The organism is Pseudomonas sp. PB101 (assembly GCF_009764265.1).
Lineage (GTDB): Bacteria > Pseudomonadota > Gammaproteobacteria > Pseudomonadales > Pseudomonadaceae > Aquipseudomonas.
In genome coordinates this window covers 57,672-114,203 of the sequence record NZ_RWIR01000079.1, presented here as the reverse complement: position 1 = coordinate 114,203, position 56,532 = coordinate 57,672, and the positions used below count along the sequence as shown (strand labels likewise).

The window sequence follows — 56,532 nt, the reverse complement described above, 5'->3', positions numbered from 1 at the left end:
TCAATGCAGTGCGCAAGGCCATCGGTGATAGCGGTGAGGAGCAGCGCCTGGTGCGCACTGTCGCCCGCAAGGGCTACCGCTTCGTCGGCCGGATCAACGGCGACTCGAGCGGGGAAACGCGACAGCCTGACCTCGACGAACGCGCAACCGCTGCCCCGAAGCCAACACCCTCCTCCCCGCTGGCGCTGCCGGACAAACCCTCGATCACCGTCCTGCCGTTCCAGAACCTGAGCGGCGACCCGGAGCAGGAATACTTCGCCGATGGCGTCGTGGAGGACATCATCGCCGCCCTGTCGCGTATCCGCTGGCTGTTCGTCATCGCGCGCAATTCGAGCTTCACCTACAAGGGTCAGGCGGTCGACGCCCAAGGCGTTGGCCTGGAGCTGGGCGTGCGCTACGTACTCGAAGGCAGCGTGCGCAAGTGTGGGAACAAGGTGCGCATTACCGGGCAACTGATCGACGCGACGAGCGGGACGCACCTCTGGGCGGAGCGCTTCGAAGGCTTGCTCGACGATATCTTCGAACTGCAAGACCAAGTCACCGAAAGCGTCGTCGGCGCCATTGCGCCACAACTGGAACGGGCAGAAATCGAACGCGCCAAGCGCAAGCCGACGGAAAGCCTGGACGCCTACGACTATTACCTGCGCGCCATGGCCAAATTGCACCGCGGCACCCGGGAAGCCATCGAGCAGGCGCTGCCGATGTTCTACCAGGCCATCGAACTCGATCCGGAGTTTGCCTCGGCCTACGGCATGGCCGCCTGGTGCCACTTCTGGCGCAAGCTCAATGGCTGGATGACCGATCGGCCTGCGGAAATCACCGAGGGCATACGGCTGGCGCGCCTGGCGGTGACCCTTGGTCGCGATGATGCGGTCGCCCTGACCCGCGGCGGGCATGCGCTGGCTCATCTCGCTGGCGAAGTCGACGCCGGCATCGCGCTGCTGGACCGCGCGCGCCTGCTCAACCCCAACCTGGCCCCTGCCTGGTTTCTCGGCGGTATCCTGCGGGCCTTGCACGGTGAAACGGACGCCGCCATCGAGAATTTGAACCATGCCGTGCGCCTGAGTCCGCTGGATCCGGAAATGTTCAGGATGCAGGTCGGGATGGCGCTCGCGCACTTCTTCGCCGGGCACTTCGATGCCGCTGCGGACTGGGCGGAAAAGGCCTTGGGCAACCTGCCGAGCCTGCTGGTCGCGGCGGCGCTGGTGGCGGCCAGTCATGCGCTCGGCGATCGAATGGATAAAGCGGATGTGGCGATGCAGCGCCTGCAAAAAATCGATCCCTCCTTGCGCCTGGGCACACTCAAGGACTGGCTGCCGATTCAACGGCCCGAGGATTTCGCCCGCTTCGTCGATGGACTGCGACTGGCAGGTTTGCCGGAGTAAAGGCGACCCTGTAGGAGCGAGCTTGCTCGCGATGGTCGCTAACGATTACGCGTGATGACTGGCTTAACTCGGTGCTCTTGCGTTCATCGCGAGCAAGCTCGCTCCTACAGGAACCAGGTCGTGCGTTGGCATTCACCTGGCAAAAATCACACATTGCAACTGTAGGCTAAGCTTTGAGCAACTCGTTGCTCATGATGCTCGGTTCTTTAGGTTTTGGGTGTTTCTGGAGAGCGTCTGCAACAGCGATCTCAGACTGGCCCAAACCTTTCACGCAGGATTGACGTGATGACCGAGCCCCTCCTCAGTTTTGATGCACTCAAACGCGCCGCGGCTGCCGGCGAAATCGATACCGTACTGGTCTGCATGGTCGACATGCAGGGACGCCTGGTCGGCAAGCGCTTCCAGGTCGAGTTTTTCATCGACAGCGGCCATGAAGAAACCCACTGCTGCAACTACCTGCTGGCCGACGACATCGACATGGAGCCGGTGCCGGGTTACGCGGCGGCCAGCTGGAGCAAGGGCTACGGCGATTTCGTGCTCAAGCCCGACATGTCCACCCTGCGGCGCGTGCCCTGGCTTGAATGCACGGCGCTGGTGCTGTGCGACGTGCTCGATCATCACCATCGCCAGGACCTGCCCCACAGCCCTCGGGCGATCCTGAAAAAGCAGGTCGAGCGTCTACGTGAACGCGGCTATACCGGCATGTTCGCCTCGGAGCTCGAGTTCTATCTGTTCGATGAGACTTACGAGGCGATCCACAAGCGCAACTATCACAAACCGAAAACCGCCGGCCATTACATCGAGGACTACAACATCCTCCAGACCACCCGCGAAGAGCCGGTGCTGCGGGCGATCCGCAAGCACTTGCAGGCCTCGGGCATTCCCGTGGAAAACTCCAAGGGTGAGTGGGGCCCCGGCCAGGAAGAGATCAACATCCGCTACGCCGACGCCATGACCATGGCCGACCACCACGTCATCATCAAGCACGCCTGCAAGGAGATCGCGCAGTTGCAGGGCAAGGCGATCACCTTCATGGCCAAGTGGCGCTACGACGCCGCCGGTTCCAGCAGTCACATCCATAATTCGCTGTGGGACAAGAACGCCAGGAAGCCGCTGTTCTTCGACGCGAAAGCCGAGTTCGGCATGTCGAAACTGATGCGTGCCTGGGTGGCCGGGCAGCTCAAGTACGCCAACGACATCACCTGTTTTCTCGCGCCCTATATCAACTCCTACAAGCGCTTCCAGGCCGGCACATTTGCCCCGACCCGGGCGGTCTGGAGCCGCGACAATCGCACCGCCGGCTTTCGCCTGTGTGCCGAAGGCAGCAAGGCGATCCGCATCGAATGCCGCATCGGCGGTGCCGACCTCAATCCCTATCTGGCCTTCGCTGCGCTGATCGCGGCGGGCCTGGCCGGTGTCGACGAAAAACTCGACCTCGTGCCGCCGTTCGAGGGTGACGCCTACCAGGATGAGCATCTGCCGGAAGTGTCCAAGACCCTGCGCGACGCGAGCGCCGCACTCAAGGCCTCCGCCATGTTGCGCGAGGCGTTCGGCGATGAGGTGGTCGACCATTACGTGCACACCGCCGAGTGGGAGCAGAAGGAGTACGACCGGCGAATCACCGACTGGGAATTGCAGCGTGGTTTCGAGCGCTATTGAGACGACCATGACAGAGAAGATTCAGCTCATCTCCCCGGTCGACGGCCGGGTGTACGCCGAACGCGAGGTGGCCGACGCCGCACAGGTCGAGCAGGCACTGGCGGCCGCTGCTACTGCACAGGCGTCATGGCAACGCCGCCCGCTGAGCGAACGCGCGGCGTTTTGCACTGCCGCGGTGGACGCGATGCTGTCGATGCAGGCCGACATCGTGCCGGAGCTGGCCTGGCAGATGGGCCGCCCGGTGCGTTATGGCGCCGGTGAACTGCGCGGTTTTGCCGAACGCGCCCGGCACATGATCGCCATCGCACCGCAGGCCCTGGCCGCTATAGAGCCGGAGCCCAAGGCGGGCTTTCGGCGCTATATCAAACGCGAACCGCTGGGCACGGTGCTGGTGGTCGCTCCGTGGAACTACCCCTATCTGACGGCGGTGAACACCATCATCCCGGCGCTGATGGCCGGCAACAGCGTGATCCTCAAGCACGCGTCGCAAACCCTGCTGGTGGGCGAGCGTTTCGCCGAGGCCATGCGTCGCGCAAAACTGCCCGAAGGGCTGTTCCAGAATCTGCTGCTCAACCATGTGTCGACCGGGGCGCTCATTGCTGGCGGGCGCGTGCAGCAAGTGAATTTCACCGGTTCCGTGGAGGCTGGCAAAGTCCTGGAAAGCGCCGCCAGCGGGCAATTTCTCGGCATGGGCCTGGAACTCGGCGGCAAAGACCCGGCCTATGTCCGAGCAGACGCCAACCTTGAATATGCGGTGGAAAATCTGGTGGACGGCAGTTTCTTCAATTCCGGACAGAGTTGCTGCGCCGTGGAACGCCTCTACGTCGACCAGAAAATCTTCCCGGCGTTTGTCGAGCGCTTCGCCGAACTGACCCGCCAGTACGTGCTGGGCAACCCGCTGGACGAAGCCACCACCCTCGGTCCGCTGGTGACACCGGGCGCCGCCTTCTTCGTGCGTGGCCAGATCGCCGAAGCGCTGGCCCAGGGCGCGACGGCGCTGATCGATGCGCAGGCATTTGCCGCCGACGTACCGGGCAGTGCTTATCTTGCGCCGCAAGTGCTGGTGGACGTGAACCATCAGATGTCGGTCATGCGCGACGAAAGCTTTGGCCCGGTGGTCGGCATCATGCCGGTGGCCAGCGATGAAGAAGCCATCGCCTTGATGAACGACAGCGAGTTCGGGCTCAGCGCGTCCATCTGGACCCAAGACCTCGCCGCGGCCGAACGCCTGGGCAACGAGATCGCCACCGGCACGCTGTTCATGAACCGCTGCGATTACCTCGACCCGGCACTGGCCTGGACCGGCGTGAAAAACAGCGGGCGCGGCGTCACCCTGTCGCCGTTGGGCTACGAGCACCTGACCCGGGCCAAATCCTTTCATCTGCGTCACGAGGTGTAGACCATGAACCTGACAGGAAACTGGAACTACCCCACGAGCGTTCGTTTCGGTGTCGGGCGCATCGCCGAGCTGGCCGACGCCTGTCGCAGCCAAGGTATCGAGCGGCCATTGCTGGTGACCGACAGCGGCCTGGCACGCGCGCCGATCACCACGGCGGCACTCGACGCACTGCGCGCCGCCGGTCTTGGCGTCGAATTGTTCTGTGACCTCAAGCCCAATCCGGTGGAAGCCAACCTGGCCGGCGGGCTCGACGCCTGGCGCGCCGGCAAGCACGATGGCGTGATCGCGTTCGGCGGCGGCAGTGGCCTGGACATGGGCAAGCTGATTGCCTTCATGAGCGGCCAGACCCGCCCGGTCTGGGACTTCGAGGACATCGGCGACTACTGGACCCGCGCCGACGACAGCCGCATCGCCCCGGTCATTGCCGTGCCGACCACCGCCGGGACGGGCTCGGAAGTCGGTCGTGCGGCGGTGATCATCGACGAGCGCACCCACACCAAGCGCATCATCTTCCACCCGAAAATGATGCCGCGCGTGGTGATCAGCGACCCCGCCCTCACCGTCGGCATGCCGGCGAAAATCACCGCCGGCACCGGCATGGACGCGTTATCCCATTGCCTGGAAGCGTACTGCGCCCCCGGCTTTCACCCCCTGGCCGACGGCATTGCCGTGGAAGGCATGCGCCTGGTCGCCAATGCTCTGGTGAAGGCGGTACACACGCCATCGGACCTCGAGGCGCGCGCGCAAATGCTCGCGGCGGCGGCGATGGGCGCCACGGCCTTCCAGAAGGGCCTGGGCGGGATGCATGCGCTCGCCCATCCGATTGGCGCGCTGTACGACACCCATCACGGCATGACCAATGCCACCCTGATGCCCTACGTCCTGCAGTTCAACCGCTCGGCCATCGAGGAGCGCATCACTCGCCTGGCAGCATACCTGCGCCTGCCGTCACCCGGCTTCGACAGTTTCCTGGCCTTCGTCCTCAAGCTGCGCAAGGACATCGCCGTGCCGCACACCCTGTTCGAGTTGGGAGTGGACGATAAACAGGCCGACCTGGTGACAGACATGGCGGTCGTCGACCCCTCCGCCGGCGGCAACCCGCTACCCCTGACCCGGGACGGCGTGGCAAAGATTTTCGATGCGGCGTTTCACGGCCGTCTGTAGGAGCGAGCCTGCTCGCGATGAACGTCAGCGATGACACGGGCAACCTGACACCCCGCGCCATCCTCAAGTCCATCGCAAGCAGGTTCGCCCCCACAGAAACCCAAGGTCGAGCCTACGGCGGCTCAGTTCGACCTGTCCAAAAACCGAAGGGGTACACATGATGAACCCAGCAAGCCAGCCGGGCACCGAAACGCACGACGATGACGTCAAGGTGCTGCATAGCATGGGCTATGCCCAGCAACTCTCGCGACGCATGGGAGTTTTCTCCAACTTTGCCATTTCCTTTTCAATCATCTGCATCCTCTCCGGTGGCATCAACTCGCTGGCCCAGGGCACCTCGGGCGCGGGGGGTGCATCCATCGGGATCGGCTGGCCGATCGGCTGCCTGATCTCCGGGGTATTCGCCATGGCCATGGCGCAGATCTCCTCGGCCTACCCCACCGCCGGCGGCCTGTACCACTGGGGCTCGATCCTGGGCAACCGCTTCACTGGGTGGCTGACCGCTTGGTTCAACCTGCTGGGGCTGGTCACGGTGCTGGGCGCGATCAACGTCGGCACCTATTACTTCTTTTTCGGCGCCTTCGGACCGGCACTGGGCATGGAGGACACGACCACGGTGCGGGTGATTTTCCTGGCGATCCTCACCGGCGTGCAGGCCTTGTGTAACCACCTGGGCATCGGTCTGACCGCCAAACTCACCGACTTCTCCGGCTACCTGATCTTCGCCACGGCGCTGGCCCTGACCATCGTCTGCCTGATGTCGGCACCGAGCTATGAGTTCGCACGGTTGTGGACCTTCAGCAACTATTCCGGCGAGGCGGGCGGCAGCGTCTGGCCGCAGGTCTCCAACGGCTGGATCTTCATGCTCGGCCTGCTGTTGCCGATCTACACCATCACCGGCTATGACGCCTCTGCGCATACCTCCGAGGAAACCCGCAACGCGGCCATGTCGGTGCCGCGCGGCATGGTCATGTCGGTGGTCTGGTCGTTGCTGTTCGGCTGGCTGATGCTCAGCGCGTTCGTGTTGATGCTGCCGAGCATGGACGAGGCGGCCAAGCAAGGCTGGAACGTGTTTTTCTGGGCGATGAACACCCAAGTCAACCCGACCTTGAAACTGGTGCTCTATGTGGCCATTTTCATCTCGCAGGTGCTCTGCGGCCTGGCCACCGTCACCTCGGTTTCGCGAATGATCTTCGCCTTCTCCCGGGACGGCGGCCTGCCCTGCTCCAAAGCCCTGTCCTCGGTCTCGCCGACCTTCCGCAGCCCGGTGGCGGCCATCTGGACCGGTGCCACCCTGGCCGTCCTGTTCGACTGGGGCTCGTCGGTGATCTCGGTCGGGGCAACGCCGGTCTACACGATCGTGGTGTCCTGCACGGTGATCTTCCTGTTCTTCTCCTTCGCCATCCCCATCGTGCTCGGCCTGTTCACCTATGGGACGTCGAAGTGGCCGACCATGGGGCCGTGGAACCTGGGACGCTTCTGGTACTCGGTGTTCGCCGTGCTCTCGATCCTGTCGATGATCATCATCTTCGTCATCGGCATCCAGCCACCGAACGATTGGGCGTTGTACATCACCATCGGCTTCCTGGTCCTGACGGCCATCGTCTGGTTCGGCTTTGAAGCCCGGCGCTTCCAGGGGCCGCCGGTGGGCGACATGATCGTCAGGCGCCAGGCTGAAATCGCCGCGGCGGAAGAGGCGTTGAACCGAAAATAGAGCAAGCAATGGGTAACCTGTAGGAGCGAGCTTGCTCGCGATGGACTTAAGAGCGCCGCGTTTAGCCATTAAACACGCGTTATCGTTAACGTCCATCGCGAGCAGGCTCGCTCCTACAGTGTCCCGGCGCTGATCAGTCGGGTTTTTTTGCACGCTGATGAATTATCCTGTGCCTCCCCGATTTCACCCCGGAGACACCTGTGCCCGCCCTCACCGCCCGCGAGGTTTACCAGCAGTTGCGCGACATCGCCCAGGGCATTCGCACCTTCAAGCGAGTCGACGGCGCCAGCGAGTCCGGTCATGTCCAGGTCGACATCGACGGCTGGCGCCTGACGCTCGAGGTCGACGCCGGCCACTTGCGCCACTGTCTGCGCGGCCAATGCCCCGATGGCCGCGAGTATGCGTTCGACAGCGGGCAACGCTTCGGCACCGATCCGGTGAGTTTGCTCAGCACCTGGGAACTGGCGCAGATTGAACGGCTGCTCGCCTGAATCCTTCGCAACCTATCGTTCCCTGGCCGCACTTGTGATACACAAGCCGGAGTGATTTCTGCGTCCAAGGAGATTTCGTCCATGCCCCGTTCCCCACGCCTGCCGCACTGGCTGGCCTGTACCCTGCTCGGCTTGTTCGCTGGCGGCGCCCAGGCCGGCACCACGCCCCCGGCGCCCGATGCCTTGCAACCGCTGCTGGCGACGATGAATGAGCGTTTGTACATCAGTGAGCTGGTGGCGCTGACCAAGTGGGACAGCGGCAAGCCGATCCAGGACAACGCCCGGGAGGCGCAAGTCATCGCCAACGCGCGCAAGCAGGCGGCCCAGCGCCAGCTCGACCCCGATGATGTTGCCAACCTGATCGCCGCCCAGATCGAAGCCAGCAAACTGGTGCAGTACGGCCGGCTCGCGCAATGGCAAGCGGCGCACAAGGCACCGGATACGCCACGGCCGGACCTCAACAACCAGATCCGGCCGAAGCTCGACACCCTGCAAAACCTGCTGCTCAAGCAGTACGCCGCGTTCCTGCCCTACCGCAAAGACCCGAACTGCCCGCAATGGCTGGCCACCGAACGCTCCGCGCTGATCAAGGATTACCTGCATGGGCAGGCGATGATTCGGGCGACGGGGGAGCTGTGTGTTGTGGGTCGATGACAGCGAAATGATCCTGATGCAGAGCCCGGCCCGGTCAGCCGGGCTTTTTCATGGGCGGGTCCAGCAATGTAAAACACCCTTTACATCGGTGAAATGCCGGGCGATTATGTAAAGGGTCTTTTACATCAGGAGAATGCGATGAAACGCTATTACATGGAAATGGGCGCAGCGACGGCGCTGTACTCGGTATTGCTGGTTTTGTCGGTCATCCTACTCAAGGATCAGCAAGAGATGGCCATGGCGCTGAAGGTCATCATCACGCTGCTGCCGGTGATTCCTGCGGGGCTGATGTGTTGGGCGGTGGTGCGCAATATGCGCACGCTGGACGAAATGCATTTGCGCATCCAGTACGAGGCGCTCGGTTTTGCCTTTGCCGCTTCGGCATTGCTGACCTTCACTTATGGTTTTCTGGAGAATGTCGGTTTTCCACACGTGTCCTGGGTCTGTGTGTGGCCAGTGATGGGCCTGATGTGGATGGTCGGGCTCAGACTTGCCAAGCGACGCTACCAATGAAAAACCGGCTCAAGGAACTGCGCGCCGAACGCAAGTGGTCGCAGGTCGATCTGGCGGCGTTGTTGAATGTTTCGCGGCAGACCATCAATGCCATCGAAAATGGCCGCTATGATCCCAGCCTGCCCTTGGCGTTTCAGATTGCCCGGGCGTTTGCGCTGCCTATCGAGAGCATTTTCGATGACGAGTTCGCCGGCTGATCACCCTCTTTCAATCAGGCAACTGCCCATGAGCCATACGGAAACCCTCGCCAAAATCCTCCTCGGCCCGGTGTTGCTTGCGCAAGGCCTGTACACCCGGCGGATGACGCCAAAATTGCCGGAGGCCGAAGGTGAACGCCAGGGCAATGCCGGCAGCGGCGAGGTCCTGCGTTTGTTGATTGTCGGCGACAGCGCCGCGGCGGGTGTGGGTGCGGCGACTCAAGGTGAAGCCCTGAGCGGTCGGCTGGTCGAGCGCCTGGCCGATGATTATCAGGTGTCGTGGAAACTCTGGGCGCGCTCCGGTCTGGATTCCCAAGGGTTGCTGGAGCTGCTCGAACAGCATCCCCCGGAGCCGTTCGATGTGGCGCTGTTGTCGATCGGCGTCAACGATGTCGCCAGCTCACTCACCCTGGATCAGTGGCTCGCCCGGCAACGGCGCTTGATGGCGCTGTTGTGCGACAGGTTTGCGGTGCGGCAGATTGTCGTGTCGCCCCTTCCGCCGATGCACCTGTTCCCCGCCCTGCCGCAGCCGCTGCGCTGGTTTCTGGGGTTCCGGGCGCGTGTTTTCAACGCACATCTGGCGGATCTGGCAGATCGAATGGATCAATGTACGATGCTGAGCACCCCGCTGGTGCCCGAACCGGGCCTGATGGCCAGCGATGGCTTTCATCCGGGGCCGCTGCTTTACCGGCAATGGGCCGACGATGCCGCCAGGGTCATCGACCAACGCTTTCGCACCACAACAATAAAAACAGGAGTTGAAGATGTCTGAGCTGAACCTGAACCCCAATGTCGCCGCGTCGCTGGAGCAGTGGCACACGATGATCGGCAACCGCGACTTGAGCGGCCTGCCCGCCCTGCTCGATCCGCAGGCGGTCTTCCGTTCGCCGATGGCGCACACGCCGTACCCGGGGGCGCCGGTGGTGTCGATGATCCTCAACACGGTCATGAACGTGTTCGAGGATTTTGCCTACCACCGCGAACTGGCGACGGCGGATGGCCTGAACGTGATTCTCGAATTCAGCGCCAAAGTCGGCGAGAAAGAACTCAAGGGCATCGACATGATCCGCTTCAACGAACAGGGCAGGATTGTCGAGTTTGAAGTGATGGTGCGGCCGCTCAGTGGCTTGCAGGCGTTGGGTGAGGAGATGGGGCGGCGCCTTGGGGCTTACCTGAAAGCCAGCAAGACCTGATTTACCTGATTCACCAAATATCCCTGTGGGAGCGAGCTTGCTCGCGATAGCGGTGGGTCAATGAACAACCTCTTGACTGACACTCCGCCATCGCGGGCAAGCCCGCTCCCACAGGTTCTTGTGTTTAATCTGAAATCGGGGACAAACCGTTAAACCAGCGGCTGATGACTGGTCACGCAGTGAATCCCGCCGCCACCCGCGGAGATCGCGTCGATGTCGAGCTGCACCACTTCGCGGTCCGGGTAGAGTTCGGACAGCAGGTCGAAGGCCTTGGCATCCGCTTCCTTGTCGCCGAACTCAGGGGCGATGATCGCGCCATTGATCACGAAGTAGTTGATGTAGCCGGCGGCGAAGTCCGGGTTGTCCTTGCTGAACCGGCTGTTGCGCGGGTTCAGCGGTGGCGACACGGTATGCACCTGCAATTTGCGGCCATCGGCATCCATGGCGTTTTCGAGGATCTGCAGATGAGCGCGAGTGACCTTGTAGTCGTAGGACTCGGGGTCATTGTCGAGGTTGGCGATGACCACGCCGGGCTTGACGAAGCGCGCATAGAAGTCGACATGGGCGTCGGTGATGTCCTTGCCCTTGATCCCCGGCAGCCAGATGATTTTGCGCAGCCCCAGCCGTTCTTTCAGTTCGGCCTCGACATCGGCCTTGCTCCAGTCCGGGTTGCGGTTGCGGTTGATCCAGCTGCTTTCGGTCATGATCCCGGTGCCATGGCCATCCACTTCGATCGCACCGCCCTCGCCCACCAGTTCGCTGCGCTGGTAATCCGCCTTGGCGTTTTCGGCGACCTGGGCGGCCAGTTGCGCATCCTCCTCATGCTGCTGTTTGTTGCCCCAGCCGTTGAAGTTGAAATCCACTGCGCCGAGACCGCCGTTGCCATCGACGACAAAATTGGCGCCGGTGTCGCGCATCCAGATGTCATCCAGCTCGGTGATCACGAAGGTGGTGTTGTGGCTGCCGCATTTGGCTTCGGCCAGGCGCCGCTCGCTCTGGCGACAGAACACGGTGACCGGCTCGTATTGGGCGATGCTGCGGGCGATCCGCCCAAGGGCCTCTTGCACGTGGGGGGTGAAATCTTCCCAGATCGCGGCCTGTGCGCCGAAGGCGATGAAGGCCCGCTGGTGTTTGTCACCCTCATCGGGCATGTACCAGTTTTCTTTGCCGGCCGCGCGCACCGGCAGGGAGGCAAAGCCCAGTCCCATGGACGCCACTGCGCCCAGTCCGGCGATGACCGATGCCTGCTTGATGAATGTTCGACGTGTCGGCATGTGTTTTCCTGAAATCGGGTGTTGGTCGACCCTGAGGCCGACCGGTGATCAATTGACCGTAGCGGTCTTGAACTTGGTCCAGGTGCGCATGCGTGCCCGCATGTCGGCCTGGGGAATGTCCTTGCCGGGAATCAGCCGCGCGTAGGTGGCTTCATCGAGGTAGATGTCCGGGTTGTTGCGCATCGCCGCATCGACGTCCGGCCGCGCCTTGGCGTTGGAGGTCGGGTAGCCGGTGAAGTTGCTGATCGCCGCCATGTTTTCCGGGCGCATCACGAAGTTGATGAAAGCGTAGGCGTATTCCGGGTGACGGGCGTCGACGGGAATGGCCATGGTGTCCATCCACACCGTGGTGCCTTCGCGAGGAATGCGGTAGTGGAAGGTGGTTTTCTTGCCGGCGCTGTCGGCCGTGCGCTGCGCCTGGGTCATGTCGCCGCTGTAGCCCAGGGACATGCACAGGTTGCCGTTGACCAGGTCGGTCACCGGTTGCGACTGGAACTTGCGAACGTACGGCCGCATCTTCATCAGCAACTCACTGGCTGCCGCCAGGTCTTGCGGTTTGGCGCTGCGTGGATCGCGACCCAGGTAATTGAGCACCACCGCCAACACTTCGTCTGGCGAGTCGATCATCGAGATGCCGCAGTCGGCGAATTTGGCCGCCAGCTCCGGCTTGAACAGCATGTCCAGGCTGTTGACCGGCGCGTCCGGCGCACGCTGGGCGATCTGCTCGGCATTGTAGGTCAGGCCGATGGTGCCCCAGGTATACGGCACCGTGGCTTTGCTCGAATGCTCATAGTGCGAGCGCAGCTTCTGCAAACCGGGCTCGACGTCGTTCAGGGCGGTGATTTTCGACTGGTCAAGCGGTTGCAGGCTGCCGGCGCGCATCAGGCGTTCGGCCACGGTGTCACCGGGGAAGATCAGGTCGTATCCGCTGCCACCAGCGAGCATTTTTGCCTCAAGGGTTTCGCTGCCGTCCATGACGTCATAGATCACCTTGATCCCGGTTTCGGCCGTGAACTTGCTCAGGGTGTCCTCGGCAAAATAATCGGCCCAGTTGTACAGCCGCAGGGTTTTCTCCTCGGCGTGCAGCACAGGCACTGCACAGCTCAACGCCAGGCCCATGGCCAGGCACAGCTTGTTGATCGTGTTCATGTCACACCCCTTGGGTTGCCCAGCGTGAATGGATCTGACGACCGTCCTGGGTCAGCAAGGCGCCGTACATGTCCGGACGGCGATCGCGGTAGATGCCCCAGGTCAGGCGGTCTTCGCGCATGGCCGCCAGGTCCAGGCTGTGCACCAGCACGCCGGTGCTGTCGCGGTCGGCTTCGGCGAGCAACTTGCCTTTGTGATTACAGATGAACGACGAACCGTAGAAGCTCATTTGCAGGGTCGGATCGGTGGTCGCCGCTTCCCGGCCGACACGGTTGGCCGCCACCACCGGCAGCAGGTTGGCGGCGGCGTGGCCACGCATGGTCATCTGCCAGTGATCCCGCGAGTCGAGGGTCGCGCAGCCCGGTTCCGAGCCGATGGCCGTGGGGAACAGCAGCACTTCGGCGCCCATCAAGGCCAGGCAGCGCGCGGTTTCCGGGAACCACTGGTCCCAGCAGATGCCCAGGCCGATGCGCCCGAACGCGGTGTCCCAGACCCGGAAACCGCTGTCGCCGGGGCTGAAGTATTCCTTCTCCTGGTAGCCGATGGCGTTGGGGATGTGGGTCTTGCGATACACGCCCAACAGGCGCCCGTCGGCGTCGGCCACGCTCAACGAATTGAAGTAGGCATTGCCGGCCTTCTCGTACCAGCTCAGCGGCAACACCACGCCGAGTTCCTTGGCCAGCGCGGCGAAGCGCTTGAGCACGTGGCTGTCGCGATACTCCTCGGCCAGCGCCAGGTGTTTGTGGTGTTGCTCGATGCAGAAATACGGCGTGGCGAACAGCTCCTGCAACAGGATCACCTGCGCGCCCTTGGCTGCGGCCTCGCGGACCAGTTGCTCAGCCTGGTCGAGGTTGTGTTTGAGGTCCCAGGTGCAGGGCATCTGGGTGGTGGCGATAGTCAGCAGCGTCATGGCATCAACCCCGCACCGGCCAGGCCGGCTGCTGCTGGGTGATGCAATGCACACCGCCGCCGCCATGGGCCAGATGGTTGATCCGCACCGGCACCACTTCGCGCCCGGGGAATGCCTGCGCCAGCACTTCGGCCGCGACCTTGTCGGCATCGATGCCATAGGCCGGCATGATGATCGCGCCATTGGCAATGTAGAAATTGGTGTAGGAAGCGCAGAACACTTCGGCCTCGGTGTCCACCGCATCGCTGGCCTCATAAAGCTCGATCAGCTCGAACTTGCGGCCCTGTGCATCGGTGGCCAGTTCCAGGGCGCGGCGGTTCTCGCGGGCCACTTCGGCGTACACCGATTGCTTGTCGTGGGTGGCGTCCACCAGCAGCACGCCGGGACGGGCGAAGGCGCACACGCCATCGACGTGGCCGTCGGTCATGTCGCCGGTCACGTAGTCCGGATCGCCCGGCAGCCAGATGGTTTTCTTCACGCCCAGCAGGCGGGTGAAGATCTCTTCGATCTCGGCCTTGGTCACGCCCGGGTTGCGGTTGGGGTTGAGCAATACCGATTCGGTGGTGATCAACGTGCCCTCGCCGTCCACATGAATGGCGCCGCCCTCGTTGCTCAGCGCCGTGCCGAAGCACTCCAGGCCCAGGTGGTTGAGCGCACGGCGGGCCAGGCTTTCGTCCAGATCGTGGGCCGACTTGCCGCCCCACGCATTGAAGCGCCAGCTCACACCGGCCAGGCCCTGCTGCGGATGGCAGACGAAGCTCGGGCCGGAGTCGCGGCACCAGCTGTCGTTGACCGCCAGTTCGATCAACTCGACGTTCGGCCCGCACCAGGCTTTGGCGCTGGCGACGGCTGATGGATCGACCACCAGTTTCACCGGTTCGAAGCGGGCGATGGCGTTGACCACGCGGGCAAAGTCCTCTTGAACCTGCGCCAGCGTCACCCGCCAGCCGGATTCCCAAAGGGTCTTGTTATGCGGCCAGACCATCCAGGTGGCGGCATGGGTGACCCACTCGGCCGGCATCATCCAACCACTGTCTTGAATAACGTTCTGCTGCATGACAAATACCTCTGAGTTAAGTCATTGTGTTCAATGAAAACGCCCTTGGCGGTCTTGGCATGCATGCTACGGCTAGCAAAACGGGCAAACAAACGATGGATTTTGCAGGCAACTGATTAGAGGAGCTTATCAATATGCTCAAACACTGGCCGCCCCTGAGCACCCTGCGCGGCTTCGAAGCCGCCGCCCGGCTGGGCAGTTTTCACAAGGCCGCCGAAGAGTTGCACCTCACCCAGTCGGCGATCAGCCAGCAGATCCGCAGCCTTGAGGCGTACCTGGAACAACCGCTGTTCCATCGCAGCGGGCGCAGCGTCAGCCTGACCGATGCCGGGCACGATCTGCTGAGCACCACCCAGGCGCTGTTGCAGCAACTGGCGGTAGGGATTCGCCGGTTGGGGCAATACCAGAAGCCCAATCAACTGGTGCTCAACACCACCCCGGCCTTTGCCCGGCACTGGCTGTTGCCGCGCCTGGGGGATTTCCGGCGCCAGCATCCGCAGGTCGACCTGTGGATTTTCAGCACCGATGAAGTGCCGGACATGGCCAGCCAGACCATCGACCTGGCGGTGCGCGACGACATCAGTTCCCAGGCCGAATGCAGCTTCAAGGTGCTGCATGCCGACCGCCTCTACCCGGCGTGTCACCCGAGCCTGATGGCCTTGCCGGCAGAACAACGCACCACCCTGCATGGCGAGCGGGAAATGGACTGGAGCCACTGGGCGGTGGAGTCGGGAATTGATGTGGGGCAGATGGATCAGGGGCTGAATTTTTCCGATCCGGGTTTACTGCTGGACGCGGCCTGCATGGGGCTCGGCATTGCGCTGGTCAGCCAGTTGCTGAGTCGACAGGCGCAAGCCAACGGGCTGTTGCAGCCGATGGTGGAGCAAACCATCCGCGGTCCGAACTGGGCGCTGCTGACCCATCGTGACAGCGAGAACATCCCGATGGCGCGGGCCTTCACCGGGTGGCTGGCCGACAATCTGGCGGCTGCTTGATTACTGCGCCGGGAAGGATTGCAGATAGGCCAACAGGTCTTCGATCTTCTCCGGATCGCTGAGGCCCCAGAAAATCATGCGGGTGCCGGGGACGACTTTCTTTGGCGCTTCGAGATAGGCGATCAGGGTGTCGCGGTCCCAGACCAGGTTGGCGGATTTCATCGCGTCGGAATACACGTAGTCCGTGGTGACGGCGGAGTGGCGACCGATCACGCCATTGAGCTGCGGGCCGAAGAAGGCCCGGGCCGATTCGCCAATCTGGTGGCAGCCGCTGCACAGGCGCTTGAACACTTTCTCCCCGGCCTGGGCATCGCCTGCAGCGGTGGCGGGCGTGCTCAGCAGGAGGGCCGAGGCGAAGGTCAGTGCGGCGATGGTTCTCATGTTGCGATTCCAGGGGGGTGATGCGGGGTATTGGAACATGCGGGATGGGGATTGCCCAAATTGGCAGATGACGCTGTGAACGTGCTGGCTTTTTTCATTTCGCTTGCGAACCAAGCAAGAACGGCAATCCGACTTATTTCAACTTTCGTCGTCTTTCTCTGTATTACTTGTAGGAAGTCTCCTGTTCGTTCCGCAATGTCTTGAATTGCCTCCAAGCCCACGTACTTTGTGTTCGCCCACTCTTTTCCGAGTCGGTGCGACTCATACAACCACAGCACGTGCCTGCCTAGCGCGTGAATAGACACGGAGTGCGTGCAATGGCAAAGGGATACTTTATTCGCGAAAGTAACAAGACCACCTGCGGAGGCAAAGTGTGGAAGGCGATACTCTCGTCATGATGTTTGGCTTTGCACACGCGCGCGACGGGGGCCGGGGTTTCCAGGGTAAAAGGCAATAGAACCTAGGTGATCTGTGACAGTGTCTCATTTTTTAATGGTGGAGCAATATGTACTCTCGGTGTTTCAATTTCTCAGTATACCGACTGATAAAAGGCTGTGCGCTCACAACGCTTTTTATCGCACCGGATTTAGCTTATGCAGCCATTACTGAAGAGGAGATGGAGCTTAATTGCCTTAAAGTCGATAAATACGCAACTGAAGGAGGGAGGTATTACGGGCTTAAGCAATATCCTAAGGCTAGGAGTCAATACGAGTTACAGGTCGGCTGGTCGGAGAGCTGTCAGCTTGACGAAGATAAAATTGCTATGGCCTACAACAACGTAGCTCTTACCTACGTACATGAAGGTGATATTCTTAGGGCCAAGGCATGGCTGAATATCTTGCCAAACGACAAAAGGTCAACCTTTAATCTAAATAAAATTAATAACAACATAAAAACCGCAGTAGAAGAATTGTCTTCTGAGCCAGGAGGTCAGTACTGGAGGTATTCAGGGGCTGCGTTATGGAATAGCATAATTATCAAGCCTCATGGTCGAAATTACAAAATTGATTTTTTTGGTTTTTACGCCGGCCTAATGGCAATGTACGGAGGACCCAATTCTGGAGAGTTCTCAACAGTGTTAGAGTTTAAAAATGGCAAGGCTCACTACGCAATGAATGATGATAATGAGGGCGACTGCCAGTATGACTTTGATATTGATGATGAACTACTCACTGTAACGCGAGTGGCAGGCGGGTCTTGCGGATTTGGTCATAACGTGAGCGCTGAAGGCATTTACCACAAAGTTGAGTCGTGAAATCTAATTCTATCATTCTTAAAGTGTTTTAAATATTTTTCATGGGCGAAAGTTATCTACACCATCAATTGCCGCACCGTCGTATTAACTGGCACAACTGCGTTAGTGATAACTATAAAGAGCAAGATTAATCAAATGGTAATATTTGCTCATTGGAAAGCATCTTACTACATGAACAATTTGTTTGCGTTCCTGCCCTATGCTGCCCTAGCTTTGCTTGGCCAAATAAAGATGCATAGGGCTTATTGGAAAAAACTTAAGTGAAGGAGGATCGAGAGTTGATGCCTCGTGGAAAAGCAATGTTGGTAGCAAAAAAATGCAAAAATTGCAGCATGACGAACGAGGGAGGTGTGGCGCGAATTAAAAACGGGCTCTGTTATAAATGTAGAAAGTCGTTGCACGATGCGAGTACGCCTAACAAACTAAGGAAGCCCCCTGCAAGACTGAAAGTCGCACTCATTGCTATATCCACTTGTTGTTTGCTACTAGCCACTTATTCAATTTACAACAACCATATTGTACTGCCTTATGGGGGAGGTCGTGGAAAATCCAGATTATTGAAATTCAATGGTTTGGGGATTGCAGCCCCAGCGCTGGCATTGATTATGTTCGCCGTTGGTTTATTGGCTATTACTGCATCTATTAATTATCGCTTTTCCAACAAGAAAGTTTGCGAGAGCATAATAGGGTACAGCCTGTGTGCAGGGATTTTTTTGTATTGGATATCTATTTTCTTTGCTGATGATATAAATCATAGGTGGACATTTTAAACAGCGGGAGCTATTCGCATTTTTCAATTACAGCGCGACTGCTAGTGCCCGTTCTGCCATCGGGTGTTTCGGGGTGCCAGAAACCCTAATCCCTTCGGCATTGCATTGCTCACTAACAGCGCGAATATTTTAACTCATTTAAAATTCAACATCACGACCGCTATCCCACCCCAGAGTAGAGCAACAACCAGCATTCCCGCATAAATTTTCAGCAGCCGTTTAAGGTAGTGAGGGAATTTTTTTATTTCAGCCTCACTCACTTCCCCATACCGGATATGAATCCGAGGCATCAGCACGATACCAGCAACCTGTGTAAGTACTGCTATCCTGCCAAACCACCCCTGCCGCCGAAGACCCTCCCCCCAAATATAGATAAAACGACTCGATTTCAAGTTATCCATCATCGAGTTCAGGTGACGCCTACTCAGATATAAACTAAATACAAAACTTACGCAGCTCAGCAGAATTGGGCCAGCTAGAAACCAGAAAGCCAGCCATGACTTCCAGAACCCTTCGCATGTCATTGCCAGAATTTCTCGTAAATTATTTCACCTATTCCCTCACCTGTTCTTTCGCCAGTTTTTGTTCCGTAATAAGCACCTACTCCGACTGTCGTAGCAAGACAGATAACGCCACCAATTCCTGTAGCCTCCAATAGCAGGCAAACCGGACGAGCAGTAATTGAAGCGCCTGCCGCTCCGGCCGCGCCCAAAGCGGTAGCTCCAAAAAACTTGCCTCCTTCCGTGAACCTGACCCTCTCGCAAGCTGCTCCCGAATCGCCAACGCAAACCTCTTGAATTGCCAGTAACGAAGAAACCGCGCCAATTCCAATACCGATATAGCCGCCGTTCTGCATGTACTTGGCTGCCCGGCTTACGGCATTCACATGATTGGAATACCCCGGGATATGTCCTGGCCCGCCGGCCTTGTCCCAATGATGCACCAGACTGCGAGTGGAAATGCCGAGCGCCGTTTTCAACTTGGGGTGATCACCCAAGGTAGTCTGGCCTCGTAAACGAGTGGAATTCAGCAGGTGTGCATCCAACTGGGTGAGCAGGTGCTTGCGATCGGCGAAAAACGACGGCGATCGCAGGTGGCCGTGCTGACGGTAATTATCCTGATGCAGGCGCTCAATTTTCTGGAGGATGTCACGCAGGCCGCCGAGATGCTTTTCCATTATCGCCGCGCTGACGCCAAGCACGGTTGAGCTGTCACCGAGATAATTCGCAATCTCCCCCGCATGGCGATGCATGAAGTCGGCTTCTCCCGGCGTCAGCGGGTCGAGGGCCGTCTTGACCTCTTGGGCGACCTGCATCAACCGGGCTTCCTGATAAGTACAGGAGGTGTTGTTCGGATCGCTCAACACGATCATCGAACCTGCCTTGATATCTCCTGTACCAGGGTTGAGCGCATTGAACTTGCTCATCACTGCAGCGGAGCGCGAAGGGAATAGAGTCGCTTCCAGCTGCTCGCGGGTCATGCTGTTGGGGACGACGTAGAAACCAGGTTCCGCTACATCGACTGTAGTGAATACGGGAGGAACGGGTTGGTTGGACGGCGCCAAAGCGGATTGACTCGGTGCTGCCGACTGAGGGGTTGCTGCGGGCGCTGTCGGTTGTGCAGCTCGCGTGGCAGGCTGGGATGCAGGGCTAGCGGCATTCCTGTAGCTCGCCGTTTCTACCGAGTGAATCAAGCGTGCCTTGCAGGGGCAGTTACTGTAGCTGTCCAGCGTACCCGCCATGCGCTTTCCATGGCTGATCATGTGGGAAATGCCGCCGACGATCTGATAGATCCCCTCGCTCTTGCCGCAGGTCACCCGGTCATCTTCCTTGGCATGGGCAACGCCGTACATCATGATCCGGGTGTCGCCATCCAGGACGGTGCCACCGCAGGTGGTCTTGTCATTCAGGCCGATGTAATAACCTTTGCTCATGGGTTGTTCTCCTTTTCATCCGGTCGGGTCCTGTAAATTTTCCGACCGTGGGTGGTGGCCGTCAGCGTCTTCTCCTGCTGAACGACCGGTCCTGAGGCTCTCTTTCGGCGCCTCGCTTCGTTGTTCAATCGGCGATGGCGGGCAGGAAATCCTCATCCATCGGCACACCCTCACGCACATGAAAAATACAGGCGCCCTGGGGTGTGTTGATGATCTGATCGCCGTTGCCCAGCAAGCTGCCTACCAGCGCAACATTACCGCTGGCGTCACCACTGCCGGTAACGATCTGCGCCGTACTGCCATCGGCATAAATGGCGTGATCGCCTTTGTGCGCAAGGCGCACAGTCCGACCATCTTCCAACGTAATTTCCACCGGTACTGCACCTCGCTGAATCACTCCACCGTCACGGGTTTGGCTACCCTCGGTAGCGAAACGGAATATGGCGATGGTGGGATGGGCCTTGATGAGAGATTCCTGCTGACGAACAATCGCTTGGGATTGCTCAGCAAATTGTGCAATTTGCTGCTCAGTGAAATCGGGGCCGTCGAGACTGCGCAGAAACTCAGGGGAAACTTCGTTGGTATACATGGGGCTCAGGGGTCCATTCATTTTCGAGGTTCCTTTTCCTTGGGATATGGCGCCACTTCCCTCAGGCAGGATCGCTAAAGGAATGACGGTAAAGACGGCGCTGGGAAACTAGCAGGTCGCGGCCTTGATGAAAGGGCCGGCGGGTGGAATAGGAAGTTTCGCGGAGTTAATTAGCCTTTTCCTACAGCAGAGCTTTTGTGGCGACGCTGGTTTGATAGGCGCTCCCACAGGGTGTTTTCCAATAGGATTTAGCCCCGGACGGATTTCAGTGTCTGCTCATCAATCCATGCAGCACGCCGAACCGCAGACCCGGTTCCGACGCAATCATGTGCGTGATGCCGAACACCTTGAACGCCGCGAGCATCAACACCAGGCCGCCGGGCAAAATGCTCAGGCGATGGGTGGGCAGGCCCGCCAACTTGAGATGCTTCACATGTTTGACTTCCAGCAGGCGCAACGACAGGCGCAACAGGCCGCCGTAGGTGATGCCGCTCTGGTCATCATCATTCAAGCCGTTGGCCTTGAGCACCTTGGCCAGCATCCGCGCCGTCCCTGATGAGCCGATCGCCTGCTGCCAGCCCATGGCGCGATAGCGGCGGGCAATGCGTTCGAACTGCACCGTGGCCGCGCGCTCGGCCTCCAGCAACGCTTGGGCCACGATCCGCCCGCCATGGAAGTAATGCGCGCCGAAGGTGCCGCTGCCGATGGCAATGCTTTCGGTGACCAGCAACTGGTCGCCACGACCGATGATCATCTCCGTGGAGCCACCGCCGATATCCACCACCAGCCGCGTGTTTTGCGCCGGCAAGGTGTGGGCCACGCCGGCGTAGACCAGTTGCGCCTCTTCGTGACCGGAAATGACGTCGATGCGAAAACCCAGATGCCGCTCGGCACTGGCCAGGAACAGCGGCGCATTGTCTGCTTCACGCACCGCACTGGTGGCCACCGCCCGTACGCGCCTGGCCTCGAAACCGCGCAATTTCTTGCCGAACCGCGCCAGCGCCTGCCAGCCCCGGTCCAGCGCCAACTCATCAAGCGCCCCGCCCTGCAGGCCTTCGGCCAGACGCACCGGTTCACGCAAGGTCTTCACCTCCTGGATGACCATCTGCTGGTTGCGCCTCACCGACTGGCCAATCATCAGGCGGAACGCATTGGAGCCCAGGTCGATGGCGGCAAACAGCGGGGCGTCTTTCATACGGGGTTCCTTGCACATTCATCTGCCGGCAGGCTGGCGGCCTGCCGGGCACTCGAGACGGATTGCGAGGATGTTGCCATGGCTTCGATGACACCCAGATGACACCAGTGGCCATCACCAATTCGTAACAAACTGTGACCAGGATCGGCTATGCCACCCACGACCCGAGTGCTCACCATGCTTTCCCTTCAGGACACCTTGATCCAGCGCATCCACCGCGAGCTGCTCGATATCAGTGACGAAGAGCTGGAACTGGAATTATCGGAAGACGGACACAACCTGGACGCCCTGTTCGATGAACACATCGAGGATGGCAGCGAGAAAGAGGCCCGGCGCCGCTACTTCGCCGAACTGTTCCGCCTGCAAGGCGAACTGGTGAAATTGCAGAGTTGGGTGGTCAAGACCGGGCACAAGGTGGTGATCCTGTTCGAAGGCCGCGATGCCGCCGGCAAGGGCGGTGTGATCAAGCGCATCACCCAGCGCCTCAACCCCCGGGTTTGCCGGGTGGCCGCCCTGCCCGCGCCCAATGACCGCGAACGCACGCAGTGGTATTTCCAACGCTACGTTTCGCACCTGCCCGCCGCCGGGGAAATCGTCCTGTTCGACCGCAGCTGGTACAACCGTGCTGGCGTGGAAAAGGTCATGGGGTTCTGCAATGACGACCAGTACGAAGAGTTCTTCCGCACCGTGCCGGAATTCGAGCGCATGCTCGCCCGTTCCGGCATACAGCTGATCAAGTACTGGTTCTCGATTTCCGACCAGGAACAGAACCTGCGCTTTCTCAGCCGCATTCACGACCCGCTCAAGCAGTGGAAACTCAGCCCCATGGACCTGGAGTCGCGCCGCCGCTGGGAGGCGTACACCAAGGCCAAGGAAATCATGCTCGAGCGCACCCACATCGCCGAAGCGCCATGGTGGGTGGTGCAGGCCGACGACAAGAAGAAGGCCCGCCTCAACTGCATCCATCACCTGCTCAGCCAGATGCCTTATGAAGAAGTCGAACTGCCGATGATCGAACTGCCCCAGCGCGAGCGCCAGAAAGACTACTCACGGGGACCTGTACCGCAGGAAATCATCGTGCCGGAGGTTTACTGACTCAACACAATTAGTCGGCAGTCAGCGAATTAACGGCATCCTGATGAATGGCCATCAAGCCGTCATCGAATCGTCATGAAGCGGGCGCCATACTCCAGTCATCCAATGCGTGCTTGAACTTTCTGCTGCCTCTCCCGGCGGCTTTTTTTTGCCTGAAATCCGGCTTACAGACACTCCTGCGCCGCACGCTCGAACGACGACGGCACAAACGCCGACGCCAGCAGCTTGCGCTCGTACAGGAACACCTTGCCGCCGCTCGAGGCTTTATAGGTTTCAAGCACGTTGTCCGCCGCCACTTTGCTCGATACGACGATCCGGTAGCTGCGCTGGGTCTGCGACACCGTTGGCGCCAGTGCATCGTGCTGCAACTTCGGCACCACGCAATGGGTGTATTCCTCGGGCGACTTGCTGGTCTGCAAGGTCATCGTCGGGTCGTTCGGCGTGGCACAACCGGCCAGCAGCAGCGAAGCGATTGCCAGAGTCGGGGTGAAAAAAGTGCGCATCAATCAGGTCCTGGAATAAATCGTTGGATTGCCCGCCGCTCAGTGGACGTCGGGCCAGTTAATTCGTTGTTGCAGTCAATCTGGCCGTTACCAACACCTTCAGCGACGCATCGAACTGTTTCAGCGCAGTCAGTTGCAGGTCGCGTTGCTGTTCGATTTGCGTGGCAATCTCGGGGGCGGCCTTGTCATGCACCCACACCGACGGCAGTTGTTTTTCCACCGCGCCTTCGGCCTTGCCGATGTATTGCAGGTTGGCGTCGTAGAACCGCGCGGCGAAACGCGCTTCGACCCGGTCGTTACGCTGGGTCAGCAACTGGTTGTGGGTATCGAGCATTACCACTACATCGGGATGCGCCTGCACCAGCGCATCGAGGTTGTCGTAGACCGTCACCGACAGAAAAGTCTTGTGCAGCGAGCTCATCAGCCAGTCGATGGCCAGGTCCGGATCGGAGCTGTCGACGAATGCCTGGCGAATCCGTGCATCCAGTGCATTCTTCGCACCGTTCAGCGCGACCGAGTGGTATTGCTCAAGGTATTGCAGGTTCTCCACGGTGTTTTCGCTGTAGAGCACCCCGACCGTCTGCCCGTATTGCAACCCGCCCTGGCTGCCGGTGATGGGCGGCAGATGGCAGGCGCGTGCGTCCTCGGCAAAGGCCGATGCGGTGGATGCAACACTGCCCAGCAACAAGGCAATCACAGCCAGTCGGGTCAAGATTTTCATCGCGCAGGTTCCTTGAGCAGCGTGTTCAATGCAGGCGATTTTCCGCCTTTGCGCAAAAAACAGAACTTGCGATGCTTGATGGTGACTATTGACTGAACCAATAGTGCATCTGGCGCAAACTTACCGGTCGATGTCGAACAAGCGGCTGTGCCGGGCGCCCAGGGTTCATTAGAGTGGCGTCTGCACTCAAAACCCGATCAAGGAATGGAACAATGGTGACCTGCTACCTGAAATACGTGCTCGATCCCTACCAGCTCGAAGCCTTCGAGCACTACGGCAAGCTGTGGATTCCACTGGTAGAGAAATTCGGCGGCCAGCACCACGGCTACTTTCTGCCGTCCGAAGGCGCCAACAACATCGCCCTGGCGCTGTTCACCTTCCCGAGCCTGGCGGCGTACGAGCATTACCGGCAGCAGTCGATGAACGATCCGCAGTGCATCGCCGCGTTCAAGTACGCCGAGGAGAAGAAATTCATCCTCAGCTATGAGCGTTCGTTCATGCGGCCGGTGTTTGGCTGACAGGATCGCTGGGTCAGTCTTTTTTCAGATCCAGGCAGTAGGTGTAGTAACCGGGGTCGCGCACCCAGCCCAGGGATTCATACAGGTGCTGGGCGGTGAGGTTGTCGGTGGCGGTTTCCAGGGTCATGCCCTTGCCGCCGGCCAGCCTGGCAAAATCCCGGGCGGTGTTCATCAGCAGCGTGCCGACGCCTTTGCCCCGGGCGGCGGGTGTGGTGAACAGGTCACCGAGCAGCCAGGTGCGGTGGGCGTCGATCGAGGAAAAGGTCGGGAACAGCTGGACGAAGCCGAGGTCTTCACCGTCGCTGTCCCGGGCAAGAAAAATCACCGACTCGTCCCGGGCCAGTCGCTCGGCGATGAAGGCGCGTGATTGCGCAAGGTTCGACGGCTGCTCGTAGAACATCCGGTAGGCGTCAAACAAAGGGGCGATCTGGTCGATGTGCGATGCGTCGGCGCGCAGGGCCTGAATAGCCATGAGGGTGCTCCATTGCGGTCTCAAGGAATTACAGACTAGCAATGACGAAGGACCAGCGACGGATAATTTGTCCCGACGAAGATCAACTGTAGGAGCCGGCTTGCTGGCGATCCAGTCGGCGCGGTGTGTCAGGTGGACCGCTTTCGCTGGCAAGCCAGCTCCTACAGGGTTTTGTGTGGATCAAACCCGCACGTTACGCCCCGGCAGCGAAGTCCGCTGGCTGCTCTCCCAGCCCTCGACCAACCCCACCGGCACATCCGCTGATGGCAGCATCTGCACGCCACGCACCAGATCGGACGCCCGCTCGGCAAGCATGATGGTCGGCGCATTGAGGTTGCCGTTCGGCTCGGTCGGGAACACCGACGAATCGATCACCCGCAGACCGGCGATGCCGCGCACGCGCAATTCGGAATCGACCACCGCCATGTCATCCTCGCCCATGCGGCACGAACCGCACGGATGGTAGGTGCTTTCCAGGTTGTCACGGACGAAGGCGTCGAGGTCTTCATCGCTGGTCACCTGCGCGCCCGGGGCGATTTCGCCGTCGCGGAAGCGGTCCATGGCTTTCTGCCCGATGATTTCGCGGGTCAGGCGAATGCAGCGGCGGAAACCTTCGCGGTCCTCTTCACGCTCCAGATAGTTGAAGCGGATCTCCGGATGCTCGTACGGGTCCGCCGAGCGCACGCGCACGTAACCACGGCTTTTCGGTTTGTTCGGCCCGGTCAGCACCATGAAACCGTGGCCCTTGATCGGCTTGTTGCCGTCGTAGCGCATCGCTGCCGGCAGGAAGTGGAACTGGATGTCCGGCCAGCGCAGGCCCTTCTCGGAGCGGATGAAACCACCGGCCTCGAAGTGGTTGGTGGCGCCCAGACCGTCCTTGAACAGCAGCCAGCGCAGACCGATCATCAGCTTGCTCAGCGGGTCCATCTTGTTGTTGAGGGTCACCGGTTCCTTGCAGCCGAACTGGATGTACACCTCGGCGTGATCCTGCAGGTTCTCCCCTACTCCCGGCAGGTCGTGGCGTACGCCGATCCCGGCCTTGCGCAGGACGTCCGCCGGGCCGATGCCCGAGCGTTGCAGCAGGTGCGGCGAACCGATAGGCCCCGACGAGATCAGCACTTCGCGGTTGCAATACACCTGGTGGGTCTGGCCACCGTGGTCATACATGACCCCCACCGCACGCTTGCCTTCGAGGATGATCTGGCGCGTCATCGCGTGGGTGATCACCGTCAGGTTCGGACGGCCCATGGCCGGGCGCAGGTAGGCGTTGGCCGTGGAGCAGCGCACGCCGTTTTTCACGGTCATGTGCATGGCGCCGAAACCTTCCTGCATGTAGCCGTTGCAGTCTTCGGTCTTGATGTAGCCCGCCTCAGCGCCGGCTTCGACCCAGGCGCCGTACAGCGGGTTTTTCATGTGGTTGCCGTTGGTGGTGTGCAGCGGTCCGGTCTGCCCGCGATAGCTGTCACCGCCCGACTCGTAGCTCTCGGCGCGCTTGAAGTACGGCAGGCAATTCTTGTAGCCCCAACCCTCGGCACCGAGGGATTCCCACTCGTCGAAGTCCAGTGCGTGGCCACGGATGTACACCAGGCCGTTGATCGACGACGAGCCGCCCAGCACCTTGCCCCGTGGGCAGTGAATGCGCCGGCCGTTGAGGAAAGTCTCCGGCTCGGTTTCGTAGCGCCAGTTGTATTTCTTGGTGTTCATCGGGATCGAGAATGCGCTCGGCATCTGGATCACTACGCTCTTGTCACTGCCGCCGAATTCCAGGACCAGCACCGAGGTGGCCGGGTCTTCGCTCAGGCGGTTGGCCAACACACAACCTGCCGAGCCTGCGCCGATGATGATGTAGTCGTATTTTTGTGTGGTCATTCTTTGCGTGGTCATAGCTATCTCCCGACCGTCGATTCAGTGAGTACCCGCAGTGGCTGCTGTTTGTGGGTCAGCGTGTCGCCGGTGGTGTATTGCGGCGAGTTTTTCTCGATCTGCTGGATCACCACTTCTTCGCGTTTCAGGTCGATCGAGCGGCTCAGCCAGTAGTACGCCAGGCCCGAGACGATCAGCCCGACCAGCCAGGCGATGTCGATGCTGCCCAGCGCCTTGGCGAGCGGGCCGACATACACCTCGCGCTGTTCAACGCCGTCGAAGATGTAGAAGAACGGGATCATCGAGATAAAGCCGATGGCATAGGCGGCGATGCCGCGCAGGCCCCAGCTGCCGTAGATGTTGCCGTGGGGCATGAAGAAGTGCGGGATGGCGTAGCGGCCCTTGCGCACGAAGAAGTAGTCGGTGAGGTTGACCGAGGTCCAGGGCACCAGGAAGTACAGCATCACCACCAGGTAGATGCCCAGCACCGACAGGCCTTTGCCGGAACTCTGGATGCTCAGGGCGACGCCCAGTTGCAGCAGGATCACAAATGCGATGGCGAGGATGCGAGCCCTGCGGGTTGGCTCGATGTGCTTGATCGAGTCGACGCAGGTCAGCGTGGTCAGCTTGGCGCTGTAGATGTTCATCGCGATCACCGGCAGGAACGCCAGGATAGTGACCACCACCACCGCCGTGCCCATCAGCGGCGACACGGTGTTGCCGACTTGCCCGAGGGCCACCAGCACGTCAGTGGAGTGCAGGTGATCGGCCAGCCAGCCACCCACGGAAATCATCCACGCACCGGACAACGAGGCACCGAGGAACACCACGGCGATCAGCTTGCCGCTGGAGGTGTTCTTCGGCAGATAGCGCGAGTAGTCCGACACGTACGGGGCGTAGGCGATGTTGTAGCTGGCGGCCGCCGCAAACTGCGCGATGAAACCGGTCCAGTTGAAACCCAGTGGCTCGCGGGCCACTTCGCCTTCGGCGAGTGCCGGCAGCACCGCATCCGGCACCCAGCCCATCACCACCGCCACGGTCACCAGGCCATACAGCGGCAGCGACAGGAACAGCGCCCATTTGAAGCTGCGGTGCATCCAGTCATGGCCGAGAATCGCCAGCACCGCCGCCGGTATGGTCACCGCCACCGCGATCACCGCGGGGTTGAAGCCGAACAGCGTGTGCAGCCCCTGCATCATCAACACCAGGTTGACGATGTTGAAGCCGGCGAACACGAACAGCGTCGCCAACAGCACCAGGATCACCCCGCGATAACCGAACTGTGCACGGGACTGGATCATCTGCGGCAGGCCGAGGTGTGGGCCCTGGGAGCCGTGAAACGCCATGAACAGCGTGCCGAACATGATGCCCAGCGTGCCGGCCAAGGTGGTCCACAGCGCGGTCAGGCCGACGCTCGGGCCGACGAAGCCGATGGTCATGGTGAAGAAGGTGAAATTGCCGAGAAACCAGAACGGGCCCTGGCTCGACAGTTTGTCGGTGCGCTCGCTCTCGGGGATGAAGTCGATCGAATGCGCCTCGACGACGGATTTTTCGTCGAGGCTGGACACGCTCGTGGCGGACTTGGCGTTAGTGTTCATGATGGACTCTTATTGTTGGAAGATCATGACGAGATAACCGCGTTCTTTCCCTGTGGGAGCGAGCCTGCTCGCGAAAAACGTTAACGATGACGAGGGCTGCCTGAATGTGCGCGGCGCTCTGACGTCTTTCGCGAGCAAGCTCGCTCCTACAAGGGGTGAGCTCACGCGTGCCTACCTGGCGTTGTGGCTGGAACCGAAAACCTGTAGGAGCGAGCCTGCTCGCGATGGTCTCAAGAGCACCGCGTTTAACCAGCAAGCCCGCGTAATCGTTAGCGACCATCGCGAGCAGGCTCGCTCCTACAAGGGGCGTGTCAGCTTGGTAAGGTGATCCACACCGCCTTGGTTTCGAGCAGGTAGTCGAGCTGCTCGGCGCCCAGGTCCTTGCCGAAGCCGGACTGTTTGTAGCCACCGAACGGCATCGACGGGTCGAGGGTGCCGTGGGCGTTGACGTAGACCGAGCCTGCTTTCAGACGCGGAATCAGGCTGTGCACCTTGCCCAGGTCGTTGGAATACAGGGCCGCCGCCAAGCCGTAGGGCGAGTCGTTGGCCAGGGCCAGTGCGTCCTCTTCATCGTCGAACGCTGCGGTGACCAGCACCGGGCCGAAGATCTCTTCCTGGACGATGCGCATGTCGTTGCGGCAGTTGGCGAAGATGGTCGGCTCGACGAAGAAGCCAGGGCCATCGACCGGTTGGCCGCCGTAGACCAGTTCGGCGCCTTCAGCCTTGCCGGTTTCGATGTACTCGGTCACGCGCTGCTTTTGCAGGGCCGAGACCAGCGGGCCGATGAAGCAATCAGGATCCAGGCCCGGAGCCATTTTCAAGGTGCGCGTGTAGGCGATCAGCTCACGCAGGAATTCGTCGTAGACGCTGCTATGAATATAGGCCCGTGTACCGGCGTCGCATACCTGCCCGGAGTTGAAAAACACGCCGTTGGCGACCGCTTGGGCGGCGGCCGGGATGTCGGCGTCGGCGCAGACGATGACCGGTGATTTACCACCGAGTTCGAGGGTCAGGCGCTTCATGTCATCCAGCGCTGCGCGGCCGACCGTCTGGCCGACCGGGGTCGAACCGGTGAAGGTCAGTTTGTCGATGCCCGGGTGGGTGGCCATGGCCGCACCGACCACGCTGCCGCGCCCGGTGACGATGTTGATCACGCCGTCGGGAATGCCCGCTTCCTGCACCAGTTCAGCGAAGCGCAGGGCCGACAGCGAAGTCAGTTCGGCGGGCTTGACCACCACGGTGCAACCGGTGGCCAGCGCCGCACCGAGCTTCCAGGCCATGGTTTGCAGCGGGAAGTTCCACGGCACGATGGCGCCGACGACGCCGACCGCTTCCTTGCGGGTATAGGCCAGGTAGTTGCCCGGCAGCGACGGTTCGACGGTACGGCCATGGAGCTTGGTGGCCCAGCCGGCGAAGTACCGCAGGGTGTCGACGGTGCCCTGGATGTCCACGTCCTTGGCGAAGGCCACGGATTTGCCCATGTCGATGGATTCGATTTCCGCCAGCTCGGCGGCGTTCTGTTCGATCAGGTCGGCCAGGCGTTGCATCATGCGCTCGCGCTCGGCCGGCTTGGCCTGACGCCAGGCGCCGCCGTCGAACTGGGCGCGGGCGGCTTGCACGGCGCGGTCCAGGTCAGAGGGGGTGCCCATGGGAATGCGGGTGATCAGGCCTTCGGTCGACGGCTCGATCACATCGGAGGTCTGGCCGTCGCTGGCTTCGACCCAGGCGCCGCCGATGAACATTTTCTGGACCTTGCTGAGGAAGGTCTGGGTGGCTTCGCTGACGCCGAATTTCTGCAGGTAACTTTTGACGATCGTGTCCATTTTTGTTCTCTCTGCCCGGCAGTCAGAGCCTGCCGGGTCACTGGTTTCGATGATCAGGCTGATGCGGCTTCGCTCTCGGCGGCGGCCCGCACCTTGCCACGCTCGTGGAAGATGAAACCGATGCTGTTGAGCAGCAGTTGCGCGGCCAGGATCGAGGTCATGCCGGTCGGGTCGTACACCGGCGCCACTTCCACCAAGTCCATGCCGACGATGTTGCCCTTGCTGCGCTTGGCCAGGGCCTGGATGATTTCCAGCACTTCGTAGTAGAGGAAGCCGCCGTGGCTCGGGGTGCCGGTGCCGGGGGCGATGGACGGGTCGAAACCGTCGATGTCGATGGTGATGTAGTAGTTGATATTCTGAGGGATCAGCGCCAGCACACCCTCGACGCCGAGGCGACGCACGTCGCGCACCGAGAGGATTTTCGAGCCGGCTTCGTGGGCCGCTTCGTAGTCGTCGCGGTTGGACGACGACACGTTGCGGATGCCCATCTGGGTCATGCCGACGATGTGGTTCATTTCGGACGCGCGGCGCAGCGGGTTGCCGTGGCCGTAGCGCACGCCGTGGCGTTCGTCGACGAAATCCAGGTGTGCATCGAAGTGAATGATGTGGATCGGACCGCGACCTTCGAAGGCCTTGATCACTGGCGCATGCACCGAGTGATCGCCGCCGAGCACCACCGGCATCACGCCGGCGTCGAGGATCTTGCGTACGGCGTATTCGGTGTTCTTGTTACTGGTGACCATGTCGGTGTGGACGATGTCGGCATCACCGACGTCGACCATGCGCACGTCCGATGCGGTGAGGTACATCACGTCATCTTCGTGGTCGTAGGCGCCGGCGTGGCCGAAGGAAAACAGCGTCGATGCTTCACGAATCCCGCGTGGTCCGAAGCGTGCGCCGGAGCGCCACTGGGTGCCCATGTCGTTGGGCACGCCGAGCACCGCGACGTCGGCATCCAGTGCATCCCAATCGGTGCACACCGGGGATTTGCCAAAGGTGCAATGACCCACGAATGGCAGGTTCAGGCGACCGGATTCATAACCGTTGTTCGACATTTCTAGCCTCTCCACTTCTTGTTATCGGCTTGACGGACTGCAAGGCGACCGCCGTTGGAAAGACTATGGGCGCAGGTTTTCGTGGAAAAAATGCTAAACATCAGATACTCATATCGGCATTCCCGATGCATCCCCATGCCGGAGGTCCAAGATGATCCAGCTGCACGATGTCGACCTGAAACTGCTCAGGGTGTTTGCCACGATTGTCCGCTGTGGCGGCTTCTCGGCCGCGCAGGCGGCGCTCAACGCCGGGCAGTCGACCATCAGCGAACAGATGACCCACCTGGAAACCCGCCTCGGGGTCAAACTCTGCCAGCGCGGGCGCAGCGGCTTTCGCCTGACCGAACAGGGCGTGGCAATTCACGAAGCCACCCAGCGCCTGCTGTCGGCGGTGGAGAATTTCTGCATGGACGCCGACGTGCTGAAGCAGCACATCAGCGGCAAGCTCAACCTGGGGATCATCGACACCACGATCACCGACCCCGACTCGCCGATCCCGCGCACCACCCAGCGCTTCGTCTCCCGAGGCCATGACGTACACCTGAACGTGTACGTCGGCACCCCGGCGGAACTCGAAGAGCGGGTGCTCGACGGTCGTTTGCACCTGGCCATCGGGCACTTCCCGATCCATCTGCCGGGCCTGTTGCAAGCGCCGCTGTACCAGGAAGCGCTGGGCTTGTATTGCGGGCGCCGCCACCCGTTGTACGGCAGCCAGGCTGAAGGCGAGGAACTGCTCGAAGAAGTCGCTGCCGGGCGGATCGTGGTGCGCGGCTACATGCAGCAATACGACCTCGAACACCTGGGCGTCAGCAAGGCGGCCGCCACCGTGGACAACATCGAAGCCACCGCGATCCTGATCATTTCCGGCGCCTACCTGGGATTTCTGCCCGAGCATTTCGCCGCCCAATGGGTCAAGAGCGGTGAGATGCACCAGTTGGCACCCGCGAGCCTGCGCCTGAAATCGCCGTTCGACGTGATCACCCGGCGCGGCACGGCACCGCCGCCGATCCTCCAGGCGTTCCTCGAGGACCTGGCCGCCAGCGCCCGCAAAACCGGCACGCCGTGAGGTGACACTCGCCAAATTGAAATTTTGCCGGGCATACTGATTTCAGTTCGCCAACCTTGCAGGCCCGTCATGCGCATCCACGTCACCTTCATCGACCGCGTCGGAATCACCCAGGAAGTGCTGGCCCTGCTCGGTGGACGCAGTTTCAACCTGGACGCCGTGGAGATGGTGCCGCCGAACGTCTACATCGACGCGCCGACCCTCGGTACCGAGGTGCTGGAGGAGTTGCGCGAAGCGCTTTTCGGCGTACACGGCGTGCAAGCGGTGACCATGGTCGACATCCTTCCGGGGCAACGTCGGCGCCTGCAACTGGACGCGCTGCTGGCCGCCAGTTCCGACCCGGTGCTGGCGGTGGATGACCGTGGCCATGTGCTGCTGGCCAACCCGGCGCTGATCGCCCTGTGCGGGCGCGAACCGGCCGGTGAATCGCTGACCGCACTGTTCGACGATGCCGACTTGCAGCGCACCTTGATCGCTCAGCATTTCCGCCTGCCGATGCACGAGGTCAGCCTGGGCGGCCAGACCTTGCTGCTCGACGCGATGCCGATCACCGACGCTGGCGCCCTGCTCACCCTGTACCAACCCAATCGCATCGGCGAACGCCTGTCGGCGCTGCACCATGACCATGCCGAAGGCTTCGATGCGCTGCTCGGCGAATCGCCGCCGATCCGCGCGCTCAAGGCCCGCGCCCAACGGGTGGCGGCCCTCGATGCGCCGTTGTTGATCCAGGGTGAGACCGGCACCGGCAAGGAGCTGGTGGCCCGCGCCTGCCATGCCATCAGCCCACGGCACGACGCACCGTTCCTGGCCCTGAACTGCGCGGCACTGCCGGAGAGCCTGGCCGAAAGCGAGCTGTTCGGCTACGCCCCCGGCGCCTTCACCGGCGCGCAACGGGGCGGCAAGCTCGGCCTGCTGGAACTGGCCGATCAGGGCACGGTGTTCCTCGATGAAGTGGGGGAAATGTCACCCTATCTGCAAGCCAAGTTGCTGCGTTTCTTGAGCGATGGCTGCTTCCGTCGGGTCGGTGGCGACAAGGAAGTGCGGGTCAATGTGCGGGTGCTCAGCGCCACTCACCGCGACCTGGAAAAAATGGTCGCCGAGGGGCGTTTCCGTGAAGACCTGTTCTACCGCCTCAACGTGCTCAACCTGCAGGTGCCGCCGCTGCGCGAACGCGGTCACGACATCCTGCTGATGGCCAACCACTTCATGCAACAGGCCTGCGCGCAGATCCAGCGACCGCCGTGTCGTTTGGCACCGAGCACCTTCAGCGCCCTGCTCGGCAACCGCTGGCCGGGCAACGTACGACAACTGCAAAACGTGATCTTTCGCGCGGCGGCGATTTGCGAAAACCCGCTGGTGGACATCGACGACCTCGACATTGCGCGCACGGCGGTGGAGCGGCAGAACGACGGCGAAGTCGGCAGCCTGGAAGAGGCGGTTGGCGACTTTGAGAAGAACCTGCTGGAGCAGTTGTATCGCAGTTATCCGTCCAGTCGGTTGCTGGCGGCGCGGTTGCAGACGTCCCATAGCGCGATTGCGATTCGCCTGCGCAAGTACGGCATTCCCGGCAAGCCCTGATCCCTTTTGGGGGATCACTATCCCACAACAAACACTGGAACCTGTGGGAGCGGGCTTGCTCCGGGCGGCGTTCCGACGATGACGGTGGACCAGCCAACATCAAAGTTGAATGTCAGTCAGCTATCGCGGGCAAGCCCGCTCCCACAGGACTTGCGTCGTCGCTGAATCAATGTCTGAAAATCGATACAGCGTAGCGAAATCAAGACAAAACCTTTCCCGCCTGCAATTACTGCGTCTGCGCCCACAGCCCTGCCTGCCTGTATTGATTTCAATACAAATAAAATCGCTCGCACCTAATAAAATAACTTCAAGCCATTGATTTAAAACAACTAATAAACATTGGCACCACCCTTGCTATCACTCCTCCAACCCCGCTCGTCGCCCCGCCACGAGCCTTAAAACAATAAGGAGTTGATATGAGCGAATTGCGTTTCACCGTCGATCACGAATGGTTGCGCCTTGAGAGCAATGGCCTGGTCACCGTCGGCATCACGGCGTTTGCCCAACAGGCGCTGGGGGATGTGGTGTTCGTTCAGGTGCCGGAACTGGGCGCCTTCGATGCAGGTGCTGAAGTGTCGGTGCTGGAATCGGTGAAGGCCGCCAGCAGTATCGGCATGCCGCTGGACGGTGAAGTGGTCGAGATCAACGGGGCGCTCGAGAGCACCCCGGAACTGGTCAACGAAGACCCGTTGGGCGAAGGCTGGTTCTTTCGCTTCAAACCGGTCGACATCGAAGCGCTGAGCGATCTACTGGATCAAGACGCCTATGAGCGCCTGACCGCCGAACACGCCGACGCCTGAAGCCCCCGAATTCAAAAAAAGGACCACACCATGTTCAGCAAGCACGACCAGATCAAAGGCTACGACGACGAACTGCTGGCGGCGATGAACGCCGAGGATGCGCGGCAGGAACACCATATCGAACTGATCGCCTCGGAAAACTACACCAGCCAACGGGTGATGCAAGCCCAGGGCAGCGGCCTGACCAACAAGTACGCCGAAGGGTACCCCGGCAAGCGTTACTACGGCGGCTGCGAGCACGTCGACGTGGTCGAGCAACTGGCCATCGACCGCGCCAAGCAACTGTTCGGCGCCGACTACGCCAACGTCCAGCCGCACTCCGGCAGCCAGGCCAACGCGGCGGTTTACCTGGCCCTGCTTCAGGCCGGCGACACTGTGCTGGGCATGAGCCTGGCCCACGGCGGTCACTTGACCCACGGCGCCAAGGTGAGTTTTTCCGGCAAGCTGTACAACGCCGTGCAGTACGGCATCGACACCCGCACCGGCCTGATCGACTACGACGAAGTCGAGCGCCTGGCCGTCGAGCACAAGCCGAAGATGATCATCGCCGGGTTCTCGGCCTATTCGAAGACCCTGGACTTCCCGCGCTTCCGCCAGATCGCCGACAAGGTCGGTGCCTATTTCTTCGTCGACATGGCCCACGTCGCCGGGCTGGTGGCCACGGGTCTGTACCCCAATCCCCTGCCCTACGCCGACGTGGTCACCACGACTACGCACAAGACCCTGCGCGGTCCGCGTGGCGGTTTGATTCTGGCCAAGGCCAACCCGGAGCTGGAGAAGAAGCTCAACGCCGCGGTATTCCCCGGTGGTCAGGGCGGCCCGCTGATGCACGTGATCGCCGCCAAGGCCGTGTGCTTCAAGGAAGCGCTGGAACCGGCGTTCAAGACTTATCAGGCACAGGTGATCCGCAACGCCCAGGCCATGGCGCAGGTGTTTATCGAGCGCGGTTATGACGTGGTGTCCGGCGGCACCGACAACCACCTGTTCCTGGTCAGCCTGATCCGCCAGGGCCTGACCGGCAAGGACGCCGACGCCGCCCTCGGCCGCGCCGGCATCACCGTGAACAAGAACGCGGTGCCCAATGACCCGCAATCGCCGTTCGTGACCTCCGGCCTGCGCATTGGTACGCCGGCGATCACCAGCCGTGGCTTCAAGGAAGCGCAAAGCATCGCGTTGGCGGGATGGATCTGCGACATCCTCGATCACCTCGGCGATGCCGATATCGAGGCCAATGTCGCCCGCCAGGCCGCCGCCCTGTGCGCGGACTTCCCGGTCTACCGCGACTGAGCAAACACGACAAAACCCTATGGAAAAAACCCTGTGGGAGCGAGCTTGCTCGCGATGGGGCCATTACATTCAGCATTGATGTTGAATGAAAGTCCGCCATCGCGAGCAAGCTCGCTCCCACAGGGTCTCCCACAGGTTCAGTACCCTGCTGCACAAGGAAATCACCATGAATGCCATTGTCGATTCAACCGGCAAGATCCCGGCCAAAGTAGAAATCGGCACCAAACTGCGCGGCGCGGAAAAAGTCGCGCGGATTCCGGTGAAGATCATTCCCACGGATGAATTCCCGCGCAAGCCCGACTGGATTCGCGTGCGCATGCCGATCTCTCCCGAGGTCGACCGGATCAAGCAACTGTTGCGCAAGCACAAGCTGCACAGCGTCTGCGAAGAAGCCTCGTGCCCGAACCTCGGTGAATGTTTCTCCGGTGGCACCGCGACCTTCATGATCATGGGCGACATCTGCACCCGGCGCTGCCCGTTCTGCGATGTCGGCCATGGCCGGCCCAAACCGCTGGACGCCAACGAGCCGATGAACCTCGCAGTGGCCATCGCCGAACTGCGCCTGAAGTACGTGGTGATCACCTCGGTGGACCGCGACGATTTGCGCGATGGCGGCGCTCAACACTTTGTCGATTGCCTGCGCGAGATCCGCAAGCTGTCCCCCGGCATTCAACTGGAAACCCTGGTGCCGGATTATCGTGGACGCATGGACGTGGCCCTGGCGATCACCGCCCATGAGCCGCCGGATGTGTTCAACCACAACCTTGAAACCGTACCGCGCCTGTACAAGGCCGCGCGGCCGGGTTCGGACTTCGAGTGGTCGCTGGACCTGCTGCAGAAATTCAAGCAAGCGGTGCCTCATGTGCCGACCAAATCCGGCCTGATGCTGGGTCTTGGCGAAACCGACGAGGAAGTCATCGAGGTCATGCAGCGCATGCGCGAGCACGACATCGACATGCTGACCCTCGGCCAGTACCTGCAACCGTCCCGCAGCCACCTGCCGGTGCAGCGTTTCGTGCATCCGGACACCTTTGCCTGGTTCGCCGAGGAAGGCACGCGTATGGGCTTCAAGAACGTGGCGTCCGGACCGCTGGTGCGTTCGTCCTATCACGCCGATCAACAACTTCATGGAGGTACAGACGGTTTCAAGCCATGATGGAATGACTGGTCATGCATGGAGCCGTTCCCGATGTCGCGTTCACCCTGTCTGTTGTTGCTGTGCCTGAGCCTTGCCACGCCGTGCATGGCCGATGAGCCGAAGCCCGGGCACATGGTGTATGTGCGCAGCGTCGACCCAAGCATCGAGCAGGACATCCGCTACGCCAGCGCCCACAACTTCACCGGGCACCCGCTCGACGGTTACCAGGCGGCGGAGTGCCTGCTGTCGGAGGACGCTGCAAAGGCATTGGCCCGAGTGCAAAGCTCGCTGAAAGCCGAAGGCTACGGCTTGAAGGTATTCGATTGTTATCGCCCGACCCGCGCGGTAGCGGACATGGGTCGCTTCGCCACCGAACCCGGCGACCCGCTCAAGACCGAGTTCTATCCACGGGTCGACAAGCAGGACTTCTGGCGCCTGGGCTATGTGGCCCGGGTGTCCAACCACTCCCGGGGCAACACCGTCGACCTGACCCTGACCGGCCCCGACACCCTGCCAGCCGACACCTGGACGCCTTCCGCCACGCCTGTGGATTGCACCGCCCCTTACGGCCAGCGCTGGCACGACGGCGCGCTCGACATGGGCACCGGTTTCGATTGCTTCGATGAGCGGGCGCACACCGATTCGACGCTGATCAACACCACGGCCAAAGCCCATCGCCAGCGCCTGACCAGTGCCATGGCCAAGGAAGGCTTCGTGGGTTATTCGGCCGAGTGGTGGCACTTCACCTACAGCGGGAATCCGCCGAAGCCGGACGTCATGGACTTCCCCATCACGCCTCTGCAGCCATGAAGCCTCTGATCAGAACCCTGTTGGCGCTGCTTTTTCCGCTATCCGCGATGGCCCAGGGACTCGACGACAGCGATCAACTGATCGTGGTCACCAGCAAGAACTGGGATGACATCCAGGCCACTGCCCAGCGCTATGAACGACACGGGCAGAACTTGCAGAAATTCGAAGCGCCCTTTGCAGTGGTGCTCGGCAAGAACGGCATGGGCTGGGGCAAGGGACTGCTCGATATCGGGCAACCTGAAGGACCGGTCAAACAGGAAGGCGACGGCAAGGCGCCGGCCGGAATGTTCAAGCTGGGCACGGCGTTCGGCTATGCGCCTTCGGCCGAAACCCGCCAGCCTTATCTACCGCTGACGCAGACCATCGAATGCGTGGATGACAGCCAATCCACGCGTTACAACGAACTGGTCGATGGCGCGGTCGTCGACAAAGACTGGAGCAGTTCCGAACGGATGCGTCGCTCGGATGAGCTGTACCGACAGGGCATCTTCATCCAGCACAACACCCCGGCCTCGCCCGCTGCCGGTTCGTGCATTTTCTTCCACATCTGGCGTGGGCCCACGGCGCCGACCCGTGGCTGTACGGCCATGGACCCGGCGGATATCGCGCGGTTGTTCGATTGGCTGGATCCGGGCAAATCCCCGGTGCTGGTGCAACTGCCGCAAGCACAGTACGAACGGTTGCGTGAGCGCTGGAAGTTGCCTGAGCGCTAACCCTGTGGTGAGGGGGCTTGCCCCCTCGCCACAAAAGCCCCTTGCCACAAAAGCCCATCGCCACAAATGCGGGGGTTAACCTCGCTCAACCACCACCGCACTCATCGACGGCCTGGCCAGCGCGTAATAGATCACCCCCGGCACCAGCAGCCCGACGATCCAGGAAATATCCACGCCGCCCAACTGCGCAACCATCGGCCCGGAGTAGAAATGGGTGTCGACAAAAGGTAGCTGGATCAACACGCCGACCACATAGACGCTGATCCCCAGCACGTTCCAGCGACCGTAGCGGCCGTTCGGGTCGGACAGCGCCGGAACGTCGTAACGCTCCTTGTTGATGAAGTAGTAGTCCACCAGGTTGATCGCGCTCCACGGGGTGAAGAACGTCAGCAAAAACAGGATGAAGTACTTGAACGAGTTGAGGAACGAGTACTGCCCCAGCAACGCCAGCGTGGTGGACGCCGCGACGATCAGCAGCACAAACAACATGCGTTGGCGGGCGGTGATTTCCAGGCGACGGCGAAAGCCGCTGATGATGGTGGCGATGCACATGAAGCTGCCGTAGGCGTTGAGGGTGGACACCGTGACCTTGCCGAACACGATGCTCAGGTACAGCAAGGACGCGATCACCCCGCTGCTGCCCAGGCCGACAATGGTCGCCACTTCATGCCCACGGAAATTCGCTCCGGCCAATGCGGCGGCAAACACCCCCAGCACCATCGAAGCCTGGGCCCCCAGCACTGTGCCGAGACCGACGGCGGCAAAGGTTTTCCACGACGAAGTCTTGCTCGGCAGGTAACGCGAGTAGTCCGCCACATAAGGACCGAATGCGATCTGCCAGGACGCCGAGAGCGACACCGCCAGCAGGAAGGTGCTCCAGCTGAAATGACGATTGTCGAGCAGCAGGCCGATGTCATTGAGGGTCATCAACCGGGTGAACAGGTAGGCGAAGGCGATGATGCCCAGCACGCTGGCCACCCGTCCGACCAGGTGAATCACCCGATAACCGAAGATCGTCAGGAACGCGATGCTCGCCGCAAAAATCAGGATGCCGGTGCTGTCGCTGACACTGATCAACTGCGCGATCGCTTGCCCCGACAACACCGCGCCGGTGGCGCTGAAACCCAGGTACATCAGGCACACAAGGACAATCGGGATCGCCGCGCCATACACCCCGAACTGCACGCGACTGGAGATCATCTGCGGCAAGCCGAGCTTCGGCCCTTGCGCCGCGTGCAGCGCCACCACGGCGCCGCCCAATACCTGCCCGATCAACAAGCCGATCAGCGACCAGAACACATCGCCGCCCAGTACCACGGCGAGGGCGCCGGTGACGATGGCGGTGATTTGCAGGTTGGCGCCGAGCCACAGGGTGAACTGGCTGTAGAGACTGCCGTGTCGCTCAGCCTCGGGAATGAAATCGATCGAGCGGGTCTCGACCAGGGGACTGCGTTGCGCACTCATGACGGTGTTTCCTTTGAGGAACTGTTTTTGTTGTCGAGGTTGAACTTAGAAGGCCTTGGTGGCGCTGGCTACAACGGTCGCCGAGCACAGGTCGTCATAGCCGTACCAACTGCTGCACTCGCTTTTCGACAAGTCGGTGTCGACGTAGCTCAGGCCCCAGGTCACGCCGACGAAGTCGCGGGTCAGCTTGGCTTCCCATTCGTAGTAAGACTCACGGTTATCGCCACTGGCGGACCAGAACGCGGGGTCATTCACATCGTTGCGGCCAAAGCGCAGGTCGAGGCCGACTTCGGCCGGCAGATCGATTTTGTAGCCCAGGTAGGTGTAGAGGGTGTCCTGGTCCTCGCCGAAGAAGTTCGGCGTGTCCTTGGAGTAATAGGCACCCAGTTTCACGCCGTACAGGTCGAGAACGGCGTACGCCTCGCTGAGGTTGAATTCGGAATTCTTCGGGTAGTCGTACTTGATGTAGCCCAGGTCCAGGCTGATCGCGTCCGTCGCCTGCCAGTAATAACCCGCGTAGTACTCAAGCTCCTGCCGGGTATCGAAGCCGCCGCCGAAATCCACGTTGGAGGTCCAGGCGCCGATGTACAGGCCACTGCTGTGCAGCAGCGTTGCGCCGCCCTGCACCGCCGGATCGCCGAGAGTTTGCGAGATGCCCCGGGTGCGGTAGTCGCTGACGACGCCCAGGGTCATGTCCAGGCTGAAGTCATCGTTGAGGGCCAGGGCGTGGCTGGTCAGGGGGGCCAGTGCCAGCGCGGCGAGGGTCAATGCTGAAAGTGCGTTCATACAGTTCTCTTGTTGTTATGGCGTACGGAGGAATTTCAGGCATGGCGATGCCGTGCCCCTCGCGTTACGAGGGGCTGGCAGTTTTGTGCGTGTGTCGGGTTTTGCGCAGGTCAGGACGCGGGGGCGTACACCTGCTTGCCGGCGAAGAAGGTGTTCAGGACTTTGGTTTCAAACAGGTCGTCATCGCTGACCTTGAACACATCGCGGTCGAGGATGATCAGGTCAGCCTGCTTGCCCGGTGCCAGCGAACCGATCTGCTTGTCCAGACGCAGGGTTTTCGCGGCGTTGAGGGTGTAGGCGTAGAACATGGTCTGGCGGTCGATGCTTTCCTTGGCATTGAGTACGCCCAACGGACCTTTGCGCGTACTGGCCTGGGCAATGGCGTTGAACGGATTCGGACTGGACACCGGCCAGTCGCTGCCACCGGCAATCGTCGCGCCGGCGTTATGCAGGGACCGCGCGGGATACTGGTAACCGTAGGCAAAGGCGCTGATGTAAGGCTTGACCAGTTCGACGGTGTAGGACTCACCGGTGGCCCACAGCAATTGCATCGAGGCGATCACGCCCAGCTCCTTGAAGCGTGGAAACTCCTTGGGATTGACCAGTTGCAGGTGCGCGACGCTGTGGGGTACAGGCGTCGGGCTGAGCTTGCGCGCATACGCCACGCCATTGAGCGCTTCACGTACCGCGCGGTCGCCGACGGCATGCATGTGCACGATCCAGCCGCGTTTTTCCGCCGCCACCACCAGCTCACCGAAGTGCGCCGGGTCGGTCAGCAGTTGCCCGTCCTTATGGCTGTTCTTGTACGGCACGATGACCGCAGCGGTCTGCCCCGGGTATTCGAGAATGCCGTCGACGAACACCTTGATGCCGGGGAACGTCAGGTTCGGCACGCCCTCGAACTGCTTCATCACCGTGGCGATCACCTCCAGGTCGGCAGGCTTGCTCTTCGGGTTGGTGACCATCAACGCTGCAACGTGGGCACTGAGTTCGCCGTTCTGCGCCAGTTCCTTGTACAGCGGCAGCACACCGACACTTTCCGCGGTGGCATGGAAATCGAACAGCGAATCTTCACTGCCGCCGTTCGCCGCCGCGTCCATCCAGGCGGTGACGCCGTATTGATTGTTGACTCTCACCGCCTCACGCGCGGCCTTGAGCATGGCCTCCGGGCTGGGCGCCGGAATACCGTTGCGCACTACGTCCCAGCGGGATTCGGCAAAGTAGCCGTTAGGGGTGAAGTCCGCTTCATGGCCGATGTAGCCGCGTTCTTTCTCCGGCAGGCTCTTGACCAGCGCCGCGTCGATGTTCAGACGCTTGAGCATCGCGTTGTTGGCCCAACCGGTGTGGCCATCGATGCCACTGAAGACGATCGGCTGATCGGCCCAGCGGCCCTGGTTGAACACCTTGCCCAGTTCACGGCTTTTTTCCCAGTAGGCCGAGCTGACCCCGGCCACGCTGATCACATCACCGGCCCGGGCACGCCCGGCCTTGTCCTCTTCGATCAGCCATTGCTCGAGTTCCGGCAAGGGTTTGACCTCGTCCAGCAGGTTGGCCTTCATGCTGTCGAACGCGCCCACCACCGGATGGCTGTGGGTGTCGATCATGCCTGGCATCAGCACCTTGCCCGCCAGGTCGATGCGCTGGGTCTTGGCATCGGCCAGGGCATTTATTTCGGCATCGCTGCCCACTTTAAGAATCTTGCCGTCTTGCACCGCAACAGCCTGCACCAGCGCCTGGCCGGGTTCGGCGGTAAAGACCTTGCCGTTGAACAACACCAGGTCGGCGGCGGCCATCGCCTGCACCGAAGACAAGGCCAGCGCGGCGGCCAACAGGTTTGGAATCAATCGCATCGGAACGCTCTCTGGTTTTTATTGGGCGGAACGGGAAGTAACAGTCTGGGAAACCACGTTTGGCGCAAGCCCGAGGAACGGCGCCTTGGCCCACACGACTTTGCCGCCGACCAGCGTCAGCAGTACGTCGTTGCGGGCCAGTTCCTCCTCGGGCACCTGCATGAAGTTCTTGTCGAGCACGATCAGGTCAGCGAACTTGCCGACTTCGACCGAGCCCAGCACCGCCTCCAGCTTCAGCTGTTCGGCGGCGCTCAGGGTGATGCTGCGCAGCACTTCGGCTCGCGACAGGGCCGGATCGGCGTTGAGACGCCCGGCATATTTGGGCCCATAGCTGTGCGGATTGGTCGGGTCGCCGGAACGGGTGACACCGACTTTCAGCGCCAGGAACTCGTCAAGGGGATCGACCGGCCAATCGCTGCCGAACGCCACTCGGCCGCCGGCATGGGCGATGCTGCCGGAAGGCTCCATGCGCTCGAATCGCTCGGCACCGAGGTGATCGCTGGTACCGTCGATGGTGGACGGGGCCTGCTGCGCCCACTGGAACGACATGGTGGCGGTGACGTCCAGCGCCTTGAAACGTGCGTAATCGACAGGGTCGACTGACTCGGCGTGCGCGATGGCCGGGCGGAAATCCGTACCGGGCAGTTCTTTGCGCACATAGGCGACGCTGTCCAGTGCATCGCGCACCGCGCGCTCGCCGGTGGCGTGCAGGTGCGGATCGAGACCGGCCTTGACCGCTTGCAGCACCAGCGGGTTGAGCACCTGCGGCGGGAAGTACAGCTCGCCCAGGTTCTTGCCCGGCGTCCACTGCGGCGCCTTGTCGGTGCCGCTGTTGTGCAGGTACGGGGTCAACATGGCGCCGGTGTCCGCCGGGGCATTGATGATGCCGTCCATGAACAGTTTGACGTGGCGCATGCTCACGCCCGGCGCGACCTTCACGTCGCCCTGGTCGTAGGTGCTGGCCAGGGCCTTGGCCTCGGCGATGGTTTTCACCGGGTCGGCAGCCGCGGCGGCCGGGTCCAGCTTGATCGCGAGCAAGGCCCGGGCGCTCAGTTCGCCGGACTTTTGCAGGCTGGTGAAGGCCTTGCCGTTTTCCGGTCCGGCCAGCGCATCGAAGAAACTGGTGATGCCTTGCTGGCGCATGGCGTCGAGGGCCGCTCGCATCTGGTTGAGTTTTTCCGCGTCGGTCGCCGGCGGCACCACGGCGGCCAGCGATTCGGCGGCGCCGTCTTCACAGATACCGTTCGGGTTGCCGGCGCTGTCGCGGCGGTATTTGCCGTCTTCGGGGTCGACGGTGTTCTTGTTGATGCCGGCCAGTTCCAGGCCGCGGGAGTTGGTCAGCACGGTGTGGAAGTCGGTGGAGCGCACCTGGATCGGACGCTTGGTCTTGAGCGCGTCCAGGGTCGATTTGTCGGCATCGCCGTCGAGCCCGGTCATGCCCATGCGGTCCCAGCTGCCGACTTCCAGCCATACGTCCGGGCCCTTGTCCTTTTCAGCATCGAGGCAGGCCTGGATGCTTGCCTGAAACTGCGCGCGGGTCATGGTCTGGTATTTCAGATCGCACAAGGTCATGGCGCGACCGCCATCCCCCGGGTGCATGTGCGCATCGACGAAGCCCGGCATCAGCATGCGCCCGGCCAGGTCGATCAGTTGTGTCTGCTTGCCGATGTAGCCGTCGACCCCGGCATCGCTGCCGACGTAGACGATCTTGCCGCCCGAAATGGCGATGGCCTGCTGCACGGAATTCTGGCCATCGACCGTGTACACGTAGCCATTGCGCATGACCGTGTCGGCGGGTGTCGCCGCCAACGCCATGGCGGAAAATGTCGTGGTCGCCGCCATGGCGACAAAAAGCCTGGAAAGTCTCAAATGCCTCACCCCTGTTCTTATTGTTTTGAAGCGGCCCGAAGCGACTGCGCCAGCCCCTGATAGACAGGGCCTACCCTATAGGGCGCAGCGTTCGAATGGACCTCTGCAAATGAGGAGGGGTAAGGCAAATAATTGAAACGACTGGGATTAATCCCGGCGCACGGGCTCCGTCAGCGCGCCCGGCGAACGCAGGACAGAGCCCAGTTCCACCTTGCTTTTCACCCCGAGCTGCAAGTAGCAATTGCGCAGGTAGGTGCGCACGGTAGACGGGCTCAAGGCGAGCATCCGGGCGATTTCCTTGTAGGAGTGACCGGCGGCGAACAGCATCGCCGCCGTGCGCTCCCGAGGGGCCAGGCCGTCGCCGCCCGAGGGTGCTTCGAGGGACAGGATGACGTGTTCGGCGTTGGGGCTCAGGGTCAGGGCGCAGCGGCCCAGACGGATCACGCAGGGAGCCCTGGACAATTGCGCGATCACCTCCGGTGGCAGCGTGGAACCGCCCCAGCCGGGCAGTTCGCGCTGGATGGCGACGCACAGCCTGGCCCCCACATAGAGCAGACTGCCGTCCATGCGCGCGACGCCAAAATCACTCGCGGCGTTTTCGCTGTCGAAGCGAATCATGTCCTGCACCTGGAACCGCCACAGCTGGAACAGGTGATCGCAGAACGCCAGGAACAGCTCGGCTTCGTTCTCCTCGAACGCCTGCTCAGCCTCACCCCGGTAGAGGCAGACGAAAAACATCAGGCCGCTTTCGGGCAATTCGTAGGTGATGCTCATCAAGTGATAGAGATCGTAGCGCCGGGCGAAATCGTTGACTGCCTCGCAAGGGTCGGTGAAACCCTTGTCGCGCACCACTTCACCGGGATGATTGAGCGTGGCGTAGGAGAACTGATCGTTGGCCGCCACTGGATGCCAGTCGGCGGCAAAGGACTCAGGAAGATTGATGCTGCCATGCATCCAGCTTTGCATGGGCACCTCAGGACCTGGTGCAGACATTTCGCCCCACCAGGCAGAGGCGAAGGGCACCAATTGACCGAATGCCTGCAGACCATCGACGATGAACCGCGACGCCCCGCTCTCGCGCGCCAGCCGCCCCAGGTGCAATACGCAATGATTGAACGCCTTCAGCGTGGCCAGCGAGCTGTTGTCGTCGAGTTTGCTTCCCTCCTCCATCATGGCGATCCCGTTCACTGCATGGTCTGTTGCCGGGACGATGCCATAGCGCCGGGAAGGGCGTCCAGTTCGCCGTGACATCAGCAGTTACAAACAGCCACTCAACCGTATAACTGCGGCCTGCGGTCACGGTGCAGGTCATTGCGCGCGCTGATGCGTTTGTTGCGCGCCTCGGCGAGGTTCAGCGTGGCCAGCAACATCTGCTCGCCGCCCTGCTCCGCCGGCCCGGCCAGCGGGTAGCCGTCGGCATCGACGATGACCGAACCCTGCACCCAGCCGACACCGCGCTCATGGCCATAGCGGTCACAGGCGGCGATGAACATGCGGTTGACCGAGGCATTGGCCTGCACCCGCAGCACTTCGGCCGGGCGCTCGGTTTGCGGCCGCGGGCCATCGGGCCAGTTGACCGGCGCGCACAGCAGATCGGCCCCGGCCAGCGCCGGAAGACGCACCCACTCGGGGAACTCCAGGTCGTAGCAAATCAGCATGCCGAGCCGTCCATACAGCGTTTCGACCACGGGCGGCGGCGCATCGCCGGGCGTGAAGATGTCCTTCTCGGCATCCCACAGATGCGCCTTGCGGTACACCGCGCGCAGGCCATTGGCGTCGATCATCGCCGCGCTGTTGGCCAGCTCGTCACCGGGCAGGCGCTCGCAGAAACCGCCGACGATCACCAGGTTCAACTCACGGGCCAGGGCCTGCCACAGTTGCAAGGTCGGGCCGTCAGCGGTTTCCGCCAGGCTCAGCGCTTCAGAGCGGTCGGCAAACAGATAGCCGCTCTGCACCAGTTCGGGCAACACCACGACTTGCGCGCCCTGCAAGGCCACCTGGCGAATCGCGCGTTCGGTGAGCGTGCGGTTGTAGGCCAGGTCGCCGATTTTCGGTGCCAGTTGGCAACAGGCGACCACGGTATTTTTAACGCTGCTCAACGTCCTGCCTCCGCAGATGAATGGGTCATGGCGACGATGTCGCTTTCGCTCAGCGCATCGATCACCCGGCGTTCGGCGGCCAGATCGAGCGAGCGACTGAGCAGGTAATAGGTCAGCCCCTCCACCACCAGGCCCACCAGCCAGGCGATGTCTACGCCTTCGAGCACTCGCGCCAGCGGCCCGACGAACACCTCTTTGCCGGCGGCGGCATCGTAGATGTAGAAGAACGGCACCATCGCGGCGAAGCCGATCAGGTACGAAACGATGCCGCGAAATTGCCAGGCGCCGTAGATGCCCTTCGGCGTGAAGAAATGCGGGATCGCATAACGGCCCTTGCGCACGAAGAAGTAGTCCACCAGGTTGACGGCGGTCCACGGCACGAGGAAGTACAGCAATAACACCAGGAAGGTGTTCAACAGCGCGATGCCGTCACCTTTGATCGACAGCACGCAGGTCAACAAGATGGCGCTGATCACACTGATCGACAGCACCCGGGCGCGGGGCGTCGGGGTGATTTTTTTGATCGAGTCGACACCGGTCAGCAAAGTCAGCATGGCGCTGTAGGTATTGAGCGCGATGATCGGCAGGAAACCCGCCACCGAGACGATCACCAGCAGATTGCCCAGCCCCGGCACCATCGAGGAGCCGACCTGGTTCAACGCCACCAGCGCATCCGCCGCCTTCAGCTCCTGGGCCAGCCAGGCGCCGAGGCCGATCATCCAGCTGCCGGACAACGAAGCGCCGATAAACACCGCCGCGATCAGTTTCGCCCGACTGGTGTTTTTCGGCAGGTAACGGGAATAGTCGGACACGTAGGGCGCATAGGAAATGTTGTAGCTCGCGCCGATGGCGAACAGCGTGGCGAAGGCCACCCAGTTGAAGCCAAGGTCGGTCGCCGGGGTGACGCCTTCGGAACCTGCGCCGAACATCAGGGCGATGGTCACCAGGGCGTACAGCGGCAAGGTCGCCAGCAGGGCCCATTTGAAGGCCTTGTGCATCAGGTCGTGGCCGTAGATCGACAACAGCGCGCCAACCAGCACCACGGACACGGCGACGATGGTCGGGTCGATGCCGAACACATGCTCAAGGCCGTTCATGATCAGCGAGATGTTGACCACGTTGAAACCGACGAACACAAACATCGTCGCCATCAATGCGAGGATCACCCCGCGATAGCCGAACTGGGCGCGGGACTGGATCATCTGCGGCAGGCCCATTTCCGGGCCCTGGGAGCCGTGGAACGCCATGAAGATGGTGCCGAACATGATACCCAGCGCGCCGGCCAGCATGGTCCACAGCGCCGACAAGCCCAGGCTCGGGCCGACAAAGCCGATGGAGATGGTGAAGAAGTGGAAATTGCCGAGGAACCAGAACGGGCCCTGGCTGCTGAGTTTGGCGTGGCGTTCGTTTTCCGGAATGTAATCGATGGAGTGGCCTTCGATGGCCAACCCGCCGCTCGCCTCGGTGGCGTGCGCAGACACTGGGGAACCTGACATACGATTGTTCCTATGCTGTTGTTTGTTGTTTTTGTGGGTACAGCGCTCGCTACGACGTCCGGATCGGGTGAAACTCCATAAAAAGCTGACGATGACGCTGGTTTCACGGCAATGTAGGGCGTGAGTCCGGGCAATAAAATATCGCAGGCACACTGTTCACATAGATCGGCATCTATGTAAGCGAGAATCGGGAGTCCCCATGCTGGGAACTGTAACGGAGCTGGATCTGCGTCTGATCCGGGTATTTCTGACTGTCGTCGAAGCGGGCGGCATCTCGGCGGCGCAAACCGCCCTCAACACCACGCAACCCACGATCAGCGCGCAATTGGCAACGCTCGAAGCCCGGGTCGGTTTCCGTCTGTGCGAACGCGGGCGCGGCGGGTTTTCGGTAACGCCCAAAGGCACGCAGTTCATCGACGCGGCTCGGCGCTTGCTGGCCGCGGCCGAGGGTTTTCGGGTCGAGGTGCAGCACATCAATCGCAAAGTCTCGGGCAGCATCAACATCGGCCTGCTGGGGCAAATCGATCCGGTGGCGAACAAGAAAATCGGCCAGGCCATTGCCCGTTTGCGGGCGCGGCATGAGGGGCTGTACTTCCATTTCACCGAACTGTCGTCGTCGCTGCTGGAAGAAAAAATCATCAACGGCCATATCGACCTGGCCATCGGTTACTTCTGGCACCGCTTGCCCAACATCGATTACTTCCCGCTGTTCCCGGAAACCCAGATTGCCTATTGCGCGCCTTCGCATCCGCTGTTCGACCAGGTCGGCGCGCTGACCCGTGAAGATGTCAGCGGGTTCGACTGGGTCTGGCCGAGCCATCCGCTGCCGGAAATGCCGGCGCCCACGTCGATCGAGCGCCTGACCGTACTCACCGACAGCATGGACGGCGCGGCCCTGCTGATCCTGTCCGGCCAGCACCTGGGGTTTCTGCCGCAGCACTACGCGACCCGGCATGAACAGCTGGGCCAGTTGCACCCGCTGAACCCGGAGCTGCTGCGTTATGAAGTTCGCTTTCATGCGGCGGTGCGGCATTCGTCGCGTCAGAAGGATCTGGTGAGTGCATTCCTGAACGAGCTGATCGAGATTTTCGGACCGGCGTAGGCCAGTCATCACCGAGCGCTGCGTTCAACGCTGGCTCAACCGCTATATAGTTTTGTATATTGCGATACTTGTTTTTCACAGATCGCCCCATGAGCCGTATTCGCCAGCACAATCTGCACCTCATTCTGGAGGCCGCCAGCGCCGAGTTCGCCGCCAAAGGCTTCGACGGCACGCAAACCCGCGACATCGCACTGCGTGCCGGGGTGCCAAAAGCCAATCTGTATTACTACTTCCAGACCAAGGAAAACCTCTACGCCCAGGTGCTGCTCGGTTTCGTCCAGCCATTGCTGGACGCGTCAGCGGTGCTGCGCGCGAGCGACGACCCGGAAGCAGGGTTGCAGGCCTACATCAGCGCCCGTATCCGTATCGCCCGGGAGCATCCGCACATTGCCAAGGTGTTCAGCGGCGAGTTGCTGCTGGGGGGCAAACAGTTGCCCGAGGAATGCCGCGACCTGCTGTACGCCGAGGCCCGGCGCAATGTCGAATGCCTTCGCGGCTGGATCGACCGGGGCCTGATCGCACCCGTCGACCCGCAGCACCTGATGCTGTTCATCTGGTCGGCGACCCGGACCTATACCAACCTGGGTTGGCAGATGGCGCGCATCACCGGATGCGAGACGCCACAGGATGAGGATTACGCCAATGCGGCGGCCACCATTACCCGGCTGGTGCTGGGCGGCGTGGTGCCGCCTGCGGTGGCGGGTCCGAAATTGATGCTGGCTGTAAGGACGCCATCGCGGGCAAGCCCGCTCCCACAGTGATTTCGGTCGTTCGCGGATTTTGCATACACCCACCAACCCCTGTGGGAGCGGGCTTGCCCGCGATGGCGGTAGGTCAGCCGATATCAATGTTGAATGTGCTGACCTCATCGTCGGAACGCCGCCCGGAGCAAGCTCGCTCCCACAGGATTGGTGGGTGTACACAAAATCTGCAAGCGACCGGGATTACTGTGGGAGCGGGCTTGCCCGCGATGGCGGTAGGTCAGCCGATATCAATGTTGAATGTGCTCCCACAGGGGGGATGGGGTGGGTTCAGAAATGGATGTCCTTGGCCGGTATTACATCGATCCGTGCCACGGAACCGGTCAGGTGCGCCAGGTCCTTGTTGTGCTCGGCGATGATGTCTTCGGCGGTCAGGTTGCCGTTGTCGACGGTGGAATGCGCGTCGCCCGCCAGCACCACGTCGTAGCCCAGTGTCAGGGCCTGGCGCACGGTGGCGTTGACGCAATAGTCGGTCTGCAGGCCGCAGATCACCAGGCGTTCGAAGTCCTCTTTCGGCAACAGTTTTTGCAGGTTGGTCTGGTAGAACGAATCCCCGGTGGTCTTGCCCACGCGATGATCCTTGGGTGAAGTTTCCAGCCCTTCGGCCAGTTGCCAGCCGGCAGCGCCATGCGCCAGCGGACTGCCCGCTTCTTCATGCTGGATCAGCACCACGGGCACTCCCGCCTTGCGCGCCCGGGCAGAAAGATCATTGATGGTGTTGATGACCCGTCCAATCTCGAAGCATTCGTACTCACCGGAGCACAAAGCCTGCTGGACGTCGATGATTAACAATGCTGTGGTCATGATTTCCTTCCTTGATTTGTCGATGGATCAGGGGACGAACATAAGCCCGTCCCCCTCCGGACACAAGCCTCAATAACCCAGCGACAACCCGGTATTGCGCCGTGGATCGTTCGCCCCGTAGAAGCGGTTTTTGCCGACCGGTTTGCCACCCAGGGATGGCGCGCCGACCAGGATCGCCGCCAGGTGGTTGGCGTCCTGGGGACCGGCGAACTTGTGGCCCCAGCTTTCGAGGATTTTCACCGTGTCCGGGCTGGTGGTGAAGGCCTCCAGGTTGGTTTCCTCCGGCAGCCATTGCTGATGGAACCGTGGCGCATCCACCGCTTCCTGGATGTTCATGCCGTAGTCGATCACGTTGAGCATGGTCAGCAAGGTTGCGGTGATGATGCGGCTGCCACCCGGAGTACCGACCACCATCACCACTTTGCCGTCCTTGGTGACGATGGTCGGGCTCATGGACGACAGCGGCGCCTTGCCGGGGGCGATGGCATTGGCCTCGCCCTGCACCAGGCCGTACATGTTCGGCACGCCGATTTTCGAGGTGAAGTCGTCCATTTCATCGTTGAGGATGACCCCGGTCTTGCTCGCCATCACGCCGGCGCCGAACCAGTCGTTGAGGGTGTAGGTGACCGACACCGCGTTGCCCCATTTGTCGACGATGGAGTAATGCGTGGTGTTGTTGCCTTCATGGGGCGCCACGCCTGGCTTGAGTTCACTGGATACCGCGGCTTTTTGCGGATTGATCGCGTCGCGCAGCTTGGTCGCGTAGTTTTTATCCAGCAGGTGGGCAATCGGGTTCTTCACGAAATCCGGGTCGCCCAGATAGCTGTTGCGGTCCACGTAGGCGTGGCGCATCGCCTCGATCTGATAATGCATGCCCTGGGCCGAGTGATAGCCCAGATCCTTCATCGGATAGCCTTCGAGGATGTTCATGATCTCGCAGATCACCACGCCGCCGGAGCTCGGAGGCGGTGCCGAGACCACGTGGTAGCCACGGTAGTCACACTCGATGGGCGCCAGTTCGCGGGTCTTGTATTTGTCGAGGTCGGCCTGGGTGATGATGCCCTTGTTGGCCTGGCTGGAGGTGACGATGGCATCGGCCACCCAGCCTTTATAGAAACCGTCGGTGCCCTTCTCGGAGATTTCCCGCAGGGTCTTGCTCAGGTCCTTTTGCACCAGCTTCTGGCCGACCTGCATCGGCTCGCCGTTGCTGAGGAAGATCGAGCCGGAATCCTTGATGTCCTTCTTGAACACGTCGGTGGCGTAGTCCAGCAGATCGACATCACCCTGCTCCAGGACGAAACCGTCTTCGGCCAGCTTGATCGCCGGAGCGATGATTTCCTTGCGCGGCTTGGTGCCGTACTTGGACAGCGCCAGTTCCATGCCCGAAACGGTGCCCGGCACCCCCACGGCCAGGTGGCCACGGGTACTCAGATCGGGAACGACGTTGCCCTCCTTGTCCAGGTACATGTTGGCGGTGGCGGCCAGCGGCGCTTTTTCGCGGAAGTCGAGGAAGGTCTTGCGCCCGTCCGCCAGTTGAATGGTCATGAAACCGCCGCCGCCGAGGTTGCCGGCCGCGGGATAGACCACCGCCAGCGCATAGCCGACCGCGACCGCCGCATCCACGGCGTTGCCGCCGTTCTTGAGCACATCCACGCCGACATGGCTGGCCAGGTGCTGGGCCGTCACCACCATGCCGTTTTCGCCCGTCGCCGGGGCCACGGAGGCGGCATGAGCAGTCAGGCAACTGAGCGCCAATGCGGTCGCAATCAGCGATTTGGCAAAAGGTTCGTACTTCATGAGTCGGTCTCTTCTTGTTATTGAACAGGGGAACGCATCAAAAGCAGTAGGCAAGTATGGTCGGGAATACGTATTGCGCCTCCCCGTCGAGACAGTATCCTTAACGCTTGTTCAGCAATTTCCCGCGAGCCATGGCATGACTTATACCTGCATCACCGTGGCATCCCCGGTCGGCCAGTTGAAGCTGGTGGCGAACGGCTCGCGACTGGCAGCCATCCTCTGGGAAAACGACAAACCCGGGCGGGTGCGCCTCGGCCCGATGAGCGAGGCGCCGGACAACCCGATCCTGGTGCGCACGGCTGCGCAGTTGCGCGAATATTTTTCCGGCACCCGGGATCGTTTCGACCTGGAGCTGGATTTTGCCGGCACACCATTTCAGCAGAAGGTCTGGGCGGCGCTGCTGACCATCCCGTTCGGCGAGACCCGCAGCTACAGCCAGATCGCCGAGCAGATCGGCAACCCGGCGGCGGTCAGGGCGGTGGGCGCGGCGAACGGCAAGAATCCGATTTCGATCGTGGCGCCGTGTCACCGGGTGATCGGTATGTCAGGCCAGTTGACCGGGTTTGCCGGGGGGCTGGAGGCCAAGGAGCTGCTGCTCACACTGGAGGGTTGGCAAAGGCCCGGCACGGCACGCCTGCCAGGCTTTTGATGGTGTTCCAGCAGGGTTGGCCTTCAGGCAAGCTGCGCCTTGTACTCCTTCTCATATTGCCCGGCCAGCGTCTCTTTCTGCTTGTCGTCGAGCAGTTTGCCGGCCATCTGGAAGAACTTCTGCTCCTCTTCCTTCAGGTGGTGGTGAACCTTTTCCGAAAGTTTTTTCGCGGTCGCCAGCCAGGCCGGGCTGGACATCTCGGTGCCGTCCAGTTCTTCCATCATTTCGTCCATTTCGTGATGCTCGGAGATGGCATGGCGGCTGAGGTCGACACCGTTGTCGAACTCCATCAGCGGGATGTAGAAGTGCCGCTCTTCGGCCGTTTCATGAGCCTGCAGCTCGGACTTGAGTTGCTTGTACGCCTCGACCCGCTCAGGCGTATCGCCGCTGGTATGGATCAGCGCCTTGGCGTAAGTACGTTGGCGTTCATGGCTTTCGCGCAAGGCTTCAAAGATGTTCACAGGGCGTTGTCCTCATCAGCTGCGTTCCGGAGTGACGCGTCTTAAGCAATGACAGCCGCGCGTTGGCCACGGTTCAACTTTTCCGGGGATGGAACATTCGTTGCGACCGGGATAGGCTTCGGCTTCAATGCCATAGGGATATAGCCATGAACCTGCGTATCGAACTGTCGCAAAAACCCACGGAAGAACAACGCCAGGCCATCCTCAAGCCATTGCGCGCGTACAACGGCTCGAAGGCCGAAGGTAACGTGCCCGAGCACGTCGCCTTGCTGGTGCGCGACGACAACGACGAGATCCTCGGCGGCCTGCATGGCCGGTTGTTTTACCAGTGGCTGTACATCGATTTGCTGGTGGTGCCGGAGCAGGCGCGGGGACAGGGGCTGGGTTCGAAGCTGATGCAGATGGCCGAGGACCTGGCGCGGGAACGGCGCTGCGTCGGACTGTGGCTCGACACCTTTGAATTCCAGGCGCCGGAGTTCTACAAGAAGTGCGGGTACAGCGAGATCGGGCACATTGCCGACTATCCGCCGGGGCACAAGCACTTCTTTTTTCAGAAGCGCCTGAATTACTGACCAGCACACAAACCAGTGTGGGAGCGAGCCTGCTCGCGAAAGCGGTATATCAGCCAACATTGATAGCGACTGACACTACGTCTTCGCGAGCAGGCTCGCTCCCACAGGGGTAATGCAACAAGCCATCAAGTCACAGGCAGGTCGCCAGCGCCGCCAACCGGCGCTTGGCGACGAAATCATCCTGCTGTGCGTAGTAGCTCAACACCGTCCCCGAGGCGTCGGTGGTCACGTCCACGAACGACTCTGCCGAACGGGTATAAACGGTGGTGCCGCCCTTCTCGCCCGGTTGCAGATAGGCCGCCGCATCGACGCCGAACACGGACTCGTCCTGCCAGGAAAACTGCACGCACTGGGCGACGTCTTTTGCCGGTTTATCCGAGTTCAGGGTCTTGTACGGGGCCTTGGTGCGGGCATCGTTCATCGCCGAGCCGGCACATCCCGCCAGCACTGTCACGGCCAGCGCCACCATCAGAATTCGCATTGCATACACTCATCAGGAAAAAGCGGACTTTATCATCCCGGCAGCCCGTATCGTTCTGCTTTACTTCATTTATACCGCGACATGGCGCGACGATTCGCGCACCCTGTCGCGCCTATCGCACCGCATCGCACCCATGACTGGAAACCTGATGACACCCAACGCCGAGTTCTACAAACCGACCACCGAATACGCCGACAAGCTGATCAGCCAGATCGGCCAGACGCCGTCCTGGATCGCCAAGCGAATCGGTGTCACCGAAAAACGGATCAAGTACATCCTCGACGGCGAAAGAACCGTCAAAGGCGATACCACGCCGATCCAGATGACCTACACCGAACAGTTCGCCCTCGAATGCCTGGCGGCAGCGGCCAAGGCCAGCAAGCAGCAGAATTCGTAATCCCCACTCAAGGAGTGACCATGGCGGCAACCGACCAGCAGCATGAGCAGGCACTGAAGCGTTTTCTCGACGAACGCCCCGAGTTGCGCCACGACCTCGACAATCTCAACCCGTTGCTGGCCCAGGCCAAGGGAGAAACCCAGGCACAGTACCGCGACGAACGCTTGCATGAGGCCTTCGAAGCCGAAGCCGAGCGCCTCGGGCTGTTCGCCTGGGAGCTCACTCTGCAACTGACGGCGGCCACGGCCGCAGACTACGAAGCGCAGCGCCTGGAAGTGCACCGGGAAGTGGCGGAAATGGCCGGCATGGACTGGCTGGAATATTGCGAGTTGTATGGGATAAAACCCTAAGCACATTCAGGGATACCATCACCGATGCTGCCCAACACCACCAGGACCCACGCCAGCCCCGGTCATCTGCACACGCAGAAATGGCGCGGACGCATTGGCCTGGGCCTGGTGGCCATGCTCTCGGTACTCGCCGGCATGACCGACGCCATCGGCTTCATGGCCAGCGGTGACTTCGTCTCGTTCATGAGCGGCAATACCACCCGGATGGCGGTCGCCATCAGCACTGGCGACCTTGGCTTGACCCTGCGCCTGGTGATCCTCGTCGCTACCTTCATCGTCGGCAACGCGCTGGGCATTATCGTCAGCCGCCTGGGTGGCCGTCGGGCCCTGCCCTTGTTGCTGTGCATCGCCGCCCTGCTGTGTGCCGCCGCGGCCTGGCCTTTTGACGCGCAGCTGCCAGCCCTGCTGGCGGCGATCATTGCAATGGGCATGCTCAACGCCGCGGTGGAACAAGTGAACGGCCTGCCGGTGGGCCTGACTTACGTCACCGGAGCCCTGTCGCGTTTCGGCCGCGGACTGGGCCGCTGGATGCTCGGCGAGCGCCGCAGCGGCTGGCGCGTGCAACTTATCCCCTGGACCGGCATGTTCGCCGGCGCGGTACTCGGTGCCGTGCTGGAACATCACCTGGGGCTCAAGGCATTGTTTGCCAGTGGCCTGCTGGCTGCCGCGCTCGGGGT

At 61.3% G+C, this 56,532-nt stretch carries 57 protein-coding genes (2 of these 57 running past the window's edge); 30 read left to right on the top strand and 27 right to left on the bottom strand.

From position 1 onward, the window contains the following. The 11 genes from EI969_RS24770 to EI969_RS24720 form a co-directional block, all read left to right on the top strand. Nucleotides 1-1,385: the 3' portion of a winged helix-turn-helix domain-containing tetratricopeptide repeat protein gene (locus EI969_RS24770; protein ID WP_160390083.1), read on the top strand. It extends 205 nt beyond the left edge of the window; 1,385 of the gene's 1,590 nt are visible here — the last part of the coding sequence; its start codon lies off the left edge, out of view; it ends in the stop codon at nt 1,383-1,385. 285 nt (nt 1,386-1,670) lie between these two features. Continuing rightward, nucleotides 1,671-3,044, top strand: a complete 1,374-nt coding sequence (locus tag EI969_RS24765; protein WP_160390082.1) for a glutamine synthetase family protein — start codon at nt 1,671-1,673, stop codon at nt 3,042-3,044. 7 nt (nt 3,045-3,051) lie between these two features. Continuing rightward, nucleotides 3,052-4,443, top strand: a complete 1,392-nt coding sequence (locus EI969_RS24760; protein WP_160390081.1) for an aldehyde dehydrogenase family protein — start codon at nt 3,052-3,054, stop codon at nt 4,441-4,443. A 3-nt stretch (nt 4,444-4,446) separates the two neighbouring features. After that, nucleotides 4,447-5,607 carry an iron-containing alcohol dehydrogenase gene (locus tag EI969_RS24755; RefSeq protein WP_160390080.1) on the top strand — a complete coding sequence of 387 codons (1,161 nt, stop codon included), beginning with the start codon at nt 4,447-4,449 and terminating at the stop codon, nt 5,605-5,607. A gap of 160 nt (nt 5,608-5,767) precedes the next feature. Beyond that, nucleotides 5,768-7,321, top strand: a complete 1,554-nt coding sequence (locus EI969_RS24750) for an amino acid permease (protein WP_160390102.1) — start codon at nt 5,768-5,770, stop codon at nt 7,319-7,321. 200 nt (nt 7,322-7,521) lie between these two features. Next, nucleotides 7,522-7,812 carry a hypothetical protein gene (locus EI969_RS24745; RefSeq protein WP_160390079.1) on the top strand — a complete coding sequence of 97 codons (291 nt, stop codon included), beginning with the start codon at nt 7,522-7,524 and terminating at the stop codon, nt 7,810-7,812. An 81-nt stretch (nt 7,813-7,893) separates the two neighbouring features. Then, nucleotides 7,894-8,466, top strand: coding sequence for a chorismate mutase (locus tag EI969_RS24740; RefSeq protein ID WP_160390078.1), 573 nt, complete (start codon nt 7,894-7,896; stop codon nt 8,464-8,466). Nucleotides 8,467-8,604: 138 nt separating this feature from the next. Continuing rightward, nucleotides 8,605-8,979 (top strand): hypothetical protein, encoded by a 375-nt coding sequence (locus tag EI969_RS24735; protein WP_160390077.1) that lies wholly within the window; start codon nt 8,605-8,607, stop codon nt 8,977-8,979. Beyond that, complete coding sequence (locus tag EI969_RS24730; RefSeq protein WP_007988375.1) at nt 8,976-9,176, top strand: helix-turn-helix transcriptional regulator; 201 nt, start codon at nt 8,976-8,978, stop codon at nt 9,174-9,176. The genes EI969_RS24735 and EI969_RS24730 overlap by 4 nt, the downstream gene beginning before the upstream one ends. Nucleotides 9,177-9,204: 28 nt before the next feature. Next, the gene (locus EI969_RS24725) at nt 9,205-9,948 is read left to right on the top strand and encodes an SGNH/GDSL hydrolase family protein (protein WP_160390076.1); all 744 of its coding nucleotides are present in this window, start codon (nt 9,205-9,207) and stop codon (nt 9,946-9,948) included. Beyond that, nucleotides 9,941-10,369, top strand: coding sequence for a nuclear transport factor 2 family protein (locus tag EI969_RS24720; protein ID WP_160390075.1), 429 nt, complete (start codon nt 9,941-9,943; stop codon nt 10,367-10,369). Before EI969_RS24725 ends, EI969_RS24720 begins: the two co-directional genes overlap by 8 nt. Before the next feature lie 149 nt (nt 10,370-10,518). Here EI969_RS24720 and EI969_RS24715 read toward each other — a convergent pair whose 3' ends face one another. From EI969_RS24715 to EI969_RS24700, 4 genes are read right to left on the bottom strand one after another with little or no spacing between them, the layout of a single operon-like run. Next, entirely contained in the window at nt 10,519-11,643 is a 1,125-nt protein-coding gene (locus tag EI969_RS24715; protein WP_160390074.1) for an agmatine/peptidylarginine deiminase, read from the bottom strand. Nucleotides 11,644-11,691: 48 nt separating this feature from the next. After that, nucleotides 11,692-12,792: an extracellular solute-binding protein gene (locus EI969_RS24710; protein WP_160390073.1), complete on the bottom strand. Its 1,101-nt coding sequence runs from the start codon at nt 12,790-12,792 to the stop codon at nt 11,692-11,694. 1 nt (nt 12,793) lies between these two features. Next, nucleotides 12,794-13,702, bottom strand: coding sequence for an N-carbamoylputrescine amidase (aguB, locus tag EI969_RS24705; RefSeq protein WP_160390072.1), 909 nt, complete (start codon nt 13,700-13,702; stop codon nt 12,794-12,796). 4 nt (nt 13,703-13,706) lie between these two features. Next, nucleotides 13,707-14,759 (bottom strand): agmatine/peptidylarginine deiminase, encoded by a 1,053-nt coding sequence (locus tag EI969_RS24700; protein ID WP_160390071.1) that lies wholly within the window; start codon nt 14,757-14,759, stop codon nt 13,707-13,709. Between the two features lie 134 nt (nt 14,760-14,893). Here EI969_RS24700 and EI969_RS24695 point away from each other — a divergent pair, with 134 nt between their 5' ends. After that, nucleotides 14,894-15,754, top strand: coding sequence for a LysR family transcriptional regulator (locus EI969_RS24695; RefSeq protein WP_160390070.1), 861 nt, complete (start codon nt 14,894-14,896; stop codon nt 15,752-15,754). Here EI969_RS24695 and EI969_RS24690 read toward each other — a convergent pair whose 3' ends face one another. Beyond that, entirely contained in the window at nt 15,755-16,135 is a 381-nt protein-coding gene (locus tag EI969_RS24690; RefSeq protein WP_160390069.1) for a c-type cytochrome, read from the bottom strand. A gap of 505 nt (nt 16,136-16,640) precedes the next feature. On the opposite strand from EI969_RS24690, the gene EI969_RS24685 reads away from it, so the two are divergent. Both EI969_RS24685 and EI969_RS24680 read left to right on the top strand, forming a co-directional pair. Further along, the gene (locus EI969_RS24685; RefSeq protein WP_160390068.1) at nt 16,641-17,390 is read left to right on the top strand and encodes a tetratricopeptide repeat protein; all 750 of its coding nucleotides are present in this window, start codon (nt 16,641-16,643) and stop codon (nt 17,388-17,390) included. 281 nt (nt 17,391-17,671) lie between these two features. Next, entirely contained in the window at nt 17,672-18,160 is a 489-nt protein-coding gene (locus EI969_RS24680) for a hypothetical protein (RefSeq protein WP_160390067.1), read from the top strand. Between the two features lie 134 nt (nt 18,161-18,294). Here EI969_RS24680 and EI969_RS24675 read toward each other — a convergent pair whose 3' ends face one another. The 4 genes from EI969_RS24675 to EI969_RS24660 form a co-directional block, all read right to left on the bottom strand. Then, nucleotides 18,295-18,561 (bottom strand): hypothetical protein, encoded by a 267-nt coding sequence (locus EI969_RS24675; RefSeq protein ID WP_256678360.1) that lies wholly within the window; start codon nt 18,559-18,561, stop codon nt 18,295-18,297. Nucleotides 18,562-18,680: 119 nt separating this feature from the next. Next, entirely contained in the window at nt 18,681-20,093 is a 1,413-nt protein-coding gene (locus tag EI969_RS24670) for a PAAR domain-containing protein (protein WP_160390065.1), read from the bottom strand. A gap of 124 nt (nt 20,094-20,217) precedes the next feature. After that, nucleotides 20,218-20,682, bottom strand: coding sequence for a hypothetical protein (locus tag EI969_RS24665; protein WP_256678359.1), 465 nt, complete (start codon nt 20,680-20,682; stop codon nt 20,218-20,220). A 265-nt stretch (nt 20,683-20,947) separates the two neighbouring features. Further along, nucleotides 20,948-21,877: a Ppx/GppA family phosphatase gene (locus EI969_RS24660; RefSeq protein WP_160390063.1), complete on the bottom strand. Its 930-nt coding sequence runs from the start codon at nt 21,875-21,877 to the stop codon at nt 20,948-20,950. Nucleotides 21,878-22,054: 177 nt separating this feature from the next. On the opposite strand from EI969_RS24660, the gene ppk2 reads away from it, so the two are divergent. Further along, nucleotides 22,055-22,972, top strand: a complete 918-nt coding sequence (gene ppk2, locus EI969_RS24655) for a polyphosphate kinase 2 (RefSeq protein WP_160390101.1) — start codon at nt 22,055-22,057, stop codon at nt 22,970-22,972. Nucleotides 22,973-23,136: 164 nt separating this feature from the next. Here the strand turns inward: ppk2 and EI969_RS24650 are convergent, their stop codons facing one another. Both EI969_RS24650 and EI969_RS24645 read right to left on the bottom strand, forming a co-directional pair. Then, nucleotides 23,137-23,475 carry a hypothetical protein gene (locus EI969_RS24650; RefSeq protein ID WP_160390062.1) on the bottom strand — a complete coding sequence of 113 codons (339 nt, stop codon included), beginning with the start codon at nt 23,473-23,475 and terminating at the stop codon, nt 23,137-23,139. Between the two features lie 58 nt (nt 23,476-23,533). Beyond that, nucleotides 23,534-24,196, bottom strand: a complete 663-nt coding sequence (locus EI969_RS24645; protein WP_160390061.1) for an ATPase — start codon at nt 24,194-24,196, stop codon at nt 23,534-23,536. A 212-nt stretch (nt 24,197-24,408) separates the two neighbouring features. Between EI969_RS24645 and EI969_RS24640 the strand changes: the two genes are divergently transcribed. After that, nucleotides 24,409-24,714, top strand: coding sequence for an NIPSNAP family protein (locus EI969_RS24640; protein WP_103395532.1), 306 nt, complete (start codon nt 24,409-24,411; stop codon nt 24,712-24,714). 13 nt (nt 24,715-24,727) lie between these two features. Here EI969_RS24640 and EI969_RS24635 read toward each other — a convergent pair whose 3' ends face one another. From EI969_RS24635 to speB, 5 genes are all read right to left on the bottom strand, one after another. Continuing rightward, nucleotides 24,728-25,186, bottom strand: coding sequence for a GNAT family N-acetyltransferase (locus EI969_RS24635; RefSeq protein ID WP_160390060.1), 459 nt, complete (start codon nt 25,184-25,186; stop codon nt 24,728-24,730). Between the two features lie 180 nt (nt 25,187-25,366). Next, nucleotides 25,367-27,055 carry a choline dehydrogenase gene (gene betA / locus EI969_RS24630; RefSeq protein ID WP_160390100.1) on the bottom strand — a complete coding sequence of 563 codons (1,689 nt, stop codon included), beginning with the start codon at nt 27,053-27,055 and terminating at the stop codon, nt 25,367-25,369. Between the two features lie 17 nt (nt 27,056-27,072). Next, complete coding sequence (locus EI969_RS24625) at nt 27,073-28,647, bottom strand: cytosine permease (RefSeq protein WP_160390059.1); 1,575 nt, start codon at nt 28,645-28,647, stop codon at nt 27,073-27,075. 311 nt (nt 28,648-28,958) lie between these two features. Further along, on the bottom strand, nt 28,959-30,470 hold the full coding sequence (locus tag EI969_RS24620) for an aldehyde dehydrogenase (protein WP_160390058.1): 1,512 nt from the start codon (nt 30,468-30,470) through the stop codon (nt 28,959-28,961). 53 nt (nt 30,471-30,523) lie between these two features. After that, on the bottom strand, nt 30,524-31,525 hold the full coding sequence (speB, locus tag EI969_RS24615; RefSeq protein ID WP_095943760.1) for an agmatinase: 1,002 nt from the start codon (nt 31,523-31,525) through the stop codon (nt 30,524-30,526). Nucleotides 31,526-31,676: 151 nt separating this feature from the next. Between speB and EI969_RS24610 the strand changes: the two genes are divergently transcribed. The 7 genes from EI969_RS24610 to EI969_RS24580 all read left to right on the top strand — a co-directional run bounded on the left by EI969_RS24610 (nt 31,677) and on the right by EI969_RS24580 (nt 38,917). Further along, nucleotides 31,677-32,591, top strand: coding sequence for a LysR family transcriptional regulator (locus EI969_RS24610; protein WP_160390057.1), 915 nt, complete (start codon nt 31,677-31,679; stop codon nt 32,589-32,591). 69 nt (nt 32,592-32,660) lie between these two features. After that, on the top strand, nt 32,661-34,169 hold the full coding sequence (locus EI969_RS24605) for a sigma-54-dependent transcriptional regulator (protein ID WP_160390056.1): 1,509 nt from the start codon (nt 32,661-32,663) through the stop codon (nt 34,167-34,169). Between the two features lie 416 nt (nt 34,170-34,585). Continuing rightward, complete coding sequence (gene gcvH / locus EI969_RS24600) at nt 34,586-34,969, top strand: glycine cleavage system protein GcvH (RefSeq protein WP_160390055.1); 384 nt, start codon at nt 34,586-34,588, stop codon at nt 34,967-34,969. Between the two features lie 30 nt (nt 34,970-34,999). After that, on the top strand, nt 35,000-36,256 hold the full coding sequence (glyA, locus tag EI969_RS24595; protein ID WP_160390054.1) for a serine hydroxymethyltransferase: 1,257 nt from the start codon (nt 35,000-35,002) through the stop codon (nt 36,254-36,256). 166 nt (nt 36,257-36,422) lie between these two features. Then, nucleotides 36,423-37,412 (top strand): lipoyl synthase, encoded by a 990-nt coding sequence (gene lipA / locus EI969_RS24590; protein WP_160390053.1) that lies wholly within the window; start codon nt 36,423-36,425, stop codon nt 37,410-37,412. Between the two features lie 33 nt (nt 37,413-37,445). After that, entirely contained in the window at nt 37,446-38,204 is a 759-nt protein-coding gene (locus tag EI969_RS24585) for a M15 family metallopeptidase (RefSeq protein WP_160390052.1), read from the top strand. Further along, complete coding sequence (locus tag EI969_RS24580; RefSeq protein ID WP_160390051.1) at nt 38,201-38,917, top strand: L,D-transpeptidase; 717 nt, start codon at nt 38,201-38,203, stop codon at nt 38,915-38,917. The genes EI969_RS24585 and EI969_RS24580 overlap by 4 nt, the downstream gene beginning before the upstream one ends. Nucleotides 38,918-38,992: 75 nt before the next feature. On the opposite strand, the gene EI969_RS24575 is transcribed toward EI969_RS24580, so the two are convergent. The 7 genes from EI969_RS24575 to EI969_RS24545 all read right to left on the bottom strand — a co-directional run bounded on the left by EI969_RS24575 (nt 38,993) and on the right by EI969_RS24545 (nt 48,481). Next, nucleotides 38,993-40,381, bottom strand: a complete 1,389-nt coding sequence (locus tag EI969_RS24575) for a cytosine permease (RefSeq protein WP_160390050.1) — start codon at nt 40,379-40,381, stop codon at nt 38,993-38,995. A gap of 45 nt (nt 40,382-40,426) precedes the next feature. Continuing rightward, the gene (locus tag EI969_RS24570; RefSeq protein ID WP_160390049.1) at nt 40,427-41,167 is read right to left on the bottom strand and encodes a TorF family putative porin; all 741 of its coding nucleotides are present in this window, start codon (nt 41,165-41,167) and stop codon (nt 40,427-40,429) included. Nucleotides 41,168-41,277: 110 nt separating this feature from the next. After that, nucleotides 41,278-43,017 carry an amidohydrolase gene (locus tag EI969_RS24565; protein WP_160390048.1) on the bottom strand — a complete coding sequence of 580 codons (1,740 nt, stop codon included), beginning with the start codon at nt 43,015-43,017 and terminating at the stop codon, nt 41,278-41,280. Nucleotides 43,018-43,035: 18 nt separating this feature from the next. Beyond that, nucleotides 43,036-44,832, bottom strand: a complete 1,797-nt coding sequence (locus EI969_RS24560) for an amidohydrolase (protein ID WP_160390099.1) — start codon at nt 44,830-44,832, stop codon at nt 43,036-43,038. Nucleotides 44,833-45,033: 201 nt separating this feature from the next. Next, nucleotides 45,034-46,056 (bottom strand): helix-turn-helix transcriptional regulator, encoded by a 1,023-nt coding sequence (locus EI969_RS24555; RefSeq protein ID WP_160390098.1) that lies wholly within the window; start codon nt 46,054-46,056, stop codon nt 45,034-45,036. 101 nt (nt 46,057-46,157) lie between these two features. Further along, entirely contained in the window at nt 46,158-46,985 is an 828-nt protein-coding gene (locus tag EI969_RS24550) for a nitrilase family protein (RefSeq protein ID WP_160390047.1), read from the bottom strand. Continuing rightward, on the bottom strand, nt 46,982-48,481 hold the full coding sequence (locus tag EI969_RS24545; protein WP_160390046.1) for a cytosine permease: 1,500 nt from the start codon (nt 48,479-48,481) through the stop codon (nt 46,982-46,984). Before EI969_RS24545 ends, EI969_RS24550 begins: the two co-directional genes overlap by 4 nt. 199 nt (nt 48,482-48,680) lie before the next feature. Between EI969_RS24545 and EI969_RS24540 the strand changes: the two genes are divergently transcribed. Continuing rightward, entirely contained in the window at nt 48,681-49,583 is a 903-nt protein-coding gene (locus EI969_RS24540) for a LysR family transcriptional regulator (protein WP_160390045.1), read from the top strand. 89 nt (nt 49,584-49,672) lie between these two features. Beyond that, nucleotides 49,673-50,344 carry a TetR/AcrR family transcriptional regulator gene (locus tag EI969_RS24535; protein WP_160390044.1) on the top strand — a complete coding sequence of 224 codons (672 nt, stop codon included), beginning with the start codon at nt 49,673-49,675 and terminating at the stop codon, nt 50,342-50,344. A gap of 270 nt (nt 50,345-50,614) precedes the next feature. Here the strand turns inward: EI969_RS24535 and EI969_RS24530 are convergent, their stop codons facing one another. Both EI969_RS24530 and ggt read right to left on the bottom strand, forming a co-directional pair. Continuing rightward, a complete protein-coding gene (locus EI969_RS24530) occupies nt 50,615-51,148 on the bottom strand; it encodes a cysteine hydrolase family protein (RefSeq protein ID WP_160390043.1) in 534 nt (177 codons plus the stop codon). A gap of 69 nt (nt 51,149-51,217) precedes the next feature. Beyond that, nucleotides 51,218-52,945, bottom strand: a complete 1,728-nt coding sequence (ggt, locus tag EI969_RS24525; RefSeq protein WP_160390042.1) for a gamma-glutamyltransferase — start codon at nt 52,943-52,945, stop codon at nt 51,218-51,220. A gap of 136 nt (nt 52,946-53,081) precedes the next feature. On the opposite strand from ggt, the gene EI969_RS24520 reads away from it, so the two are divergent. After that, a complete protein-coding gene (locus EI969_RS24520) occupies nt 53,082-53,594 on the top strand; it encodes a methylated-DNA--[protein]-cysteine S-methyltransferase (RefSeq protein WP_160390041.1) in 513 nt (170 codons plus the stop codon). Nucleotides 53,595-53,617: 23 nt separating this feature from the next. Here EI969_RS24520 and EI969_RS24515 read toward each other — a convergent pair whose 3' ends face one another. Further along, nucleotides 53,618-54,055, bottom strand: a complete 438-nt coding sequence (locus EI969_RS24515) for a hemerythrin domain-containing protein (protein ID WP_160390040.1) — start codon at nt 54,053-54,055, stop codon at nt 53,618-53,620. A gap of 146 nt (nt 54,056-54,201) precedes the next feature. Here EI969_RS24515 and EI969_RS24510 point away from each other — a divergent pair, with 146 nt between their 5' ends. Beyond that, nucleotides 54,202-54,627: a GNAT family N-acetyltransferase gene (locus tag EI969_RS24510; protein ID WP_160390039.1), complete on the top strand. Its 426-nt coding sequence runs from the start codon at nt 54,202-54,204 to the stop codon at nt 54,625-54,627. A gap of 130 nt (nt 54,628-54,757) precedes the next feature. Here EI969_RS24510 and EI969_RS24505 read toward each other — a convergent pair whose 3' ends face one another. Then, the gene (locus EI969_RS24505; protein WP_160390038.1) at nt 54,758-55,108 is read right to left on the bottom strand and encodes a hypothetical protein; all 351 of its coding nucleotides are present in this window, start codon (nt 55,106-55,108) and stop codon (nt 54,758-54,760) included. Nucleotides 55,109-55,256: 148 nt separating this feature from the next. On the opposite strand from EI969_RS24505, the gene EI969_RS24500 reads away from it, so the two are divergent. The 3 genes in view from EI969_RS24500 to EI969_RS24490 are tightly spaced (at most 24 nt apart) and all read left to right on the top strand, a layout consistent with a single transcriptional unit that may run on beyond the window. Next, on the top strand, nt 55,257-55,505 hold the full coding sequence (locus tag EI969_RS24500; protein ID WP_160390037.1) for a hypothetical protein: 249 nt from the start codon (nt 55,257-55,259) through the stop codon (nt 55,503-55,505). A gap of 20 nt (nt 55,506-55,525) precedes the next feature. After that, entirely contained in the window at nt 55,526-55,855 is a 330-nt protein-coding gene (locus tag EI969_RS24495) for a DUF6388 family protein (protein ID WP_160390036.1), read from the top strand. Between the two features lie 24 nt (nt 55,856-55,879). Beyond that, nucleotides 55,880-56,532, top strand: the 5' portion of a protein-coding gene (locus EI969_RS24490; RefSeq protein ID WP_160390035.1) for a YoaK family protein. Its footprint extends 52 nt past the window's final position; 653 of the gene's 705 nt are visible here — the first part of the coding sequence; it begins with the start codon at nt 55,880-55,882; its stop codon lies off the right edge, out of view.

Coding starts and splice junctions, on each gene's coding strand:
- EI969_RS24495 (WP_160390036.1), top strand. CDS start 55,526: ATGGCGGCAACCGACCAGCAGCATGAGCAGGCACTGAAGCGTTTTCTC.
- betA (WP_160390100.1), bottom strand. CDS start 27,055: ATGACCACACAAAAATACGACTACATCATCATCGGCGCAGGCTCGGCA.
- EI969_RS24730 (WP_007988375.1), top strand. CDS start 8,976: ATGAAAAACCGGCTCAAGGAACTGCGCGCCGAACGCAAGTGGTCGCAG.
- EI969_RS24665 (WP_256678359.1), bottom strand. CDS start 20,682: ATGTATACCAACGAAGTTTCCCCTGAGTTTCTGCGCAGTCTCGACGGC.
- EI969_RS24620 (WP_160390058.1), bottom strand. CDS start 30,470: ATGGACACGATCGTCAAAAGTTACCTGCAGAAATTCGGCGTCAGCGAA.
- aguB (WP_160390072.1), bottom strand. CDS start 13,702: ATGACGCTGCTGACTATCGCCACCACCCAGATGCCCTGCACCTGGGAC.
- EI969_RS24555 (WP_160390098.1), bottom strand. CDS start 46,056: ATGGAGGAGGGAAGCAAACTCGACGACAACAGCTCGCTGGCCACGCTG.
- EI969_RS24645 (WP_160390061.1), bottom strand. CDS start 24,196: ATGAAAATCTTGACCCGACTGGCTGTGATTGCCTTGTTGCTGGGCAGT.
- EI969_RS24760 (WP_160390081.1), top strand. CDS start 3,052: ATGACAGAGAAGATTCAGCTCATCTCCCCGGTCGACGGCCGGGTGTAC.
- EI969_RS24565 (WP_160390048.1), bottom strand. CDS start 43,017: ATGCGATTGATTCCAAACCTGTTGGCCGCCGCGCTGGCCTTGTCTTCG.
- ppk2 (WP_160390101.1), top strand. CDS start 22,055: ATGCTTTCCCTTCAGGACACCTTGATCCAGCGCATCCACCGCGAGCTG.
- EI969_RS24755 (WP_160390080.1), top strand. CDS start 4,447: ATGAACCTGACAGGAAACTGGAACTACCCCACGAGCGTTCGTTTCGGT.
- EI969_RS24685 (WP_160390068.1), top strand. CDS start 16,641: ATGTACTCTCGGTGTTTCAATTTCTCAGTATACCGACTGATAAAAGGC.
- EI969_RS24695 (WP_160390070.1), top strand. CDS start 14,894: ATGCTCAAACACTGGCCGCCCCTGAGCACCCTGCGCGGCTTCGAAGCC.
- EI969_RS24650 (WP_160390062.1), bottom strand. CDS start 23,475: ATGCGCACTTTTTTCACCCCGACTCTGGCAATCGCTTCGCTGCTGCTG.
- EI969_RS24530 (WP_160390043.1), bottom strand. CDS start 51,148: ATGACCACAGCATTGTTAATCATCGACGTCCAGCAGGCTTTGTGCTCC.
- EI969_RS24700 (WP_160390071.1), bottom strand. CDS start 14,759: ATGCAGCAGAACGTTATTCAAGACAGTGGTTGGATGATGCCGGCCGAG.
- EI969_RS24560 (WP_160390099.1), bottom strand. CDS start 44,832: ATGGCGTTGGCGGCGACACCCGCCGACACGGTCATGCGCAATGGCTAC.
- EI969_RS24740 (WP_160390078.1), top strand. CDS start 7,894: ATGCCCCGTTCCCCACGCCTGCCGCACTGGCTGGCCTGTACCCTGCTC.
- EI969_RS24510 (WP_160390039.1), top strand. CDS start 54,202: ATGAACCTGCGTATCGAACTGTCGCAAAAACCCACGGAAGAACAACGC.
- EI969_RS24720 (WP_160390075.1), top strand. CDS start 9,941: ATGTCTGAGCTGAACCTGAACCCCAATGTCGCCGCGTCGCTGGAGCAG.
- EI969_RS24625 (WP_160390059.1), bottom strand. CDS start 28,647: ATGAACACTAACGCCAAGTCCGCCACGAGCGTGTCCAGCCTCGACGAA.
- EI969_RS24735 (WP_160390077.1), top strand. CDS start 8,605: ATGAAACGCTATTACATGGAAATGGGCGCAGCGACGGCGCTGTACTCG.
- EI969_RS24570 (WP_160390049.1), bottom strand. CDS start 41,167: ATGAACGCACTTTCAGCATTGACCCTCGCCGCGCTGGCACTGGCCCCC.
- EI969_RS24715 (WP_160390074.1), bottom strand. CDS start 11,643: ATGCCGACACGTCGAACATTCATCAAGCAGGCATCGGTCATCGCCGGA.
- EI969_RS24725 (WP_160390076.1), top strand. CDS start 9,205: ATGAGCCATACGGAAACCCTCGCCAAAATCCTCCTCGGCCCGGTGTTG.
- EI969_RS24675 (WP_256678360.1), bottom strand. CDS start 18,561: ATGGATAACTTGAAATCGAGTCGTTTTATCTATATTTGGGGGGAGGGT.
- gcvH (WP_160390055.1), top strand. CDS start 34,586: ATGAGCGAATTGCGTTTCACCGTCGATCACGAATGGTTGCGCCTTGAG.
- EI969_RS24505 (WP_160390038.1), bottom strand. CDS start 55,108: ATGCGAATTCTGATGGTGGCGCTGGCCGTGACAGTGCTGGCGGGATGT.
- glyA (WP_160390054.1), top strand. CDS start 35,000: ATGTTCAGCAAGCACGACCAGATCAAAGGCTACGACGACGAACTGCTG.
- EI969_RS24520 (WP_160390041.1), top strand. CDS start 53,082: ATGACTTATACCTGCATCACCGTGGCATCCCCGGTCGGCCAGTTGAAG.
- EI969_RS24690 (WP_160390069.1), bottom strand. CDS start 16,135: ATGAGAACCATCGCCGCACTGACCTTCGCCTCGGCCCTCCTGCTGAGC.
- EI969_RS24580 (WP_160390051.1), top strand. CDS start 38,201: ATGAAGCCTCTGATCAGAACCCTGTTGGCGCTGCTTTTTCCGCTATCC.
- EI969_RS24710 (WP_160390073.1), bottom strand. CDS start 12,792: ATGAACACGATCAACAAGCTGTGCCTGGCCATGGGCCTGGCGTTGAGC.
- EI969_RS24635 (WP_160390060.1), bottom strand. CDS start 25,186: ATGGCTATTCAGGCCCTGCGCGCCGACGCATCGCACATCGACCAGATC.
- EI969_RS24500 (WP_160390037.1), top strand. CDS start 55,257: ATGACACCCAACGCCGAGTTCTACAAACCGACCACCGAATACGCCGAC.
- EI969_RS24660 (WP_160390063.1), bottom strand. CDS start 21,877: ATGAAAGACGCCCCGCTGTTTGCCGCCATCGACCTGGGCTCCAATGCG.
- EI969_RS24540 (WP_160390045.1), top strand. CDS start 48,681: ATGCTGGGAACTGTAACGGAGCTGGATCTGCGTCTGATCCGGGTATTT.
- speB (WP_095943760.1), bottom strand. CDS start 31,525: ATGTCGAACAACGGTTATGAATCCGGTCGCCTGAACCTGCCATTCGTG.
- EI969_RS24610 (WP_160390057.1), top strand. CDS start 31,677: ATGATCCAGCTGCACGATGTCGACCTGAAACTGCTCAGGGTGTTTGCC.
- EI969_RS24640 (WP_103395532.1), top strand. CDS start 24,409: ATGGTGACCTGCTACCTGAAATACGTGCTCGATCCCTACCAGCTCGAA.
- EI969_RS24680 (WP_160390067.1), top strand. CDS start 17,672: ATGCCTCGTGGAAAAGCAATGTTGGTAGCAAAAAAATGCAAAAATTGC.
- lipA (WP_160390053.1), top strand. CDS start 36,423: ATGAATGCCATTGTCGATTCAACCGGCAAGATCCCGGCCAAAGTAGAA.
- EI969_RS24585 (WP_160390052.1), top strand. CDS start 37,446: ATGTCGCGTTCACCCTGTCTGTTGTTGCTGTGCCTGAGCCTTGCCACG.
- EI969_RS24535 (WP_160390044.1), top strand. CDS start 49,673: ATGAGCCGTATTCGCCAGCACAATCTGCACCTCATTCTGGAGGCCGCC.
- ggt (WP_160390042.1), bottom strand. CDS start 52,945: ATGAAGTACGAACCTTTTGCCAAATCGCTGATTGCGACCGCATTGGCG.
- EI969_RS24605 (WP_160390056.1), top strand. CDS start 32,661: ATGCGCATCCACGTCACCTTCATCGACCGCGTCGGAATCACCCAGGAA.
- EI969_RS24545 (WP_160390046.1), bottom strand. CDS start 48,481: ATGTCAGGTTCCCCAGTGTCTGCGCACGCCACCGAGGCGAGCGGCGGG.
- EI969_RS24575 (WP_160390050.1), bottom strand. CDS start 40,381: ATGAGTGCGCAACGCAGTCCCCTGGTCGAGACCCGCTCGATCGATTTC.
- EI969_RS24765 (WP_160390082.1), top strand. CDS start 1,671: ATGACCGAGCCCCTCCTCAGTTTTGATGCACTCAAACGCGCCGCGGCT.
- EI969_RS24750 (WP_160390102.1), top strand. CDS start 5,768: ATGAACCCAGCAAGCCAGCCGGGCACCGAAACGCACGACGATGACGTC.
- EI969_RS24670 (WP_160390065.1), bottom strand. CDS start 20,093: ATGAGCAAAGGTTATTACATCGGCCTGAATGACAAGACCACCTGCGGT.